The sequence below is a fragment of the Parasphingorhabdus cellanae genome, from assembly GCF_017498565.1.
Lineage (GTDB): Bacteria > Pseudomonadota > Alphaproteobacteria > Sphingomonadales > Sphingomonadaceae > Parasphingorhabdus > Parasphingorhabdus cellanae.
In genome coordinates this window covers 1036589-1094259 of record NZ_CP071794.1, presented here as the reverse complement: position 1 = coordinate 1094259, position 57671 = coordinate 1036589, and the positions used below count along the sequence as shown (strand labels likewise).

The 57671-nt window shown below is 52.5% G+C and carries 55 protein-coding genes (2 of these 55 running past the window's edge); 38 read left to right on the top strand and 17 right to left on the bottom strand.

The window, feature by feature from the left end:
• The 3 genes from ptsP to J4G78_RS05420 all read right to left on the bottom strand — a co-directional run.
• Positions 1-1098: the 5' end (the start) of a phosphoenolpyruvate--protein phosphotransferase gene (ptsP, locus tag J4G78_RS05430; protein WP_243457234.1), read on the bottom strand. The gene continues 1185 nt to the left of window position 1, outside the view; only the first 1098 of its 2283 coding nucleotides appear in the window; the start codon lies at positions 1096-1098; its stop codon lies beyond the left edge, outside the window.
• A gap of 104 nt (positions 1099-1202) precedes the next feature.
• Positions 1203-2222 carry an NADP-dependent oxidoreductase gene (locus J4G78_RS05425; RefSeq protein WP_207989164.1) on the bottom strand — a complete coding sequence of 340 codons (1020 nt, stop codon included), beginning with the start codon at positions 2220-2222 and terminating at the stop codon, positions 1203-1205.
• 146 nt (positions 2223-2368) lie between these two features.
• Positions 2369-2527: a YdcH family protein gene (locus J4G78_RS05420; RefSeq protein WP_207989162.1), complete on the bottom strand. Its 159-nt coding sequence runs from the start codon at positions 2525-2527 to the stop codon at positions 2369-2371.
• 189 nt (positions 2528-2716) lie between these two features.
• Between J4G78_RS05420 and J4G78_RS05415 the strand changes: the two genes are divergently transcribed.
• Positions 2717-2920 (top strand): YdcH family protein, encoded by a 204-nt coding sequence (locus tag J4G78_RS05415; RefSeq protein WP_375140353.1) that lies wholly within the window; start codon positions 2717-2719, stop codon positions 2918-2920.
• A gap of 160 nt (positions 2921-3080) precedes the next feature.
• Positions 3081-3536: a DUF1465 family protein gene (locus J4G78_RS05410; RefSeq protein WP_207989160.1), complete on the top strand. Its 456-nt coding sequence runs from the start codon at positions 3081-3083 to the stop codon at positions 3534-3536.
• An 18-nt stretch (positions 3537-3554) separates the two neighbouring features.
• Here the strand turns inward: J4G78_RS05410 and J4G78_RS05405 are convergent, their stop codons facing one another.
• Complete coding sequence (locus tag J4G78_RS05405) at positions 3555-4661, bottom strand: alkene reductase (RefSeq protein WP_207989159.1); 1107 nt, start codon at positions 4659-4661, stop codon at positions 3555-3557.
• Positions 4662-4805: 144 nt separating this feature from the next.
• Between J4G78_RS05405 and J4G78_RS05400 the strand changes: the two genes are divergently transcribed.
• From J4G78_RS05400 to J4G78_RS05335, 14 genes are all read left to right on the top strand, one after another.
• Positions 4806-5483, top strand: coding sequence for a COQ9 family protein (locus J4G78_RS05400; protein WP_207989158.1), 678 nt, complete (start codon positions 4806-4808; stop codon positions 5481-5483).
• Between the two features lie 113 nt (positions 5484-5596).
• Positions 5597-5863, top strand: a complete 267-nt coding sequence (locus tag J4G78_RS05395; protein WP_207989157.1) for a FeoA family protein — start codon at positions 5597-5599, stop codon at positions 5861-5863.
• A gap of 3 nt (positions 5864-5866) precedes the next feature.
• Positions 5867-7726, top strand: coding sequence for a ferrous iron transporter B (gene feoB / locus J4G78_RS05390; RefSeq protein ID WP_207989156.1), 1860 nt, complete (start codon positions 5867-5869; stop codon positions 7724-7726).
• Between the two features lie 53 nt (positions 7727-7779).
• Positions 7780-8319 carry a single-stranded DNA-binding protein gene (gene ssb, locus J4G78_RS05385; protein ID WP_207989155.1) on the top strand — a complete coding sequence of 180 codons (540 nt, stop codon included), beginning with the start codon at positions 7780-7782 and terminating at the stop codon, positions 8317-8319.
• A gap of 116 nt (positions 8320-8435) precedes the next feature.
• Entirely contained in the window at positions 8436-9155 is a 720-nt protein-coding gene (locus tag J4G78_RS05380; protein WP_375140352.1) for a Crp/Fnr family transcriptional regulator, read from the top strand.
• 178 nt (positions 9156-9333) lie between these two features.
• The gene (gene ccoN, locus J4G78_RS05375) at positions 9334-11004 is read left to right on the top strand and encodes a cytochrome-c oxidase, cbb3-type subunit I (protein WP_207989154.1); all 1671 of its coding nucleotides are present in this window, start codon (positions 9334-9336) and stop codon (positions 11002-11004) included.
• 12 nt (positions 11005-11016) lie between these two features.
• Positions 11017-11751, top strand: a complete 735-nt coding sequence (ccoO, locus tag J4G78_RS05370) for a cytochrome-c oxidase, cbb3-type subunit II (protein WP_207989153.1) — start codon at positions 11017-11019, stop codon at positions 11749-11751.
• A complete protein-coding gene (locus tag J4G78_RS05365) occupies positions 11748-11909 on the top strand; it encodes a cbb3-type cytochrome c oxidase subunit 3 (RefSeq protein WP_207989152.1) in 162 nt (53 codons plus the stop codon). The genes ccoO and J4G78_RS05365 overlap by 4 nt, the downstream gene beginning before the upstream one ends.
• Complete coding sequence (ccoP, locus tag J4G78_RS05360; RefSeq protein WP_207989150.1) at positions 11902-12840, top strand: cytochrome-c oxidase, cbb3-type subunit III; 939 nt, start codon at positions 11902-11904, stop codon at positions 12838-12840. The genes J4G78_RS05365 and ccoP overlap by 8 nt, the downstream gene beginning before the upstream one ends.
• Positions 12827-14284, top strand: a complete 1458-nt coding sequence (gene ccoG / locus J4G78_RS05355; protein ID WP_207989148.1) for a cytochrome c oxidase accessory protein CcoG — start codon at positions 12827-12829, stop codon at positions 14282-14284. Before ccoP ends, ccoG begins: the two co-directional genes overlap by 14 nt.
• Positions 14281-14757, top strand: coding sequence for a FixH family protein (locus J4G78_RS05350; protein ID WP_207989146.1), 477 nt, complete (start codon positions 14281-14283; stop codon positions 14755-14757). The genes ccoG and J4G78_RS05350 overlap by 4 nt, the downstream gene beginning before the upstream one ends.
• Positions 14754-16886: a heavy metal translocating P-type ATPase gene (locus J4G78_RS05345; RefSeq protein WP_207989144.1), complete on the top strand. Its 2133-nt coding sequence runs from the start codon at positions 14754-14756 to the stop codon at positions 16884-16886. Before J4G78_RS05350 ends, J4G78_RS05345 begins: the two co-directional genes overlap by 4 nt.
• Before the next feature lie 13 nt (positions 16887-16899).
• On the top strand, positions 16900-17100 hold the full coding sequence (gene ccoS / locus J4G78_RS05340) for a cbb3-type cytochrome oxidase assembly protein CcoS (RefSeq protein ID WP_207989143.1): 201 nt from the start codon (positions 16900-16902) through the stop codon (positions 17098-17100).
• Entirely contained in the window at positions 17063-17335 is a 273-nt protein-coding gene (locus J4G78_RS05335; protein ID WP_207989142.1) for a hypothetical protein, read from the top strand. Before ccoS ends, J4G78_RS05335 begins: the two co-directional genes overlap by 38 nt.
• A gap of 74 nt (positions 17336-17409) precedes the next feature.
• On the opposite strand, the gene J4G78_RS05330 is transcribed toward J4G78_RS05335, so the two are convergent.
• Positions 17410-18717 carry a hemolysin family protein gene (locus J4G78_RS05330; RefSeq protein ID WP_207989140.1) on the bottom strand — a complete coding sequence of 436 codons (1308 nt, stop codon included), beginning with the start codon at positions 18715-18717 and terminating at the stop codon, positions 17410-17412.
• Between the two features lie 185 nt (positions 18718-18902).
• Here J4G78_RS05330 and J4G78_RS05325 point away from each other — a divergent pair, with 185 nt between their 5' ends.
• Complete coding sequence (locus tag J4G78_RS05325; protein WP_207989138.1) at positions 18903-19577, top strand: YiaD family glycine zipper/OmpA-like lipoprotein; 675 nt, start codon at positions 18903-18905, stop codon at positions 19575-19577.
• 91 nt (positions 19578-19668) lie between these two features.
• Positions 19669-20436, top strand: coding sequence for an SDR family NAD(P)-dependent oxidoreductase (locus tag J4G78_RS05320; RefSeq protein WP_207989136.1), 768 nt, complete (start codon positions 19669-19671; stop codon positions 20434-20436).
• Between the two features lie 5 nt (positions 20437-20441).
• Here J4G78_RS05320 and J4G78_RS05315 read toward each other — a convergent pair whose 3' ends face one another.
• Positions 20442-21674 carry a UbiH/UbiF/VisC/COQ6 family ubiquinone biosynthesis hydroxylase gene (locus tag J4G78_RS05315; RefSeq protein WP_207989135.1) on the bottom strand — a complete coding sequence of 411 codons (1233 nt, stop codon included), beginning with the start codon at positions 21672-21674 and terminating at the stop codon, positions 20442-20444.
• A gap of 194 nt (positions 21675-21868) precedes the next feature.
• On the opposite strand from J4G78_RS05315, the gene J4G78_RS05310 reads away from it, so the two are divergent.
• From J4G78_RS05310 to J4G78_RS05285, 6 genes are all read left to right on the top strand, one after another.
• Positions 21869-24172, top strand: coding sequence for a DNA translocase FtsK (locus tag J4G78_RS05310; protein ID WP_207989133.1), 2304 nt, complete (start codon positions 21869-21871; stop codon positions 24170-24172).
• Between the two features lie 71 nt (positions 24173-24243).
• A complete protein-coding gene (locus tag J4G78_RS05305) occupies positions 24244-24873 on the top strand; it encodes a LolA family protein (RefSeq protein WP_207989131.1) in 630 nt (209 codons plus the stop codon).
• 289 nt (positions 24874-25162) lie between these two features.
• Entirely contained in the window at positions 25163-25957 is a 795-nt protein-coding gene (xth, locus tag J4G78_RS05300) for an exodeoxyribonuclease III (RefSeq protein ID WP_207989130.1), read from the top strand.
• Complete coding sequence (gene ribA / locus J4G78_RS05295) at positions 25958-27034, top strand: GTP cyclohydrolase II (RefSeq protein WP_207989129.1); 1077 nt, start codon at positions 25958-25960, stop codon at positions 27032-27034.
• The gene (locus tag J4G78_RS05290; RefSeq protein WP_207989128.1) at positions 27031-27537 is read left to right on the top strand and encodes a L,D-transpeptidase family protein; all 507 of its coding nucleotides are present in this window, start codon (positions 27031-27033) and stop codon (positions 27535-27537) included. The genes ribA and J4G78_RS05290 overlap by 4 nt, the downstream gene beginning before the upstream one ends.
• Positions 27538-27654: 117 nt before the next feature.
• Entirely contained in the window at positions 27655-28467 is an 813-nt protein-coding gene (locus tag J4G78_RS05285; protein ID WP_207989127.1) for a universal stress protein, read from the top strand.
• Positions 28468-28498: 31 nt separating this feature from the next.
• Here J4G78_RS05285 and J4G78_RS05280 read toward each other — a convergent pair whose 3' ends face one another.
• The 4 genes from J4G78_RS05280 to J4G78_RS05265 all read right to left on the bottom strand — a co-directional run bounded on the left by J4G78_RS05280 (position 28499) and on the right by J4G78_RS05265 (position 32939).
• Complete coding sequence (locus J4G78_RS05280; RefSeq protein WP_207989125.1) at positions 28499-29116, bottom strand: helix-hairpin-helix domain-containing protein; 618 nt, start codon at positions 29114-29116, stop codon at positions 28499-28501.
• Positions 29117-29296: 180 nt separating this feature from the next.
• The gene (locus tag J4G78_RS05275) at positions 29297-30043 is read right to left on the bottom strand and encodes an OmpA family protein (RefSeq protein WP_207989124.1); all 747 of its coding nucleotides are present in this window, start codon (positions 30041-30043) and stop codon (positions 29297-29299) included.
• Positions 30044-30253: 210 nt separating this feature from the next.
• Positions 30254-31843 carry a vWA domain-containing protein gene (locus J4G78_RS05270; RefSeq protein WP_243457233.1) on the bottom strand — a complete coding sequence of 530 codons (1590 nt, stop codon included), beginning with the start codon at positions 31841-31843 and terminating at the stop codon, positions 30254-30256.
• 319 nt (positions 31844-32162) lie between these two features.
• Positions 32163-32939 carry a M48 family metalloprotease gene (locus J4G78_RS05265; RefSeq protein WP_207989120.1) on the bottom strand — a complete coding sequence of 259 codons (777 nt, stop codon included), beginning with the start codon at positions 32937-32939 and terminating at the stop codon, positions 32163-32165.
• A gap of 281 nt (positions 32940-33220) precedes the next feature.
• Between J4G78_RS05265 and J4G78_RS05260 the strand changes: the two genes are divergently transcribed.
• Positions 33221-34111 carry a retropepsin-like aspartic protease gene (locus J4G78_RS05260; RefSeq protein ID WP_207989118.1) on the top strand — a complete coding sequence of 297 codons (891 nt, stop codon included), beginning with the start codon at positions 33221-33223 and terminating at the stop codon, positions 34109-34111.
• 116 nt (positions 34112-34227) lie between these two features.
• Here the strand turns inward: J4G78_RS05260 and purD are convergent, their stop codons facing one another.
• On the bottom strand, positions 34228-35505 hold the full coding sequence (purD, locus tag J4G78_RS05255; RefSeq protein ID WP_207989117.1) for a phosphoribosylamine--glycine ligase: 1278 nt from the start codon (positions 35503-35505) through the stop codon (positions 34228-34230).
• On the opposite strand from purD, the gene xseA reads away from it, so the two are divergent.
• The 3 genes from xseA (at position 35504) to J4G78_RS05240 (ending at position 38157) form a co-directional block, all read left to right on the top strand.
• A complete protein-coding gene (gene xseA / locus J4G78_RS05250) occupies positions 35504-36982 on the top strand; it encodes an exodeoxyribonuclease VII large subunit (RefSeq protein ID WP_207989115.1) in 1479 nt (492 codons plus the stop codon). The genes purD and xseA overlap by 2 nt on opposite strands.
• 78 nt (positions 36983-37060) lie before the next feature.
• Positions 37061-37270 carry a DUF2093 domain-containing protein gene (locus J4G78_RS05245; protein ID WP_207989113.1) on the top strand — a complete coding sequence of 70 codons (210 nt, stop codon included), beginning with the start codon at positions 37061-37063 and terminating at the stop codon, positions 37268-37270.
• Complete coding sequence (locus J4G78_RS05240; RefSeq protein ID WP_207989111.1) at positions 37270-38157, top strand: M23 family metallopeptidase; 888 nt, start codon at positions 37270-37272, stop codon at positions 38155-38157. Before J4G78_RS05245 ends, J4G78_RS05240 begins: the two co-directional genes overlap by 1 nt.
• Positions 38158-38180: 23 nt before the next feature.
• Here the strand turns inward: J4G78_RS05240 and J4G78_RS05235 are convergent, their stop codons facing one another.
• Positions 38181-38741 (bottom strand): hypothetical protein, encoded by a 561-nt coding sequence (locus tag J4G78_RS05235; RefSeq protein ID WP_207989109.1) that lies wholly within the window; start codon positions 38739-38741, stop codon positions 38181-38183.
• 388 nt (positions 38742-39129) lie between these two features.
• On the opposite strand from J4G78_RS05235, the gene J4G78_RS05230 reads away from it, so the two are divergent.
• Both J4G78_RS05230 and J4G78_RS05225 read left to right on the top strand, forming a co-directional pair.
• On the top strand, positions 39130-42195 hold the full coding sequence (locus J4G78_RS05230; protein ID WP_207989107.1) for a TonB-dependent receptor domain-containing protein: 3066 nt from the start codon (positions 39130-39132) through the stop codon (positions 42193-42195).
• Between the two features lie 106 nt (positions 42196-42301).
• Entirely contained in the window at positions 42302-42613 is a 312-nt protein-coding gene (locus tag J4G78_RS05225) for a hypothetical protein (RefSeq protein WP_207989105.1), read from the top strand.
• 321 nt (positions 42614-42934) lie between these two features.
• Here the strand turns inward: J4G78_RS05225 and J4G78_RS05220 are convergent, their stop codons facing one another.
• The 3 genes from J4G78_RS05220 to J4G78_RS05210 all read right to left on the bottom strand — a co-directional run bounded on the left by J4G78_RS05220 (position 42935) and on the right by J4G78_RS05210 (position 48285).
• Positions 42935-43978: a hypothetical protein gene (locus J4G78_RS05220; protein WP_207989103.1), complete on the bottom strand. Its 1044-nt coding sequence runs from the start codon at positions 43976-43978 to the stop codon at positions 42935-42937.
• Positions 43979-44015: 37 nt separating this feature from the next.
• Positions 44016-46613 carry an ATP-dependent chaperone ClpB gene (clpB, locus tag J4G78_RS05215; RefSeq protein ID WP_207989101.1) on the bottom strand — a complete coding sequence of 866 codons (2598 nt, stop codon included), beginning with the start codon at positions 46611-46613 and terminating at the stop codon, positions 44016-44018.
• Positions 46614-46701: 88 nt separating this feature from the next.
• Complete coding sequence (locus J4G78_RS05210) at positions 46702-48285, bottom strand: leucyl aminopeptidase (RefSeq protein WP_207989099.1); 1584 nt, start codon at positions 48283-48285, stop codon at positions 46702-46704.
• Between the two features lie 112 nt (positions 48286-48397).
• Here J4G78_RS05210 and J4G78_RS05205 point away from each other — a divergent pair, with 112 nt between their 5' ends.
• On the top strand, positions 48398-50593 hold the full coding sequence (locus tag J4G78_RS05205; RefSeq protein WP_207989097.1) for an acylase: 2196 nt from the start codon (positions 48398-48400) through the stop codon (positions 50591-50593).
• Positions 50594-50685: 92 nt separating this feature from the next.
• On the opposite strand, the gene nadB is transcribed toward J4G78_RS05205, so the two are convergent.
• Positions 50686-52290 carry an L-aspartate oxidase gene (nadB, locus tag J4G78_RS05200; protein ID WP_207989095.1) on the bottom strand — a complete coding sequence of 535 codons (1605 nt, stop codon included), beginning with the start codon at positions 52288-52290 and terminating at the stop codon, positions 50686-50688.
• Positions 52287-53222, bottom strand: coding sequence for an ABC transporter ATP-binding protein (locus tag J4G78_RS05195; protein WP_207989093.1), 936 nt, complete (start codon positions 53220-53222; stop codon positions 52287-52289). Before J4G78_RS05195 ends, nadB begins: the two co-directional genes overlap by 4 nt.
• A 259-nt stretch (positions 53223-53481) precedes the next feature.
• On the opposite strand from J4G78_RS05195, the gene J4G78_RS05190 reads away from it, so the two are divergent.
• The 7 genes from J4G78_RS05190 to J4G78_RS05160 form a co-directional block, all read left to right on the top strand.
• Positions 53482-53910 carry a DUF4402 domain-containing protein gene (locus J4G78_RS05190; RefSeq protein ID WP_207989091.1) on the top strand — a complete coding sequence of 143 codons (429 nt, stop codon included), beginning with the start codon at positions 53482-53484 and terminating at the stop codon, positions 53908-53910.
• Between the two features lie 83 nt (positions 53911-53993).
• The gene (locus tag J4G78_RS05185; protein WP_207989089.1) at positions 53994-54539 is read left to right on the top strand and encodes a DUF4402 domain-containing protein; all 546 of its coding nucleotides are present in this window, start codon (positions 53994-53996) and stop codon (positions 54537-54539) included.
• Between the two features lie 66 nt (positions 54540-54605).
• Positions 54606-54818, top strand: a complete 213-nt coding sequence (locus tag J4G78_RS05180) for a zinc-finger domain-containing protein (RefSeq protein WP_207989087.1) — start codon at positions 54606-54608, stop codon at positions 54816-54818.
• A gap of 49 nt (positions 54819-54867) precedes the next feature.
• Positions 54868-56298 carry a metalloprotease TldD gene (gene tldD, locus J4G78_RS05175; RefSeq protein WP_207989086.1) on the top strand — a complete coding sequence of 477 codons (1431 nt, stop codon included), beginning with the start codon at positions 54868-54870 and terminating at the stop codon, positions 56296-56298.
• Positions 56299-56416: 118 nt separating this feature from the next.
• Positions 56417-56956: a DUF924 family protein gene (locus J4G78_RS05170; protein ID WP_207989084.1), complete on the top strand. Its 540-nt coding sequence runs from the start codon at positions 56417-56419 to the stop codon at positions 56954-56956.
• 72 nt (positions 56957-57028) lie between these two features.
• Positions 57029-57469 (top strand): CPBP family glutamic-type intramembrane protease, encoded by a 441-nt coding sequence (locus J4G78_RS05165; RefSeq protein WP_207989082.1) that lies wholly within the window; start codon positions 57029-57031, stop codon positions 57467-57469.
• Positions 57470-57484: 15 nt separating this feature from the next.
• Positions 57485-57671: the beginning of a pyridoxamine 5'-phosphate oxidase family protein gene (locus J4G78_RS05160; protein WP_207989080.1), read on the top strand. Its footprint extends 374 nt past the window's final position; the window shows 187 of its 561 coding nt (coding positions 1-187); its start codon is at positions 57485-57487; its stop codon lies off the right edge, out of view.

The following is a 57671-nucleotide window of genomic DNA, read 5'->3' as shown; positions in this document are numbered from 1 at the left end:
CCCTTCTTCCAACACCACGCCCTTCAGACGCCTGCGATCATATTCCAGTAATTCCGCCGGACCGAGATTGCGCGCTACCAAAATCGTATCCTGACGCAGGCCCATGGTTGCTGCTGTACCCATCTGACCGGACACAATACGCAAGAGCCGGTTCGCGAGATCTTCCAAATCATGCATCCGCTCAGCGAGCAATGGATCATCAATCTGACGCATCCGCATACGGGTATGTTGCTGCACACGTTCAATGGCCGCCTCGGCGGTCAGGCCACTGTCAATCGCTTCGTTGATCCGGCGACTCCAGCCTTCATCATAAGCAAACATCTTGTAAGTTTGCAGGACTTCTTCATGCTCTCCGCCGACGCCAAATTCAGCTTGATTGGTCATCTGGTCTATCTGGTCGCGCATCTTGTCAAAGGCGGAATAAACGCGGTGGCGTTCCGCTTCAGTATCCTCTGCGACGGTATGTTCAATTTTCACGCGCGGTTGGTGGAAAACCGCAAAACCGCTCGCTTTTCCTTTAACAAGCTGCAATCCGCTCAGCCGATCAGCACCGTTATTGCGGGCTTCGGTGGTATCCACCGACTCCACATCGATCAATTCCGCATTGGAAATCAGCTCAGAAAGGACCATGGCGGCTGTCTGAAAAGATTCAATCTCCTCCTCGGAATATTTGCGCGGTTCTATATGTTGTGCGCACAATACGCCTACCGCTTGCTGGTTACGAATGATGGGTACGCCAGCAAAACTATGGAATTTTTCTTCCCCGGTTTCAGGGCGGTATTGGAAATCCGGATGGCTGGCTGCTTCGTCGAGGTTTAGTGTTTCGACATTTTTGGCGATGTAGCCGGTTAATCCTTCGCCAAAAGCCAATTTAGTCACGTGGACTGCCTCTTGATTGAGGCCGCGTGTGGCATATAGTTCCAGCACACCCTCGCGCCGTAAATATATCGAGCAAACCTCGCTACTAACCGCTTCGGCAATAGTTTCTACAACATGATTGAGTTTTGTCTGGGCATTGCCCGCGGAGGCCATGATGGATCGCAGTCCGGTTAAAATGTTACGGGCTGTTACAGGACTGAGAGTATGTTTGGTGGCCATGAGGATGGTCTAGCAGAAACCGTTCGCAGGCGCGATATGCAAAACAGGCCCAAAGCCAGAAAATACATATCGCCCTGCGACTTGTGCTAGATAATTAAAGTGGTTTAGTCTGGTTCCGGACCGAATTGCACAGCAAGCTTGCCCAAATTGGCACCCGTAAACAAGCGTTCGAGCGAGGCTGGCGCATTTTCAATTCCCTGAACCACATCGGTTTCAAATTTGATGCGTCCTTCCATCAGCCATCCCGCCATGGCTTGGGCGCCTTCTGGAAAACGATCAAAATAGTCGAGGATAATAAAACCGCGCAGCGTAGTCCGCCGCATCAGCAGGTTAGCAAAATTTGTCGGACCAGGTGATCCGTCAGTGTCATTATAGGTGGATATCAAACCGCATAGCGGCATGCGTGAAAAGTCATTTAGCCGCGCTATCACGACATCCATAATTTCGCCGCCTACACTTTCAAAATTAATATCAATTCCGTTGGGACAACGCTTATCGAGCGCGGCACCCACATCTTCAGTTTTGTAATTTATCGCTGCGTCGAAGCCCGCTTCTTCGGTGAGCCATTTGCATTTGTCGTCTGAACCGGCAATACCAACAACATGGCATCCATGGATCTTGCCGATCTGTCCGACCATGGACCCGACGGCCCCGGCTGCCGCTGAAACAACCAAAGTATCTCCTTCTTTTGGCTTTCCGATATCCATCAACCCAAAATAGGCTGTCATGCCGGTGGCACCCAATGGCCCCATATAAGCGGTTAGCGGAACGCCTGGAATGGACGGCAACACACTCGCCATGCCGCCGGGAATGTCATTATACATCGCCCAAGTGGAGAGGCCGGTGTTGATCAGCGTGCCGACGGGCACATCATCAAAATTGCTTTCTTCAACAATACCGATACCACCGCCCCGCATCGGGTTATCAATAGGCACCGGCGGCAGATAGCCGTCCATATCGCTCATCCATATCCGATTGGTGGGATCGAGGGACAGATAGATGGTCCGCACTCGTATCATGTCGGGGCCCAATGGAGCCATTTCTTCGGTGACAAGCTCAAGATCGCCGTCGGCTAGTTTGCCGACAGGGCGTTTGCGTAAATACCAAATCTGGTTTGTGGTCATCGGGACGGTCCTCTCAATCTCTATTCCTCAAATCCTTGGGGAAAGCAGAGAGTAAGTCAATGACTCGAATGATTTAGCGTGGTTTGCGGGTGTCATAAATCCGATCCCATGGATAGGACTCAATTTATAGCTAAATCAGCAAACGATCAGGCTTCTGCCAGCAATTCGTCTTTCAATCGCAGCTTTTGTTTTTTCAGGTCATGGATTCGAATCGTATCTGGAACCGGGCGGGCCTCTTCTTCGCTGATCTTGCGATCGAGGGCTTCGTGCTTTCCTCGCAGGGCTGACGCATGATTCTGATCCATAATATTCTCCTGATTATTATATGGTTGCTGATGGAAAGTGGTTGCGGGTGTCCCTTTCTCTATATCGCGCACTTATGATTAAGCGGCCGACGATCTCCATGATATAAATGTCTTGGTTTCGACATGAACCATGAATAAAGTGAAGATTACAAAAATGTTGCAGCGATGCAAGGGGCGAATGGATCCATTATGGCGATAAGCGATCAGGAGTTGCGGCAGCGGCTCGAACTGCTGAGAATCGAGCATCGTGATCTAGATGATGCCATCGCGGCATTGATGGAATCGGGTGGTCATGATCAGCTGCGCGCCGCGCGTTTGAAAAAACGCAAATTGCAGCTTCGGGACCGGATCATTGTGATCGAAAATCAATTGATACCTGATATTATTGCATAACAGCCTTGTCATTCGGCGCGGTTCGGTCCCGTTAACCGTTTCTATCCACCAATTAACGTGCTTAGCAGGGGCGTATCACATTGAAACAGGCCCGCCATTAACCCTATGCGTTGTAAAATTTAACTGTCCCTGATCATAAAAAATTTGCTAGGCCAGTGAGATGGCTAACAGCGAAGCATTGATGACGCCCAAATTACTGGATGCGCTTTACACGGAGTCGATGGTGCTTGCGGACGAGGCAAGATCCTATTTCGAGTCGGGGCGATTCAATGACGAATGTGTTGAAGATGAAACGCTGCCAGTGGCTTTTTCCTGTGAATCTTTAAAAGTCACGACGCGGCTGATGCATTGTATCGCATGGTTGTTGAACCAGAAATCATTGCATGGTGATGACCTGACGGATGGTGAAGCCTGGAATCATAACCGCGAGCTAGGCTACGCTGCGGCGAGTGATGGCCCAGTGGTAGAGCTTTTTCCGGCAGAAGCGCAGCAGATTATCAATGCTAGTGAAGAGCTATTTCAGCGCCTGCAACGTCTGTCCATGCGCCTGGAATATCAGGAAGCCTCAGAGCCACCCGTACATGACATGTTCCGGCGGCTGCAAAGTTCATTTTGATCGTATCAGGCGTTTGGTTCAGGCCGTTGCTTTGGTCTGTGCAGCCTGATCCATGGTGGGATAATCCACATAGCCTTCTGCGCCCTGACTATACCACGATGGCGTGAAGTCGATCGGGTTGAGCTCTGCGCCTGCGCGGAAACGCTCCGGCAAGTCGGGATTGGTCATGAATGTCCGGCCAAAGCTGATCGCGTCGGCTTTATCCTCGGCCAGAGCCTCTGTCGCATTATCATAAAAATAGTCGCTGTTGAGCACCAAGGGCTTGCTGAATACCGGGCGAATGTCCGGGCTGACCGCCGGCACGTCGGTATTCCCGTAGGTACCATGCGCAGGTGGTTCCCGCAGTTCGAGAAACGCGATGCCGATGCTGTCGAGCAATTTCGCCGCTGCGGTAAAAGTTTCCACCGGGGTCGCGTCATCCGCACCTTGCGAGTCGCCATTGGGCGAGAGCCGCACGGATACGCGATCGCTGCCCCAGACGTCTACCAGCCGTTGGGTGACTTCACCGAGCAGACGGATGCGGTTTTCGATTGAACCGCCATATTCATCAGTCCGGAAATTGGTGCCGGAACGAATGAATTGGTCGATCAGATAGCCATTGGCGCTGTGCAACTGCACGCCATCAAAGCCTGCTTTTTTCGCATTCTCCGCAGCATTTGTGTAATCGTCGAGCAAGGTCGGAATTTCATCCAGTCCCAAAGGACGGGCTTCGACATAATCGCGTTTGCCCTGATAGGTGCGGACGCTACCCGGAGCGGTTGTGGCGGAAGATGAAACAGGTTTGTCACCACCGAGGAAATCGGGGTGCACAATCCTGCCCATATGCCAGAGCTGACAGATAATCCGCCCCCCGGCGGCATGGACTCGCTCAATAATCGGCTTCCAGGCTTCGGTCTGCTCGTCATTCCAGATGCCCGGCGCAAACGGTGTGCCCATGCCCTGTTGGCTGATACCGGTAGCTTCGGAAATGATAAGGCCAGCACCAGCGCGCTGCGCATAATATTCGCCCATGATCGGGGTCGGCACATGTTCCATCGTCGAGCGGCACCGGGTCAGCGGGGCCATCAGCATCCGGTTAGGGGCTTCGATGGCGCCAAGGATGATAGGATCAAATAATGTGCTCATATATCTGTTCTCTCGCTATTTTTAACTGCTTGATGAATAGCTAGTCAGACCAGTGGCGCTTTGCAATGCAGTGCTTTGAAAATCTTTTCTTTCAGCCTATATCTGATTTATTGATCGCCCGAACAGCCAAAGGAACATCAGGACATGTACGCTAAAACTCTCGAACCGCTAAGAGACGATCCAACGCTGGATGAAGTTCGTGCTTATCTTGCTCCGCTTTTGGCATCACAGGCGGCTTTTGATGGTTGGAATGAAGAAGCCGTTGCAGCTGCTGCACAACAAACTGACGTTGACGCAGATATGGCGCGATTGGCGTTTAACAAAGGTCCGGTCGATATGATCGATGCCTGGTTTCAGTCGATCGATGAAGCGATGGCGGATAAATTTTCCGAAGAAGAATTGGGTGCGATGAAAATCCGTGAACGGATTACCGCACTAGTGGTCGCTCGGCTGGAGGCATTGGAGGCAGACCGCGAAGGATTACGCCGTGCCTTAGCCATATTGGCGGCACCGCCAAATCTTAGGACAGCGGCTAAACTCGGCTGGCGCGCAGCAGATAAAATGTGGCGGCTCGCGGGCGATACAGCGACCGACTATAATCATTACACAAAGCGTACTTTGCTATCCGCTGTTTACGGGAGCACAATCAGCGTTTTTCTGGATGACGAGAGCGAAGAATATGCCGATACCAGGGCTTTTCTCGACCGTCGGATAGAGAATGTCATGCAGTTTGAGAAAGTGAAAGCAAAGATCACGCAGCCTGGACGAGACCGGTTCAGCATGGCCCGTTTCATTGGGCGATTGCGCTATCGCGGGGCGTGATCATAGATTTCTGCTTGGCTTTTCAATAGAATATGTGAGGCGTATAAACAAAAGACTCGCCAGAACCAATCAATATTGATAATCAGTCGCAACTGAGATTTATTGAGTTATCTATGAACGCACCGGTTACATTAGCGGTTACGCTGGATCGCCTTTCCATGCGCCAGCGCGCCGAAATTTCGGCCATTGATTGGGAATCCATGTCAGAAAATGAAGGCGCACGGCTGCGAGCCCTGGGTCTTGATGAAGGCGTTTCGGTGGAGAAACTCCACAAAGGCATGTTCGGTTTCAACGACCCTATCGCTCTGAAAGTTGGGCGCATGATGATTGCGGTTCGCAAATCGCACGCATCGGCCATATCGGTGGTCATTCCAGCTTAGATCATGAGTGAAGCAGCCCCCCTTATTGTCCTGGCGGGCAACCCCAATGCTGGCAAAAGCGCACTGTTCAATGCGCTAACTGGCGCGCGTCAGAAAATTGCAAATTATCCCGGCGTGACTGTTGAACGTAAATCCGGTCACTTTCAAATGCCCAACGGGCGACCTGCGGAACTGGTCGATTTGCCGGGCAGCTACAGCCTTGATCCGACCAGTCCGGACGAGGCCGTCACGCGCAGCGTGATAATGGGTTTGCAAGAAGGAGAACGGAAACCCGATGCAATTATCGTTGTGCTCGATGCTGCCAATCTCGATAATCATCTGCGCTTTGCTCTGGAGGTTATAGCGCTGGGCCTTCCGGTTGTGATTGCACTCAACATGATGGATTTGGCCGAACGGGATGGTTTGACACTGGACCCGGCCAAGTTAGAAGTAGAATTGGGTGTGCCGGTTGTACCCACGGTGGCCGTGCGCCGACGCGGGCTTGAGGATTTGTCTGCAGCGATAGAGAAGCGACTGGGTCATAAAACCGATAAGCAAGATACCGCGGTTTCCAATGAAGGCGATCATGGGCTGCGCAAACAGGCGAAGAAAATTGCCAATCTGACTGTAGTTTCGGAAACCGCCGGGCGCCGCTGGTCGGAGCACGCTGATGCCATGTTTTTGCATCCGATTGCGGGCCCGATCATCCTTTTGGCGATTATGTTTGTGATGTTTCAGGCGGTCTTCGCTTGGTCGGAAGCCCCCATCGGCTGGATTGAGGGTGCAACCGAATGGGCTGCGGCTGGTGTAGAAGCCAGTCTCGGTGAAGGCTTCTTGCGCGATTTCATCATTGAAGGCGCTATTGGTGGTGTCGGATCGGTAGTCGTGTTCCTGCCGCAAATTTTAATCCTGTTCCTGTTCATTCTGCTCTTGGAGGCAAGCGGTTATATGACCCGCGCCGCCTTTATCATGGACCGGCTGATGGCCAGCGTAGGCCTGTCCGGTCGCAGCTTCATTCCGCTGCTCTCTTCCTTCGCCTGCGCTATTCCTGGTATCATGGCGACACGCAGTATTGCCGACCCGAAAGACCGGCTCACCACCATATTGGTCGCGCCGCTGATGACCTGTGCCGCCCGATTGCCGGTTTATGCGATTATTATTGGTGCCTTTATTCCAGCCCGCGATGTCGGTGGCGGCGTCGGGCTTCAGGGCTTGGTGCTGTTCGGGCTCTATATATTCGGCATTGTCGGTGCGATGCTGGTCGCGCTTATATTGCGTAGTACTGTTGCCAAGGGGCCCAATAGCGGCTTTTTGATGGAAATGCCGAAATATCAATTGCCACGTATCCGCGATATCCTGTTGGGTCTGTGGCAGCGCGCCTGGATTTTCTTGCGCCGCGCTGGTACGATTATCTTTGCAGCAACGGTGGTACTTTGGTTGATGCTGACCTATCCCAAAGTTCCTATCGATAGTCCGGTCAGCCAGGTGGATTATTCCGCCGCAGGCCGGATTGCTAACGTTATCGAACCGGTGGTTGCGCCGATAGGCTTTAACCGAGATATCGCACTCGCGTTGATCCCTGCCATGGCTGCGCGTGAAGTGGCCGTGGCGGCCTTGGCGACAACCTATGCGATTGATGCACCTGATGAAGAGGCCGAAGCGAAATCACTGACCGAACGCCTGCAAAGCCGTTGGTCATTGCCAACCGCACTGGCTTTTCTCGCCTGGTTTGTCTTTGCACCGCAATGTATCTCGACCATTGCGGTGACCCGCCGCGAAACCAATGGCTGGAAATGGCCGATGTTCATGCTCGGCTACCTTTTCGCACTGGCTTATGTCGCGGCCGGGATTACCTACTGGACGGCGGTTGCACTCGGCCTGTAAAGAGCCTCCAGAGACTCGAAAAACATCAAAGATATTCCAAGGGGAAAATGCAAATGGCTGGCGGCATCAATAAAGTAATTATCGTAGGAAATCTGGGTGCCGACCCCGAAGTGCGTACGTTTAACAATGGCGGTAAAGTTTGCAATCTACGCATCGCCACGTCGGAAAGCTGGAAAGACCGCAATACCGGTGAACGCAAGGAAAAGACCGAGTGGCATAGCGTTGCGATCTTCTCCGAAGGTCTTGCTGGTGTTGCTGAGAAATATCTGCGCAAGGGCAGCAAGGTCTATATTGAAGGCAAGCTGCAGACCCGTAAATGGCAGGACCAATCTGGCAATGACCGCTATTCGACCGAAATTGTTTTGCAAGGCTTTGACGGCAAACTGGAAATGCTCGATTCTCGTCAGGGTGGAGGCATGGGTGGTCAGGGCAGCAATGACGGTTGGAGCGGCGGCGGTTCGGGCGGCGGCTCTGGCGGCGGTTCCAATGATGGCTGGGGCAGTACCGGCGGCGGGTCATCGGGCGGTGGTTCATCTGGCGGCCAGGGCGGCGGTGCATTTGACAGTGATCTCGATGATGACGTACCCTTTTAAAAATTAGGAAGTCATTTCGCACCGGTGGGGGCGGCGAAATGCTTGACAATATCGGTCAAAACAATCGGGGAACAGGCCGGGCAAATGCTCGAACATTCGACGAGGTTTACTGATCTATGATGAACAATTGCGATCAATGTGTAGTCCGGAACAAATCCATTTGTGCTGCTTTGGATCCAGATGAATTGGTCGCTATCAATCGTCTTTCCCGTAAGGTTTCCATCAAGGCTGGGCAGGCTTTGATCTGGGAAGGGGATGATAGCCTGATCGTGGCCAATGTTGTCGAAGGCGCATTCAAGCTAACCTCGTCCTTGGAAGACGGGCGTGAACAGATTATCGGTTTGTTATATCCCTCGGACTTTGTTGGTCGCCCTTTTGGTGATAAAAATGAATATTCGGTGACGGCTCTTGCGGATTCCAAAGTCTGCGTTTTTTCACGCTCTGATTTTGATCAGTTTGTTCGTGAACATCCTGACCTTGAACATAAATTATTACGGCGCACATTAATCGAATTGGACCGCGTTCGGCGCTCAATGCTGCTACTCGGCCGAAAAACTGCGGCTGAGCGGGTTGCCTCGTTCCTATTGGAAATGTCTGAGCGGCTGGCTGATGCTAGCTGCAGCGTCGTTGGCGGCAATCTGAAACTTTTTGCCTTGCCGTTCGGACGGCAGCAAGTGGCCGATATATTGGGCCTGACAATTGAAACAGTCAGCCGCCAAATGACCCAATTGAAAAAGAACGATATCATCGCACTGCCAGATCATCGCAATGTCCAAATTCTTGATGCCGATCGTCTGCGTAATATCGCAGACGCCGGGGCGCTCTCCGTTCATTAAACGAGCCGTGCACTAAAACGGTCTTTGACCGGATAATCCACCGCACGGCAATAGAATTTCCATTTCATAGTCGAAGAGACAAGGCCTGTTGATCTAAATCAATGAGGTTGAATCATCGGCCTGCCATGCCCGTCTCGTTGAAGACAGTTTTTGCACTGTTGACACTGGGAAGGACATTATGGACACGCTCTTACTGAAGGCTGGCGGCTGGTTGGCTATCGTATTTCTTGCATTTATGGCAATGGTCTTGGCAGCAGATGCCGGCTTTGCCGTGCATATGGCAATTATCGCTTTGGCGGCCGGGATCACCCTTTGGGTTACGATCAATAAAGCCGACTATGCTGCCATTGGGCGCGGGATATTGAAAGCGCCTGCCGATTTGGGTGTCTATGATGATGACCCAATCCGCTGGGGTGTGATTGCGACGATTTTCTGGGGTATAGCCGGTCTCACTGTTGGTTTGATCATTGCCCTGCAACTCGCGTTTCCGGTGCTCAATCTCAACAATGAATTTACAACATTCGGTCGTTTGCGGCCACTTCACACCTCTGCTGTTGTTTTTGCTTTCGGAGGCAATGCACTGATCGCGACGAGTTATTATGTCGTGCAGCGCACGTGCAGGGCGAGGTTGGCCTTCCCCGGTCTCGCCCGTTTCGTTTTCTGGGGGTATCAGCTGTTCATCGTACTGGCCGCCACTGGCTATCTCATGGGTGTAACCCAATCCAAAGAATATGCCGAACCGGAATGGTATGTCGATTTGTGGCTGACCATTGTATGGGTTTGTTATGCAGCGGTGTTCATCGGAACGATCGTGCGCCGGTCGGAACCGCACATTTATGTGGCGAACTGGTTCTATCTTTCTTTCATTCTGACGATTGCGATGCTGCATATCGTCAATGGTTTGTCGATGCCGGTTAGCTTGCTCGGTTCCAAAAGCTATGCGGCCTTTGCCGGGGTGCAAGATGCGCTGACGCAGTGGTGGTACGGTCATAATGCAGTTGGATTCTTCCTGACCGCCGGCTTCCTTGCGATGATGTATTATTTTGTGCCAAAACAGGCAGAACGGCCGGTTTACAGCTACCGCCTGTCGATCATTCACTTCTGGTCTTTGATCTTCCTCTACATCTGGGCAGGGCCGCACCATCTGCACTACACCGCGCTACCCGACTGGGCGCAGACTCTGGGCATGGTGTTCTCGGTCGTGCTGTGGATGCCAAGCTGGGGCGGCATGATCAACGGCCTGATGACGCTGAACGGGGCGTGGGATAAAATCCGCACCGATCCGATCATCCGGATGATGGTTCTGGCGCTCGCCTTTTATGGGATGAGCACCTTTGAAGGGCCGATGATGTCGGTCAAGGCGGTCAATAGCTTGTCGCATTATACCGACTGGACGATTGGTCATGTGCATAGCGGCGCGCTCGGTTGGAACGGCATGATCACCTTTGCTTGCCTTTATTATCTTGTTCCGCGTCTGTGGGGCAAAGAACGGCTTTATTCGCTGCGGATGGTGAACTGGCACTTCTGGCTCGCGACGCTCGGCATCGTTCTTTACGCCGCGTCGATGTGGGTTGCCGGTATCATGCAGGGCCTGATGTGGCGCGAATATGGTGACGATGGTTATCTGGTCTACGCTTTCTCGGAAGTCGTCTCGGCGATGCTACCCATGTACCTGATCCGGGCAACGGGCGGTTTGCTGTATCTCGCTGGTGCCATCGTGCTGGTTTACAATGTCTGGATGACCATTGCGGGTAAACAGCGCGACGAAAAACCCATGACCGAAACGCCTCATAATGAGGAACTCGACAAGCCAATTGTAGGGAAACCTGCAATCGCGCCAGCAGAATAAGGAGACAATATTATGTCCGGTTTTGCCGAGAAACATAAGAAACTTGAACGCAATGTCACCTTGCTTGGTCTCGCGGCTTTCGTGACCGTGGCAATTGGCGGAATTGTAGAAATTGCACCCCTATTCTGGATCGATAACACGATTGAAAAAGTAGAAGGTATGCGGCCCTATACGCCGCTCGAACTCGCTGGGCGCAACATCTACATCCGCGAAGGTTGCTACAGCTGTCACAGCCAGATGGTGCGGCCTTTCCGGGATGAAGTGGAGCGCTATGGCCATTACAGCCTGGCGGCGGAAAGCATGTACGATCATCCGTTCCAATGGGGATCGAAGAGAACCGGTCCCGATCTGGCTCGGGTTGGCGGGCGCTATTCGGACGAATGGCATGTCCAGCATCTGATTGACCCGCGCTCGGTGGTGCCGGAATCGATCATGCCGCCTTATGCGTTTCTCGCCGAAAAGGACCTGAAAGCTGGCGATATGGTGAAACATCTCAGAGCTCAGCGACGAATCGGCGTGCCTTACACAGAGGAAGCAATTGCTGCGGCCAATGAAGATCTAATAGTGCAAGCGGACCCCATGGCGTCGACTGCCGATCTGGAAGAACGCTATCCCAAAGCGCAGGTACGGGATTTTGACGGCGATCCCGACCGGTTGACAGAAATGGATGCACTGGTCGCGTACCTCCAAATGATTGGCACATTAGTAGACTTTGAAGCGGCAGAGCCCCTGGAGCAACCGCGATGAATTATGAAGACCTGAGGCATTTTGCGGATAGCTGGGGGCTAGTTTTTCTGGGCATGATATTTCTGACGTTGATTGGCTGGACCTTCCGGCCCGGATCAGGCCGCAAACATGATAAAGCAGCGCATATGATCTTTGAAGAGGACCATGATGATGGTTGATAACCAAAGAGTTGACGAACCTACCGGCACCAAAACGGTCGGCCATGAATGGGATGGCATCGAGGAGCTCGATACGCCAATGCCGCGCTGGTGGCTTTGGACACTTTATGCAACTATCATCTGGGCGCTTGTTTATGTCGTGCTTTACCCGGCTTGGCCGATGCTGAACAGCGCCACCGAAGGCGTTTTGGGTTGGTCCAGCCGCGGTGACTATGAAAAGGCTGTGGCGGCACGAGAAGTGGAGTTGGAACCAATTCGGCAGGCTCTCGTCTCAACCGATATCCACGATTTGCCAAAAAATTCCGCTTTGCTTAACGAAGCGATTCAGGGCGGGCGTTCGGCGTTCAAGGTCCATTGCGTACAGTGTCATGGCGCTGGCGCTGCAGGCTCCAAAGGCTATCCGAACTTGAATGACGACGAGTGGCTATGGGGTGGGGATATGGAAGCGATCGAATACACGTTGATCCATGGGATCCGTAATCCTGATCATGACGAGACGCGTTTTTCACAGATGCCAGCCTTTGGCCGCGACGGGATATTGCAGCCTAATGAAATTCAGGACTTGGTTTCCCATGTCCGGGTGCTTAGCAATCGTGAAAAACCCAGCGCTTCGGCAACCCGCGGTGCGGCTTTGTTCGAAGTAAATTGCACGATATGCCATGGCAATGATGCCAAAGGCGACCGATTTCAGGGCGCGCCCAATCTGACCGACGCCATCAGCCTTTATGGTCTTGATCGTGCTTCGCTTACAGAAACGATCACGAACAGCCGCTATGGCGTAATGCCGCGCTGGGGGCAGCGGCTGGATCCTGCGACGATCAGGATGCTAACCGCCTACGTGCATTCACTAGGCGGCGGCGAAGCTGCACCCGTGGTAGAAGAGGCCGCAACAGAGATTGAGACGGAGACTCCCGTAGATGAGCAATCCTAAGGAAATTCTTGATCCCCAACTGCAGCTGTATGAAAAACGGAAGGGTGTTTACCCCAAGGCGGTAGACGGCACCTTCCGGCGGCTGAAATGGCTGATCATGGCGGTGACGCTCGGCATTTATTATATCACGCCATGGATCCGCTGGGACCGTGGCCCTTATGCGCCGAATCAGGCGGTGCTGGTCGATCTTGCAAACCGGCGCTTTTACATGTTCGGCATCGAAATCTGGCCGCATGAATTTTACTATGTGGCGGGAATGCTGGTGATGGCTGGTATCGGTCTGTTTCTGGTGACTTCAGCGGTTGGCCGGGCATGGTGCGGATATTCCTGTCCGCAAACGGTATGGACCGATTTATTTCAGCATATCGAGCGAGCGATTGATGGCGACCGCAACGCTCAATTCCGCTTGCAGGATGCGCCATGGGGCCTAAAGAAAATTACCAAGCGCCTTAGCAAATGGGCGATCTGGCTGTTGGTCGCGATGGCCACCGGCGGCGCATGGATATTTTATTTCGCCGATGCGCCCACCTTGGCGCGTGACTTTTTTACTGGGGAAGCAGCCTTTGTGGCTTATGCCACTGTGGGCGTTCTGACCGCGACAACCTTTATCTTTGGTGGTTTTATGCGCGAGCAGGTTTGCATTTATATGTGCCCGTGGCCGCGCATACAGGCAGCGATGATGGACGAAAAATCACTGACCGTGACTTACAAGGATTGGCGTGGGGAGCCTCGCGGCAGCGTGAAAAAGGCAGAGGCGCAACCCGGCAGCTTTGGGGATTGCGTTGATTGCAATCAATGCGTTGCGGTCTGTCCGACCGGAATTGATATTCGTGAAGGGCCGCAAATCGGCTGCATAACCTGTGCCTTGTGTATTGATGCCTGTGACAAGGTGATGGATCAGGTCGGCCGTCCGCGCGGGTTGATCGACTATTTGACTGAGGAAGACGAGGAACTGGAAAAAGCAGGGAAGTCCCACGTTCCCGTCATACAAACCCTGTTTCGTCCGCGCACAATACTCTATTTTTCCGCATGGGGCGCGATTGGCTTGGCGATGCTCTTTGCGGTCGGCAACCGCACCCGTATCGACATCAGCGCCAATCATGACCGCAATCCGCTTTACGTCCAACTGGCGGACGGGGATGTGCGCAATGCCTATACCGTCAACTTGCGCAATATGGAGAACCGGCCGCGCGAAATGGAGATTTCCATGTCTGGTCTTCCCGGAGCTGTACTATGGACGAGTGAAGGGGTGCGGAAAACCGCCGGTCAAAACGTCGTAGTTAAGGTACCGGCTGACAGTGTTGGCAGGGTACGCCTTTTTGTTGCAGGCCCAGGAGATGGGCCTGCACGAGAGGAATTCACGCTGACTGTTCAGGCCAAAGATGACCGGACAGCACAGGATACGCATGACGTCTTTTTTGAACGCCCGGAGATACTCGAATGAAACAAGAAACTGTCGAACCGAAGAAATTTACCGGCTTCCATGCCACGGTGATGATCGTCGCGTTTTTCACGGTGGTCGTTTCGGTCAATATGGTGATGGCGCGATTTGCCGTCTCCACTTTTGGGGGAACCGTGGTCGACAATAGCTATGTCGCCAGCCAGAAATATAATGAATGGCTAGAAGAATCGCGTAAGCAGCAAGCTCATGGCTGGACTGCCTCGCGGGTTACACGGATACAAGATAAAGTGGCGATGACCGTATTGCGGGCCGATGACAGCGCGCTGGAAGACGCCGAAATAACAGCTGTTGCGGAACATCCGGTGGGACGTGCTGATCCAATCATTCTGCATTTTGTACAACAGGGTGCAGGCTCTTATATTAGCCGGGATAGTCTTCCTGAAGGTCGTTGGAAGCTGCGCATTGCGATTACCCATGGCGGCAATAAAATGGCGCTGGCACAGGAAGTTCTTTGAACCAAGCCGTCCATCTCGATGCCATTACGGCAGATAGTGTGGACAATATTGTGTCGCGTTTTGCTGTGCCGGCCATCCGCTGCGCTGGATGTATATCGAAAATCGAGAACGGTTTGCTCAAAGAGCATGACATAATCTCGGCACGGGTAAATTTTTCAACCAAACAGGTCGCGGTATCGCACCTTTCGGAACTACGCGAAGACCAGATTAAAAGCAGAATTGAGCAACTCGGCTTTGATGTTCAAATATTGGCCGATAATCCCTTGGCGGAAGAAAAAGGCGACACAGGCAAACTGATCCGCGCTCTTGCCGTAGCCGGTTTTGGCATGATGAATATCATGCTTTTGTCGGTCAGTGTCTGGTCGGGGGCGATAGGAACGACACGTGATTTGTTTCATTGGATATCCGCCCTGATCGCTATCCCGGTAATCCTCTATTCGGGGCGTCCGTTTTTCAGTTCTGCTTTCATGGCGCTGCGTTATGGCCGCACCAACATGGACGTACCGATTACGGTTGGTATCATTCTGGCCACTGGCCTCAGTCTTTTCGAGACCATGACCAGCGGTGTGCATGCCTATTTTGAGAGTGTGGTGATGCTGATCTTTTTTCTGCTCGCTGGACGGGTGTTGGATGGGATGATGCGTGATCGTGCCCGAGACGGTATATCGGCTCTGCTCAAACAGACCGCATCAGGGGCTATGGTCTTGGGTCAGGATGGCCCAACCAGCTGGGTGAACGCCAAACAACTGCGTCCAGACATGATGATGGTGGTCGCTGCGGGCGATAATCTTGCCGCCGATGGCGTGATTCATAAAGGCGCGAGCAATTTCGATTTCTCGCTGATGACCGGTGAGAGTGAGCCGCAGCCGAAAGCAAAGGGCGATACAGTGCTTGCCGGAACGCTCAACTTGACCGGTCCTGTTACAGTGCGTGTCACAGCGGTGGGAGAAGATACGAGCCTGTCTGACATCGCCCGGCTGATGGACGAAGCTGGGCAACAGAGATCTTTTTATGTGCGGGTGGCAGATAAGGCGGCCCGCTATTATGCGCCTGCGGTACATAGTCTTGCCTTACTGGCTTTTATATTCTGGATGTTCGCTGGGGTGGGATGGCATCAATCACTTTTGATATCGGTGGCGGTGCTGATCATCACTTGTCCCTGCGCGTTGGGGCTCGCGGTTCCGGCGGCGCAGGTGGTAGCGTCTGGCGCGTTGTTGCGCAATGGCGTGATGATCAAGGATGGTAGCGCACTGGAGCGACTAGCCGAAGCTGATCGTGCGCTGTTCGATAAGACGGGAACGTTGACTCTTGGTCGCCCCGTACCGGTTACTGTGAGCCATTTGTCGCTAACGCAAAAACAGGTGGCGCTGGCGCTGGCGCAGGCCAGCAATCATCCGGTCAGTAAGGGAATACGTGCGGCTCTATTGGATCAGGGCGTAACACCGGTCGAGATTGAAGATCCGAATGAAGTCGCCGGCCAAGGTATGTCGGGTCGCTGGGACGGTATCGCTGTGGCTTTAGGCAAGCCGATTAAATCGGATGACCATCTCTCCTGTCAGTTGAGGATTGGTAACGAGCAGGTTGATATCGAATTGCAGGATGAAATTCGTCCCGATGTCGTGGAGGCCATTAAACGGTTAAAGGCTCTTGGTTTGCCTGCGACCATCATATCGGGCGATAATGCAGCATCGGTTGCGAAAGTCTCAACCGCTGTCGGTTTAACAGCGCAAGCCGGGGCTAGCCCGCAGGATAAATTGCAAACCATCTCGCGGCTTCGTTCCATGGGTTTAAAGGTGTTGATGGTCGGCGACGGGTTGAATGATGGTCCCGCACTGGCTGCCGCCCATGTCTCCATCGCGCCAGGCTCGGCCAGCGATGTCGGGCAACAAGCTGCCGATGCTGTTTTCACCAGCAACTCCTTTCTGCCAGTCGCACTTGCCGTCCAGACGGCCCGGAGGACAATGCAGATTGTCCGGCAAAATTTCGCGCTAGCCATTGGCTATAACATATTAGCGGTTCCGCTAGCGCTGACCGGTATGGTGACTCCGTTAATTGCTGCTGTTGCCATGTCGCTTTCGTCATTGATCGTGGTCGGTAATGCTTTGCGGTTGAACGGGGCAGCAAAGTGAACAAGTCTAGAAAATGAGTGGTTTAGCGATCCTTATCCCCGTCGCTCTGCTGATGGGACTGGCTGGCCTCGCGTTCTTCTTCTGGGCCATGCGCAATGGACAATTTGAGGATCTTGACGGTGCTGCCCAGCGCGTGTTGATCGACGATGACGCGCCGAACCAGGACAAGTCAGCGGATGATAGTGAAGGAAGAGGAAAGCGAAAAAATGGATAAGCGCCAGTTTCCCATTCAACTCTCCGCTTTGGCTATATCGATGTTAGTCGTTACTCCTCTTGTTCCAGCCAATGGTATGATGACTTTATCAGTTTGCGGGGCGGATGGTGTGATCCGCACTGTTTCTGTGCCGGTTGATCGTGAACAGGAAGATCGCAATGATTGCGTTAAGGCCTGTCATGGTTTTTGCTCACGTAAGCAATTTTCTGAGAATAGAGATGACGCAAAGAACTAACGCGGCTTAGCCTTATATTTTAACGAACGGCGACTTTTGTAAAAACTGTATAAACTGTGAGAATCCAAACGAACCTAGTCGACCTCAGGATTAGATGGCCGCACGATCAACTTGTCGATTTTGCGGCCATCCATATCGATAATTTCAAATACCCAATCCTGATCCTCAAAGGCTTCGCCTTCCTTCGGCAAATGGCGCAACTGCCCGAGCGCATGGCCCGCGACGGTCGCATAGTCTCTGTCGTCCTGCAATTTAATGCTTAACCGGTCGGCCAGTGCATCCATCGACATGGCACCAGAAACCAGGAAGCTGCCATCGGCGCGCTCGATAAGGCTTCGCTGCGTTTTTTCGTCCTGGTCCGACACAAATTCGCCGGCAATCGAACTGAGTAAGTCGTTGGGGGTTACAACACCTTCAAAATGACCATATTCATCATGCACCAAAATCATTGGTACTTCGGCTTCTCTCAAAATATCCAAAGCATCCAAAGCATCAAGCTGGTCAGGCACTTTTTCCAGTGGCCGCATCAGCTTGCTGAGATCGAGCTCCTGACCGCTAAATTGCGCGGCGACTATATCCCGCGCTTGTACCACGCCCCGTATCTCATCGACAGAATTCTCGGCGACCAGCAGGCGGCTATGCGGTGATTCGATAAGCATCGCGTGAATCTCCTCGGTAGTCGCGCCAATATCCAGCCAATCGACCTCGGTGCGCGGAGTCATGACTTCACGAATTGGTCGATCAGCCATGCGGACAACACCAGCGATGACAGCGCGTTCATGTTCTTCAATGACACCTGATCGGGTAGCTTCGGCAAAAACCATTTGCAATTCTTCAGCCGTCACATGGCTGGTCTGGTCTCGTTTGAGGCCAAGCAGCCGGAAAATCAGCGCACTGGTGCCATCGAGCAACCATACAAGCGGCGCAGCGATCCGTGCCAGCAAATCCATCGGCGGTGCCATGATCACCGCTATCTTTTCCGCGGAACGCAAAGCAATTTGTTTGGGAACCAGTTCGCCAATGACGAGGGACGCATAGGTTGTTAGGCCGATAACAAGTGCAAACCCCACTGTTATCGACCAATCGTTTGGCATGCCCAATGCAGTAAGCCGCTCTGCCACCGGACCACCCAAACTCGCCCCGGAAAAGGCGCCCGCGACGATGCCGATCAACGTGATCCCAATCTGAACCGTTGAAAGAAACTTCCCGGGATCACTGGCCAGACGCAAAGCAATTTTAGCGCCTCGGCTGCCTTGATCGGCGGAAGAATGGAGATGCGCCTTGCGTGCGGAAACAATGGCTAGTTCCGACATGGCAAAAACGCCATTAATCAGCACGAGCACAACAATGATTGCAACGTCAAACCAGGGAAAAGGTGTCATATTGTCCAAATAAAGGGAATAAGCCCGAAAAAATCCCTATAGTCACATGTTTTATAAAATATCAAATTTGCTGTCAGTTAGCGTTCATAATTTTGGGTTCATCTAGCCTGTGCTTGAATGCAACTATCCAGCTGGGACAGAGTAATATCTCTACAACAGACAAACTTTTTCGAGGGAATATCAAGATGCCTAACAAAAAAATTTTTATCGCGGCAGCGTCATTAAGTGCATTGGCACTTACCAGTGCTTGCACTACCAATCCAGAAACCGGAAATAAAGTACTCTCCAAAGCGGCGATTGGCGGCATTGGCGGGGCATTGGGCGGTTATCTATTGGGCGATATTATCGGTGGCCGGAATGATCGAACAGCAAAAATCGTAGGTGCCGGGCTTGGCGGCCTCGCTGGAGCTGGAGTCGGCTATTACATGGATGAGCAGGAAAAGAAGCTGCGCCAGCAGACAGCGGGCACTGGTATTGATGTTACGCGTGATGGCGACAACCTCATCCTCAATATGCCATCTAACGTTACGTTTCCAGTCAACAGCTCAGCGATTCAGCCGGAATTTCAGCAGACTCTTGGCAGTGTCGCCAACACTTTGTCGCAATATGAAAAAAGCTATATCGATATATATGGTCATACCGATAGTACCGGCACGGACCAATATAACCAATCACTGTCCGAACGGCGCGCTGCATCCGTCGCCAACTTTTTGGGCAATAGCGGTGTTCAGCAAGCCCGTCTTGAAACGCGAGGCTATGGCGAAAGTCAACCAATTGCGAGCAACAGCACCGAGGAAGGTCGTGCAGCTAACCGCAGAGTTGAGCTGAAGATCGTGCCGATCCGGGAGGAGGATCTGTAACGGGACTGTTAAACCAACGCACTATAGACTTGCGTTCATGACAACAACTCGGGCATCCCTATTCTTAAAATGAGAATAAGGATGCCCGAATATGACTGCCCCCAACTTTTCGATCGATCTGTCCGGACGCACCGCTATCATAACTGGTGCATCCGCTGGTCTGGGGCGCCGCTTTGCAAGCGTATTAGCCGCTTGTGGAGCAAAGGTCGCGTGTACCGCACGGCGGCGGGAAAAATTGGATGAGCTGGTTGATGAAATTACACAAGACGGGGGTGATGCACAGGCTTTCGAACTAGATGTTCGCGATGCGGAGCAACTAAAAGTCATCATTCCGACAATCTCTACCGCATTGGGTCAACCAGATATATTGGTAAACAACGCCGGGATTGTGGATGCTGCCCGCGCTGTTAGGATGTCCATTGAATTGATCGACGATGTTCTGGATACCAACATGCGCGCTGCTTACATATTATCATGCGAGTTTGCGCGTCCTTTGATCGACCAAAAGATGCCGGGGCGAATTGTTAACATCTCTTCGATCGCCGGCACTCATTATGATGGTCATGGTGCAGCTCTATATTCCACCACGAAAGCTGGAATATCACGCATTACAGAAGCGCTGGCTGTTGAATGGTCGAGATTTTTTATCAATGTTAATGCGATTGCACCGGGACTCTTTGCCACCGAAATGTCTGACGGTATGACCAGTCGGATGGGCGATTTTTATGAAAACTTCCCCCGCAAACGCATATGTCAGCCGGATCAAATGGACAGCACGTTACTCTACCTGCTATCGCCTGCATCCGAATGTGTGACCGGTACCATCATCAAAGTTGATGATGGTCAGGGACCGCGATAGATCTGTTAGACGAGATCACCCATTAGCAACTTTGGCAGATCACCGCTCTCACCACGTGCTTCGGCCATGAATTGGTCTTTAAGCGGTGCGATACGTTGCACGATACCAATACCAAAACGTCGGATTGCTGAGGACGTATCGCCGGGCAACCCAAAAAGTCGCGTCAAAATATCTGTAGCAGCAGACATCATCATATTGTCAAGTCCCCGCCACCGGTCATAGCGTTCCAGTATTTGCGCATCACCGAGGTCTAGGCCGGTCCGAGCTCCATCGACAATACACTCCGTCAGCGCTGCGACATCACGAAGGCCAAGATTAAGCCCTTGGCCAGCAATCGGGTGGATGCCATGACCGGCGTCACCGACTAAAGCAAGTCGCTCCGCCGTCAGGCTGGCGCTATGATGGAAGCCAAGAGGATAGGTTATGCGGTCAGATTGCAATTCCATCTGACCGAGGAAGCTACCGGTATTCTTCATCAATTCTGCTTGAAAAGCTCTCTGGTTGATTTTCGCAAGCGCCGGTCCATCCTCACGGGCAACCGTCCAGACTATGGCGGAGCGATGACGCCCTTGGTCATCATCGCGCATTGGTAAAACTGCAAATGGTCCGGATGAATAGAAAATCTCATATGCCGTATTTCCATGCGCCTGTTCATGGGTGACCGTGCAGGTAATTGCGCTATGGTTATATTGCCATTTTGCCATGGCAATTCCGGCTGCGTCACGAACGGTGCTGCCACGACCGTCGGCGGCGATGAACAGCGGTGCATATATTTTCTCTCCCCTATCGAGCGACACGGAGACTTGATGGTCGCCGCGATCAGTTTGTTCCACCTGCCGTGGCATCAGCAAATTAATCCCGTCATGTGCCTGCGCGGTTTCAAACAACGTCCGCTGTAAAACTCCATTTTCAATCATCACGCCGAGTGGGCCGTCATTTTCATCGGGTGTAAAATCTAGCTTACCGGGTTTCAGGCCATCGTTAATGAGGATCCTGTCAATGTTGCAGCCATGCAGTTCAAGCTTTTCGGTCAGGCCAATGGCCGCCAACATGTTCCAGCTTGCACTGTTTATCGAAGAGACCCGCCCGTCATTTTTGGGGTCCAATAAATTGGTTGGTTCAGCGCGATCAATGACCGTAACCTGTAGTCCATGCGCTGCGAGAGTCAGTGCTTGGGTGAGGCCAATTAGCCCAGCGCCCAAAATGATCACGTCGCTCTCTTTTTCGGTCATGGTCATATGCAGGCCTCTTTTGCTCGTTACTGCCGATAAGATAGGCCTCACGGGAGCGAAAAGAAAGTATGTTCCGGTAAATCACGGGCAACAAACTTATCGGCAAAACTTGACGCGGAGTCACCGATTCGCGCAAAGGAGGGTTAGTTAATGCGGGTTCGGGCCTTTGCGCTGAAATAGACGAGCCTTAGGAGTAGAATATGGCCGGGAAAGCAAAAGAAGCCAATTGGCGTGAAGTGATGCGTGTTAGCCTGCTGCGCAGTGGTGCGCTGATTGGCGCTATTGCCCTTGGCCTATTGGTTATATTCCTGTTTCTCGCCCTTGTAAGTTACTCACCAAGCGATCCTTCTTTAAACACCGCCGCTGGCAGTGTTGAACATAACTGGATGGGCATATTTGGTTCCTATAGCTCAGACCTGCTTTTGTCTCTGCTCGGCGTGCCTGTAGCGTTATTTTTACCGCTGATCCTGGTGTTTGCCAATCGCTTGTGGCGCGATATCCCGCAAGCTGAATGGAAAAAACAACTTCTCTGGTGTTTGCTTGCGGCCTTTTTGATCGGAACCGGTCTGTCCTTGTGGTTTTCCGATAGCCAGGCAGACCTGCCTTCGGGTTGGGGTGGTCTTACAGGCTTGGTTTCAGCCAAAGGGATTAGTGCAGGTTTGGCCGCGATTTCGGAGAGCTGGAGCGGCGTTGTTTCAGGTGTTTTAGCGGCAATCACTTTAACGGGCGGCCTTGCTCTCGGTTATTTCAGTCTACGGCTCGACCGGCCCTTGTTCTCCATGCCGCAGCTTAAATTGCCGCGCTTCGGATCGAATGAGCAAGATAGCGGATTGGTAATAGAGCCAGAGAACAATGCCGCGCCGAAGCCCAAAAAAACACCAACCCCACGTAAGGCGGTAAAACCGGATAACCGGCCACCACCGGAAATCAGCGACCGCGCGTTACCGCCGAAAAAAGCCAGCCTTTCGAGCGGGAAACAGGGCGACTTCTTTGGCCCCTATTCACTGCCTTCCATCGACCTGTTGACGCCCCGTCCTGAAGAGGCAAATAATGTCATCGACAAGGCGGGTTTGGAACGTAATGCGCGTTTGCTCGAATCCGTACTGGATGATTTTCATGTGAAAGGCACAATCAACGCCGTTCGTCCGGGGCCTGTGGTGACCATGTATGAACTGGAGCCAGCGCCTGGTATTAAAGCCAGCCGTGTAATCCAGCTGGCAGAAGACATCGCGCGGAATATGTCGGCCCTGTCGGCTCGTGTTGCCGCGATACCCGGCCGTACGGTTATGGGTATCGAATTGCCAAATGCCCAGCGCGAATCTGTCGTCCTACATGAAATGATCGGTAGCGACAGTTTTCAGGATCAGACAGGACAGCTTCCGATTATACTCGGCAAGAATATCTCTGGCGATCCAGTGATTGCCGATCTTGCGCCAATGCCGCATCTTTTGATTGCCGGTACTACCGGCTCGGGTAAATCCGTTGGTCTCAACTGTATGATCGTATCGCTGCTTTACCGAATGACGCCGGATCAGTGCAAAATGATCATGATCGACCCGAAGATGTTGGAACTCAGCACATATGATGACATCCCTCATTTGCTGTCTCCAGTTGTTACCGAGCCGGCCAAAGCCGTCAGGGCGCTAAAATGGGCGGTCGAGCAAATGGAGGAACGCTATCGGATGATGTCATCCATTTCGGTACGCAACCTTGCCAATTATAATGAGAAAGTGAAGGCCGCCAAAGCCAAAGGCGAACCGCTTGGCCGCAAGGTGCAGACCGGTTACGATCCCGAAACATCAAGGCCGATTTACGAAGAAGAGCAGCTGGATTATGAGGTTCTGCCACAGATCGTGATCATCGTAGACGAGCTAGCTGATTTGATGATGACGGCCGGTAAAGAGGTTGAATTTCTGATCCAGCGCTTAGCCCAAAAAGCGCGTGCCGCCGGTATTCATCTCATCATGGCAACGCAGCGGCCGTCAGTTGATGTTATTACCGGCGTGATCAAGGCTAATCTGCCGACGCGGATTAGTTTCCATGTGACCTCTAAAATCGATTCCCGTACCATCCTCGGCGAACAGGGTGCAGAACAGCTGCTTGGCAAAGGCGATATGCTTTACATGCCAGGCGGTAAGCAATTGACCCGTGTCCATGGACCCTTTGTTTCCGATGACGAGGTCCGCCTGATTGCCGATCATTGGCGCGCGCAAGGTTCACCAGAATATATTCAGGCCGTTACTGAAGAACCGGAAGACGGTAGCTATGCTCTCGATGGCGCGGATCTGTCCGATAGCAAGGAAGACCGTCAATATGCGCAGGCCTGTCAGATTATCTTTGAAAGCCAGAAAGTTTCCACCAGCTGGCTGCAACGACAGCTGAGGATCGGATATAATACTGCCGCCCGGATCATCGACCGGATGGAGGAGGACGAGTTTATTAGTCCTCCCAACCATATCGGTCGCCGCGAAGTATTGCGGGATCAAAACGGCGAAGTGATCTAGGAAGCGGCAATTCAGGTGATGTTCAATCGCTTTTGGCTAGGTGGTAAGAATATTTTTCAGGAGTTTTCAATATGTTGAGATATGCTTTAGCCATTGTTTCGGCGCCATTGGCGTTTGCGGCCTCGGTTCCGGTAACGGCCCAGCAAAGCCCGGCAGATGATATCAACGCCATTTCCAACCATTTGCGGGCTATGACCACCATGACCGCCAATTTCACGCAAACCAGCCGCAATGGGCAGCTATTGCCTGGGAAATTGACCTTAAAGCAGCCGGGCCGGATACGCTTTCAATATGGCAAGGAAGCCAATCTGCTGATCGTTGGTGACGGCAAAGCGTTGACGATGATCGATTATGAAGTGAATCAGGTGCAGCGTTGGCCGATCAAAAACAGTCCGCTTGGTGCGCTGCTAAATCCTGAACGGGATTTGTCGAAATATGGAAAAATCATCCCGACTCGTAATCCGAATGTATTGAGTGTGGAAGTGCGTGACCCGAAACGCCCTGAATATGGCGTGATTACGATGATTTTCACCAAAGTCGCTGGCGCCCCTGCGGGTTTGCGGTTGGATGGTTGGGTATCGCTCGATTCGAAAAATAACCGGACATCCATCCGGCTTTCCGATCAAAAATTCGGCGTTCCAGTGGCCAATAAGGCGTTCAACTGGACCGATCCTCGAAGAAAAGGACGCCGTGGGCGATGAATGGAGCCGCGCCTTCGACCAGCGGAAAGGCTGACAGGTTTCGTTCATCTAAGCGACAGAAACACGGTTCTATAAGGGTTACAGGATGAGATGAGGCAATCAGGTTTTCCCCCTGTTACCTGATTATTTAAGTTTCAAATCATCCTATGCGTGACGAACGCGAGTTAGCCCCCACCTCCTAAATGCCCCCGGAGGTGGGGGTTTTTCGTCCTTGAACCATCTAAAAATATAGGATTTCGTCTGGCTTTTGGCTTGGCTTTTTTCCGCTATCATGGCTAGGAGTTTAGCCATGAGTGATACCCTGAAAGTCGTGAGCTGGAATATTAACAGCGTCCGCGCCCGAATCGAAATTGTCGAACGATTTTTGAAGGAAGAAGCACCAGATGTTCTCTGCCTACAGGAGACCAAGGTCCGCGATGATCAGTTTCCCGAAGGGGTCTTCCGCCAATTGGGCTATAATCATTTGATTTTGAACGGTCAGCCTATGCATCATGGCGTTGCAATGATCAGCCGCGTTCCGTTGCACAAAGATGAACGGTTCGATTGGCAAGCCAATGGCGAGGCTAGGCATGTCGGTGCACGTCTCGAAAATGGCATTCGTATCGAGAATGTCTATATCCCGGCGGGTGGAGAAATTCCGAACCGTGACGAAAACCCGAAATTCGGTCAGAAACTGGATTTCTATCAGCGTATGACCGACTGGTCTTCGTCCTTAGATACACCGACGATATTGCTGGGCGATTTTAACGTCGCCCCCCTAGAATCAGATGTATGGAGCCACAAACAGTTGATCAATGTTGTTAGCCATACGCAAATTGAAATAGATGTAATGGCTAAGCTACAGGCTGCGCATGACTGGGTCGACATTGGCCGCAAGTTCATACCCGACCCCGAGCGCCTTTATACATGGTGGAGTTACCGCGCACGCGATTGGCGTGCGTCCGATAAAGGGCGACGACTGGACCATGTCTGGGTCAGTCCGGAATTGGCCGACAAAGCAACTGGCCATGTTGTTCATGAAGACGCTCGCGGCTGGACCAAACCGTCTGACCACGCTCCGCTTATTACGGAATTTAAATTTTAAATGGCGCCACCTGTTTCCTCTGAATCCGCACGCGCGCGGCGCGCGGCAAAGGCGATCGATGCGCTAAGGCGCGGTTGGCCGATAGGTGTTGAGGCGGCTGATGGCGTGCTGAATCTGCTCCCTGTCGAAACAGTAGATCTCGATCAACATCTGTCTTCGCGTTCTGAGGTAAAACTTCTCATTTCATCAAGCCGGGCGGACACATTGAAATTGTTAAACCAGCGTGCTTCCGCTGACCCAGCCTTGCCTGTTCAAATCAGTTTGACCTATGCGGCCACTGCCGAGGAGATTATAGCGATTGCCGATCCGGTGCTGGATATGCAGCACCCTATGAAAGGCCCATTTTTAAGTGAAGAGCTGGCCCACCCTGAAGCGGCTAAAACGGCTATGGAGTTGGCGCGGCATGGTGGATTGCTTCCAGCCTTTTTAGTCATGGATGAGCCGGCTGAAGACAAGCTGCGAATTGATGATGTAACCGCTTATGCCGATTCCAATGCGTTGGTCATCAGCGCCCATGCCAAATTGCCTGTGGCGGCCGATGCCAAGGCTCATATCTATGGCTTCCGCAGTGAAGCGGATTCAACCGATCATGTGGCATTGGTTGTCGGCGAACGGGATGAAACGACCCCTGTGGTTCGTCTGCACAGCGAATGTCTAACGGGCGATGTGTTGGGCAGCCTGAAATGCGATTGCGGACCGCAGCTCCACGCGGCGTTGGGCCAGATGAGCGAGGCCAATTGGGGTGTGCTTTTATATCTGCGGCAAGAGGGGCGCGGGATTGGGTTGATCAATAAGCTTCGGGCTTATGCTTTGCAGGACCAGGGATTTGATACTGTCGATGCTAACCAGCGTCTGGGCTTTGCCATCGATGCGCGCGATTTTTCGATCGCTGCACGGATGCTTGATTTGCTTAATATCCCGGCGGTCAAGCTACTCACCAATAATCCAGAAAAAGTTGAAGGTCTGGAGGGTTGTGGGGTATCGGTAGAAGAGCGTCTTCCGGTCAAGATTGCCGCCAATCCGCATAATGAATATTATCTCGATACCAAACGGGACCGCACTGGCCACAAGCTTTGAGCGTCCTTCGCGTTGATACGGATCGTCTAACACTCACATTCAACCGGCAGGTGGTGAGCTGCACCGTTGGTCGCAATGGCCCATGTCGGGCTGATCAAAAGCGGGAAGGCGATGGCCATACGCCAGTTGGCAATTGGCCAATCCGAGTGGTTTTATTTCGTCCTGGCCGTAGTGCTCCGGCACCGGGACTGAAACTGCCATGGCGTTGGATTGGCTTGCAAGATGGTTGGTCCGATGATCCGGTTGATCCAGCTTACAACCGACCGGTTAGACTGCCCCACCCGTTTAGCGCGGAAGCCCTTATCCGGGATGATCCGCTATACGATATAATTGTTATCCTTGGCCATAATGATAAGCCGCCATTGGCTGTTAAGGGCAGTGCGATTTTCCTCCATATCTGTTATAAAAACAGAGCTACGGAAGGCTGTATCGCTATTGATCGCACAGCAATGGACGCATTGTTGCCGACGTTGGAATCAGGCGACGTCCTGGAGATAATCTAAAAGATCTGGCCCATAATTGAGAGAATGGCTGGATATTTTGAGCCAGATCAATGCGAGTTGCTGATAGCAAAGCGATAATTCCTGCTTGCCCAAGAGGGGGCTGATGGGAGAAATGCATTGAAAACAATATTATTGCATGTGTTTGAAGATAGTGGTTTTGAATCGCGGCTACAGGTCGCTTTGGACGTTGCCCGAGGTTATGATGGACATCTGACTTGTGTTCAGCCGACAACACAATTTGCACCAATGTCTTTCGGTCCGATGGGCGGCGATTTTGTCACTGGGATAAATTTCGAAGATATGGATGCGGCGGAACGGGCGCATCGCGAACGGATCGAGCAACGCCTGAAAGAAGAAGATGTCTCTTGGGATTGGCAAACCGGGTTGGGTGATCCGGCAACGTTGTTGACGGAACGGAGTCGCCTCGCCGACCTAGTTATCGTCAGCCAATCTTATGGTAAGCGCAATGCCGGTGATGAACCGTTGCCGATTGCTGGTGATGTGGCGGTGCATGCTCATTGCGCTATATTGGTGGTACCAATTGAAAGCAGTTCTTATGATTGCCAGAAACCGATGGTCGTCGCATGGAACGGGTCTGCCGAAGCAGCTAAAGCCGTGCGATTAGCTTTGCCGATGCTCAAATTGGCCAGCGAGGTTCACTTGGTGACAGTCGGCGATGATGATGGTGATTTTCCTCATACAGCTGCGTCGACTTTTCTTGCGCGGCATGGCGTTTCGACAGTGCTCCATATATTAAAGGGCAAGGGGAACGAGGCTTCTGATATTATAGCTGAATTTGCGATAGAGAAGGGGGCTGCCGCGTTAGTAATGGGCGCTTACGGGCATAGCCGCCTGCGCGAAACCTTATTCGGTGGGGTAACCAAAAATCTACTCAACGATACAAGAATACCCCTGGTAATGGGGCATTAGCGGTAAAATCCAAAACGGCCTAACCTAAGCTTTAGAGCTTGCCATATTTCTTTTCAAATCCCGCAATATCGTCTTTTGCGAGATATTTAGCCTGATCGATCCAGGAATCGCGGGTAATTCGGCCGCTAAAGCTTTCCAGATATTTGTCGACTTCCTCAATCTCTGCTTCTTTCCAGCCGGCAATTTGATCATAGCGCGTTACGCCCAAATTATTGAGCAAGCTGTTCAATTTCGGGCCGACGCCTTTAATCAAGCGCAGATTGTCGGGGTCACCCTTGGCAGGGGTAATGTTAGGTTTCCCTGGCGGCGGTGGTGGCGGTGTTTCTGCCACAACCGGACGCTTGCGCGGACGCGGTGCAGGCATTGGTGCAGGTGCAACTTTCGCCGCTGCTGTTGTAGCCGCCGCAGCCGGTGCTGCAGCTTTTGGTGTAACTGGCGCCGGAGCTGGCGCGGGAACTGCGGAGGGCACAACCGGTTCTGGAACAGGAGCAACGGCGTCGCCAGCTTTTTCCAGCAAGCCGTCATCGGCATCAAAATTATCCATTGACCGATCACGGCCCGATGCGGCCCAGGCCCAAAAAGCCGTCGCAACACCGATCAGTAGAGCAATCAGGAATAGCAGCCAATTTGCAGAAATCAGCGATATCATTATCTTAAACCCCTATATTCATTCTTAAATTTGGATGACCGAGCGGCAATATTTTGCGCTGCAAGCCTTTTCCATTCAAATTTCATCACGATTGCGGCCCCAGATAAGCCAGCCAATCCCGAGCCCAATCGCAAAAGTCGTCAGAAGGAGCAACAGATTTTCTACTAATAGTGGCATGGTTCATCCCCCCTGTTGCGATTTCGCATCATTTATTTGGTTATTATTTGTCGCCTGCACATTAAACTCAATGCGGCGGTTCTGAGCATCGGCACCGGGACCATCGCCTGAGGCCAATGGTTTCTCAGCGCCGAAGCCAGTTGCTGTGACAAGGTTTTCCGGAATACCGCGCTCAACCAGACCTGCACGCACACGATCAGCTCGTTCTTGAGACAGGATTTTGTTGACCTGAGCATTGCCGTTATTGTCCGTATGTCCACCGACAGCGATTGTCACGTCCGAACAAGGCTTGAGAGCAGCCGCTATTTTGTCCAGCAGTTTATTGGATGCAGGTGAGATGTAGGCGCTGCCAGACCGGAAGCTTAGTTTTTCGCCGTCAATCGCTTGATCGACGCCAGTTTGACATTGTGTCACTGCAGCATTCACATCTCGATTGCGATCGTCCGTTTTGTCAGCTGCAATTGTGCCGTCGCCTGCCCAGACCGCACTGTAGACACCGGTAATTCCAGAGACAGAATTAAGTGCCTTTTGTTTCATATCTTCAGAAACATCGCCATCAAGAACAGCATTGCGAGCTAGAGGGTCGCGTGAGAACGTAACGTTAACACCGTCCATGCCCTGCGCGGTCAATTCGGTTTGCGCTGCTTTTTCAAGACCAGTGACGTAATTATCGCCCGTGGTGTAGTGGCCGACGAGCGCCAAAATAACAGTGGCGGCAACACCAACTAATATCTTACCCCCAATTTCCATTGCGGAACCCCTTACTAAGTTCGTTTTTTATCGATAATCATCTTCCAAAATGAAGGATAATTAGCGTTGAGTCCAGTTCAGCCATTTGGTCAGGATGTCCATTATCCGACGAAACGGGCTGAATTTGTCCCCATATGATACAATTACTTAGCAAATATGGTTAACGCATTAATGCTTTTCCGCAAAAGCTTGGCTGGCGGCGAATCATTATCAGGTTTGATTCTGAGCTAAGTTACTCAGTTTGCGAAATTCCTGACGCCAGAAATCCCCGCCGCTGCCGGAAAGTTTTTCGATATTCTGAAAGCCATAGTCGCCGAGATATTTGTCTCCACGCAGTTTCTGGCCAAAAGCGGCAACTGCGACGGCAAAGGCCATATCTCCGCTAGGTGCATTTGCACCGAGTAGACCTTTGGAGCCTATTTGCCGTTTAATCAGACGGGATTTGGTGCCGCCGGGCAGCTTGTAGCGCAATTTAACCTGGGCCATTTCACCCTTGAAACCCGACTGGCCTTTGACAGTGCGATTTGCGGGATATCGGCGTTCAGGTAACCAACCGGATGATTTTGACGGCATGATTTCATACAGTGCCGTCACTTGGTGACCCGCTCCAATATCGCCCGCGTCGACTTTATCATTGTCGAAATCCTCTTCTGCCAGAAGACGGTTCTCATAACCGATCAAGCGATATTCCTTCACATGCGCGGGATTAAACTCAATCTGGATTTTGACATCTTTGGCGATGGTGAACAATGTGGAGCTAAGCTCGTCTCCCAACACTTTTTGCGCCTCCATGGCGCTGTCAATATAGGCGTAGTTGCCGTTACCGACATTGGCGATGCCTTCCATAAGCTCATCGCGGATGTTGCCAGTGCCGTAGCCAAGCATAGTCAAGTTCACACCGGATTCCCGCTCTTTGGCGACGATCTTTTTTAACTGATCGGTACTGGAGGTGCCAACGTTAAAGTCACCGTCTGTCGCCATGATGATCCGGTTAATGCCACCTTTCAGGAAATGTTGACGTGCAGTAGAATAGGCTAGCTTCAGAGCATCACCACCGGCAGTTGAGCCGCTGGCATAGAGACAGTCAACCGCTTCTCTGACGTGGCTTTTGTTGGAAGTTGGCGCAAGCAGAAGACCGACTGTTCCGGAATAGACAACAATCGATACCCGGTCGTCGCTGCGCAGTTCATTTGCGAGATAAGTCAATGTGGATTTAACCAGCGGTAATTTGTCTTCGCTGCCCATCGAGCCGGAAACATCGACTAGAAATACCAGATTGGCCCGGGGCCGCTCGCCGCTATTTACATCATATCCCCGCAGTCCAATGCGGAGCAAGCGGCTGGCATCATTCCAGGGCGTAGTGGAAATATCAGTAGATACACTAAACGGCACGTCCCGGCTGGTGGGTGCAGGATAATCATAGCGGAAATAATTGATCATTTCCTCAGTCCGCACCGCTGCTTCCGGCGGCATTTTACCGTCTTTCAAAAAACGACGAACATTTGAATAGCTGCCGGTGTCGACATCCACGGCAAAAGTAGAAACCGGCTCGTCGACGACCCGCTTTATGCTTGCCACATCCTTGCCAGCATATTGCTCGCGGTCCTGTGTTTGTGGCCGTGGATAAGGATAAGGATATGGGCCGGGCGGTGTGATCCGACTTTGACGAGCGATAGCTCCGCCAGCAATTGATTGGCTGACTGGCGCCGCCTTGGATGATGGCGGCGGTGGAGGAGGTGGAGGCGGCGGCGCAACAGAAACCGGTGCGTTTTGCAGCGCGCCTGCACGGCTATTTCTCACACCTGTGGCTCTGATTTGATCTCTATTATATTGTCGAAAAAGGCCGCAATTTACCGGATATGGAGGGGGTATGCGCACCAGGTCTGGTCGTTTTCCTTGCCGTGATTGGGCGTCCAGAGATGCCACGCCTGGTGAGCCGACCAAACTGATGGCTGCAAACCCGCACAAGACTTTGGAAAAATTTGAGAAACGTCGCATGATTGTCCACTCCCTACATATCCGACCTGAGGCAGAAAGTGGCGAAGACAAGCTGACTGGACTATGAACAAATGATATGTTGTTACATAGCGCAGTCAGCTTGAATGTTCGTTATTGAGATTTACGCGAGCTGTTTGCGCATCCGTTTTGCTCGCGCTTCCGGGCTTGGATGGGTTTGCAGCCACGGCAGACCACCGCTGCCGCCGCCCATGCCAGCAAGTTTATCCAGCGCGGTTACACAGGCCATCGGTTCATATTGCTTTTGCTTCATGAAGGCCATGGCATAGTCATCTGCCTCTTTTTCATGCTTTTGGGAGTGCTGAGAGCTGATCACATCACCAAATAACTTACCAAGCTTGGAATTGGCTATTTTCCCAACTTTTCCGCCTGCAGCATCAGCGACTCCAAAGGCGGCTTCTTTCTGCAAAGCGCCTTGCATACGTTTTTTAGTGTGGCCTTCTTTCACATGGCCGATTTCATGGCCGATTACATAGCGTATTTCGTCATCGGTGAATTCATCCATCAGCCCCGCAAAGACCCGGATAGTACCATTGGCCATAGCAAAAGCGTTCACATCACGGACCAGGTAAGCTTTGATATCAAGATCCAGACCATCGTGATTTTTGAGGCCTTTTGACAGCCCGGAAATGCGTTTGCCGTAAGGATCATTGGGTCCTGCCACCGGATTGCGGCCATCCATATCAGCCGCCATCTGATCGAAATAGACAGCCATTTCTTCGTCGTTATAGGATCCAGCTTTGGCTACTTTGCCCGCCGCTCCCAGACCTTTTTTCAGATTAAACTGCGCGTGCAATGGCGCGCTTGCGCTTATCCCGCCAGCCAGCGCTGCGATCACCATGATCTGCCGCCGTGTGAGTAAGGTATCGTCGTTTTTCAAAATCTGAACCTCCCTGAACATGTAAAGTTAGACGACGCCTTATGGAAAGCTGGGCCGTTGCTGGCAATCGACTAAGCGATGAATGGATGTAAAATTTTGGTGAATTTGCGAATATCATTACGTTCTTGTTGCTGATGACGGGACACGCACCAGGCTGGATTTGCAGTGCTGCCATAGCAAAAGCCGAATCCTAGCAACATGGAGCAAATTTTATAATGTAACATATTGTAAAATTATTTGTATCGATGTAGTTGAAAAGCGTTTCGCAAATAGGAGATTCTATGCGCTTGATCATGATGATGGGCTTGCTGATGGCCAGTGGAGCATCTCCCCAGTCCGCCGAAAACATGGCGCTTTCCACTCCTGTCGAAAAAACGACGGCATCGGCATCAGATACAAAGATAATCCCGATATATATGTCAGCAGACCGCGCTTTAGTCATGTTGCGAATTGCGGATGGACATCCCGTACCGGTTGTTTTCGATACAGGAACTAATGGTAATTTGCTTGATAAAAAAATGGCAGACGGCCTGGGTCTACCGAATATCGGACCGTCACGAGCGATTGACGGCAGCACGGGTAAACCGGTTCCCGGCTATGATAGTTTCATAAAGGACGCTCGTTTGGGCGGCGTGGCGATTGCCGATGATCGCGCGACCGTATTACCCTATGATTTGACTGATGAAATTGGGATATTTGGGCCTAACAGTTTTCCTGATCGTCTGGTCGAAATGGATGGTCCGGGCAGCCAACTGATCATTCGTGCGAAAACGCCTGCCAACATCCCTAAAGGCGAAGCTTTGCCCTACAAGGATTCTTCGGGAAGTCCTTTGCCCTTCGCCGTTGTTATTATCGATAATCTCGCAATTACGGCCACGCTTGATAGTGGCAATAACGTAGCGCTTCGTCTGCCAATGGGCTATAAAGATAAGCTCGATCTTCAAGCGCCGCCGGTGCCTGCGGGTATTGCGGTTTCTGCAGCCGGAAGCCAGCCGACTTTCAAGGCAAGATTAAAGGGTTCGTTGCAAATCGGATCTTTCACATTCGATCAGCCAGAGGTTCAATTTATGGAAGGCGGGCATCCCAATGTGGGGCTACCGATATTGCGCAAATTGTCGATAATATATGACCATAGCGGTTCACGCTCCTGGATATTACCGCCAAAATCCTGATCAACCGCCAGTCCACCGATTGATTGATTATAAGATAAGTTCATTTTGCCGTTGCAGGAACGTCTGGCGGTTCTGACTATGCCGACGTTCGCAAAACCCGGCAACAGTTCATGTCATCAGCTGTTTTCCCTTGCAACCTCTCGCCAACCTATATCTCGGCGGCAAAAGCCGCTTTCAAAATTGATCTGGTCGACGGCTGCATAGGCCTTGGTTTGCGCTTCGGTTGTGTTGTTGCCCAAGGCGGTGACGTTCAGAACGCGGCCGCCATTGGCAACCAGTTTGCCATCGACTTCGGCGGTTCCAGCGTGAAAGATTTTTGTGCCTTCTCGTTCAGCGCGGGCGAGGTTTTGAATTTTCCCGCCTTTTTCCGGCGTGCTCGGATAGCCGTTGGCGGCCATTACAACGGTCAAGGCAGATTGCGAGTCAAATTCCGGAGCGCTCATTTGGCCGAGCTCGCCCTTGGCGGTGGCGCGCATAATTGCGGCGAGATCGGATTTGAGGCGCATCATCAGCACCTGACATTCCGGATCGCCAAAGCGGGCGTTATATTCAATCAACTGCGGACCGGTTTCGGTTAGCATCAGCCCGGCAAAAAGGACGCCGCTATAGGGCATGCCTTCTGCGGCGAGCGTGTCGACGGTGGGCCGGATGATCTTTTCCATTACTTGCTTTTGCAACACATTGGTCAAAACGGGGGCAGGGCTATAGGCACCCATGCCCCCAGTGTTGGGGCCAATATCGCCTTCTCCAACACGCTTGTGATCCTGAGCGGTGCCAAAGGAGATCACATTTTTGCCATCGGTAATAGCAAAGAAACTGGCTTCTTCTCCGGTCAGAAATTCCTCGATCACGACTTCTGCGCCAGCATCGCCAAAGCCGCCTTCAAACATCATCGCAATCGAATCTTGAGCTTGTTCCCGGGTTTCGGCGATGATGACACCTTTGCCAGCCGCTAGACCATCAGCCTTGATCACCACAGGGATGGAAAATTTGTCGAGCGCCGCCAGTGCGTCGTTCTGATTCGTTGCGCGGACATAGCCAGCGGTCGGAATATTAGCGCGGGCGCAAAGATCTTTGGTAAAACCTTTCGAGCCTTCAAGCTGTGCCGGTGCGGCGTCAGGGCCAAAAACTAGAATATCTGCATCACGCAGGCTTCCAGCCAGTCCGTCGACCAGTGGAGCCTCCGGTCCCACCACCACCAGATCAATTCTGTTCCGCCCGCAGAACTGGATTACCTCGGCATGATCCAGAACATCCAGTTTCACGCATTCGGCATGTTGCGCGATGCCAGGATTGCCTGGGCTGGCATAAAATTTCTCTAGCGACGGGGATTGCGCCAGCTTCCATGCCAAGGCATGTTCACGGCCACCAGACCCGAGCAACAGGATATTCATGAACGACTCTCTCTCTTTAGACGCGAAACTCCTAGCCGAGAGTGGCGAGGGCGACAATGCCGCTCCGTTATCTGTTTCGGAAATTTCCGGCTCATTAAAACGGGTGGTTGAGGATAGCTTTGGCTATGTGCGGATCCGGGGCGAGATTTCCGGCTATAAGCGCGCCGCTTCTGGTCATGTCTACCTAGCGCTTAAAGACGACAAGGCTGTGCTGGACGGCGTGATGTGGAAGGGCAATGCGGGGCGACTTCCCTTCCAGCCGGAGGACGGGATTGAAGTTGTCGTCTCTGGCAAGCTCACCACTTATCCCGGTCGTTCCAAATATCAGGTTGTGATTGATAAGATGGAACTGGCGGGTGAGGGCGCGCTGATGCAGCTTTTTGAGAAGCTGAAGGCCAAGTTGCAGACTGAAGGGCTGTTTGATCAGGACCGCAAGCGCGCTATTCCGTTTTTGCCTAAAACCATTGGTGTGGTGACATCGCCCACCGGTTCAGTGATCCGTGATATCTTGCACCGGCTGGCGGATCGTTGTCCCAGTCACGTCGTCGTTTGGCCGGTATTGGTTCAGGGCGATGGCGCTGCCAAGCAGATTACCGGGGCGATTAACGGTTTTTCGAATATGGCGGACGATGGCCCGGGGGCGCGGCCCGACCTGATAATCGTCGCGCGTGGTGGCGGGTCTATTGAAGATCTGTGGAGTTTTAACGAGGAAGAGGTCGTGCGCGCGGTGGCGGATTGCTCAATTCCTGTAATTTCGGCTGTGGGCCATGAAACGGACACAACGCTTTGCGATTTTGCGGCTGATTTGCGGGCGCCCACACCAACCGCAGCCGCGGAAATGGCGGTTCCCGTGCGCGCCGAATGGCTGGCCTCGCTCAGTGAAACCAAAGCGCGTATGGCGCGGTCGGTTCAGCGCGGCTTTGCCACAGCACAGGAACGGCTGGAGGCGCAGCGCCGCCTGATGCCAGCGCTTACGGACTTGTTGCGACCGCATCAGCAGCGGGTGGACGAACTTTCCGACGGTATGAAATATGCGATGGGACAAAATGTCGGGCAAGCGCGTAGCCGATTTTCGGCATCGGAAGGGGCATTGCGCCCGGCCATGCTTCGCCAAAGGCTAGCAACGGGGCAAGGCCGACTGGAACGGCTTGATTTACCGGTGACGCTGGTAAAGCGCCCTTTGGATGATGCTAAGCAGCGGCTCGACAGCCTGTGGCGGCTGGCGCAGCAAGTGTCGCCTGACGGCCCGCTAAAACGAGGTTATGCTAGAATATCAACGCTGGATGGCGGATTTGTTGGTAGTCGGGACAAAGCGCTTAGCGCTGGTGCGGTGAACTTGCATTTTCATGATGGTGAAGTTGGCGCTCAAATTACCGGTGAACCGGTCGCGAAGCCAAAAAAAACACCGCAAAAAGCTGGGCCAAAAACATCGCGAGTAAAAAAACCGGCAGATGACAGGCAACAGGATTTGTTCTAGGCGGTTTTTTTGTTATGAATGTGGTAAATATTTTCCTGTAAATTGCGGGTAAATCATCCTTAGAGTAAGGTTTTTCCTATGTTAATGTCCAATCGCAACAAGGTCGCAAAGCTCTATTATATGCCCAACGGCTTTCGCCCGCTTTCATCCGGTGATCATGTTTTATGTGCGATTACCAGCGAGCAGATACCGCTCGAAGACCTGCGCTATTGGAGCGTCGAGAAGCAGGAGCCTTATGCTTCCGCCCAAATCTCCGCCCAAGCGCATTTGCCAGAAGAGGAAAAATAATGGGGCTTAAGAAAAACACGATTGTTGTTTGCGCAGCACTGGCCGGGGTTGCAGCAATTTCGTTGCCTTTATCCTCTACGCTAGCTGAAACCGCAGCAGCCGAGGCAGAAGAGTCGGCCTTTCGCGAAGCCACTAAATTCGGGTTTACCGGACAAGAAATTCAGGGCGGCGTAATGCTGGGCGATGCGCCTGCTGGCACGCAAAGTCTGTCTTTCGATGGTCAGCCGGTTCCAGTGGACGAGGATGGCAAGTTCATTATCGCCTTTAACCGCGATGCCGGTCAGTCCGCACAAATGGTGGCGACATTGGAAAACGGTCAGACGATCAAGAAATTCTTCAATATCGCGCCGCGTAAATGGAAGATTGAACATGTCAATATAGCCAAGCGCAGTGGCGGTCCAAGTTCGGCTTTCATGGCCCGCCGACGCCCGGAACTCGCACAGATTAATGCTGCGCGTCAGGTAAAGAGCGGCAGTAAAGGTTGGCGCCAGACCTTCATTTGGCCTGCCAAGGGACGTATATCCGGTATGTTCGGATCACAGCGTGTCTATAAAGGCACACCGGGCAGCTATCATAGCGGCGTTGATATTGCGGGCGGCGCAGGCACTTATTTTGTGGCGCCAGCAGATGGTGTCGTAACGCTGGCCGCGAGCAAGCCTTTTTCGCTTGAAGGCAATTTATTGATGATCGATCACGGCATGGGTCTAAATAGTGCGTTTCTTCATGCTTCCAAAATTTTGGTCAAGGAGGGCCAGGTTGTAAAACGCGGTGAACCGATTGGACGTATTGGCGCCACAGGCCGCGCAACCGGTCCGCATCTGCACTGGTCCATGAAATGGAATAAAGCCCGCATCGACCCGATCTTGTTAACCGGGCCGATGGACTAGCGAAACGGCTTAAGGAAGCGGGATCAGTTGACGATCCGCTTTACCTTGAACGCACGGCCATCGTTCACTTTGGCGACGAAACTTCCCAAAGAGCCGCGTTTAATTTCAATCGAATCAGCCGCTCTTGGTGATCGCATCATACTTCTGGCCTCGGTTTGTTGCCATTTTGCGCCATCATCCAACACGATCAACCATTTGCCGCCGCGCAATTTACGAACCGATGAAATAGTGGCGTCGATCTTATCTACGTTATCGCCATCTTCTTTATCGCCGTCGAATAACTTGATCCGCGGTAGGGATAAGCCAAAAAGGCCGCGACGGGCTTCTCTGACTTGTTCGCGGTCCGCGATAACAAGCTGATTGCTCGACTGTGCGGTTTCGAGCGCCGCTACCTTAGCATCAAAACAAGCCAAACGTTGCTCTGGCTCGACTATGGCTTTGCAAGATATTAGTTCGGTAAATATTGCAGGTGGGTCAGGTGCGACATTGTCTTTATCTGCCGCTAAAGCAGGGGTTGCAGCTATTATAGGTGTACATAATAGTGCAATAAATAATGAGCTCTGCTTATGATTTCCGTTTTTCATGTACCCACTCCTTTGCCAATGAGATGCACTGCTGAGCAATATTGGCGCAATCCCAAAATTCGGTCCAGCACTAGCATAACAGCTGCGTGGCGCAATATGGCGAACAGGAATTCCAGATAACTATTGGAATTCAGTGCATTAAAAAGAATGTTTCAGTGCGTTCAATTGGTGACCAATACGCAGCAGCGACTGTGACAAAATAGTTACATTCTCTACAAAACTGCCCATCAAACCTGAACAGTAGCTTTACACAATAGTGCAATTGCGGCATCTGCCAGCCATTCCAATGGAGTTAAGCGCGTGTCCAAAACGTGTTTGATTCGATTGGACAACCATAGAAGCGGGCCATTGGGGGCCCTGCTCCTCCAGAATAAGGGACTGGAATAACATGAAAAAATTTACGAAGCTGAAAAGCGGCGCTGCACCTTTGGTGCTTGGCCTCGCAATGGTTTCAGCACCTGCCTATGCGCAGGATCAAGACGTGCAGGACGCGGATGCAGTCGATGAGGAAGTCATCGTTGTTACCGGTTCTCGTATTACTAACCCTAACCTAGAGCTTTCTAGCCCAGTTGGCGTTGTAACCTCTGAAGAACTTGAGCTTCGTCAGACAAACGTTGCTGAGCAGTTCCTTCGCGAACTTCCTAGCTCGGTTCCAAGCATTGGTTCTGCGGTTAACAATGGTAATGGCGGTTCTTCCTTCGTTAACCTACGTAACCTCGGCTCTCAGCGTAACTTGGTCCTTTTGGACGGACGTCGTTATGTTCCAGCTGATACAACCGGCCGTGTTGACCTTAACAACATTCCGCTGGCTGTTATCGAGCGTACGGACATTCTGACCGGCGGCGCGACCACCACTTACGGTGCTGATGCTATCTCCGGTGTTGTTAACTTCATTACCAAGCAAGATTTTGCTGGTGTTGAATTGAACCTGAGTGAGCAGATCACCGAACAGGGCGACGGAAACGTCTTCCGTGGCGACCTTACAATTGGTGCTAACTTCGACGATGGCCGCGGTAACGTGGTATTGAGCGTTGGCTATCAGGATCAAGATGCTGTTTTCCAGGGCGACCGTTCGTTCTCTGAATTCAACATTGGTTCTTTCACCGGTGCTGCTGGTGGTTCATCCAACTCTGTTCCCGCCAACCTTCGTGGTCCGGTAAGTGCTCAGATTAATGCTGACGGTACAGGCCTTGACCCAGCGTCTTCGAACCTGTTCAACTTTAACCCGTTCAACATTTTCCAGACACCATTTGAGCGGTTCAACCTGTTCAGTCAGGGACGTTATGAAGTCAGCGATGCTGTTGAAGTATATGCACAGGCCTCATTTTCCAAGCAGACCGTTTCGACAATCATTGCTCCAGGTGGTTCATTCTTCAACACTTATTCGTTGAACTACGGTAACCCATTCCTGAATGACGTTATTGGTCAGGCAATTTGTGCTGGTGATGATATTGATCCCAACACCGATGGTGTTCAGGCAAGAACACCTGCTCAGTGTCAGCTTCTGCTCGACACCCCGTTCGGCCCAACATTTGACAATGATGGTGATCCGAATACGCCTGAAGTGGCAAACCCGAACTATGATACTGTGAACCTCGGTATTCGCCGTCGTTCTGTTGAAGCGGGCACGCGTAACTCTGACTTCACCAGCACTGTGTTCAACTTTGTTGTTGGCGCACGTGGTAACATCACCGACAGCATCACCTGGGATCTTTCCGGTGGCTATGGTGAGAGTGAGCGGATCCAGCGTCAGTCTGGTTTTGCACGGGCTGCTCGTTTGCAAAATGCTCTGATCGCTACGGATGCTACCACTTGTGTGGCTGATCCAAATGTTGGTGCAACAGCTGAAGCTGGTTGTGTTCCAATCAACCTTCTCGGACCACTGGGTAGTCTTACCCAAGAGCAGATTGACTACACGTTCTCTCTGACTCAGCAGGTTATTACAGCTACTTCACTGGCTCAAGTCAACGCATTGGTCGCGGGTGACTTTGGCTGGGGTATCACAGAAACGCCAATTAGCTTCGCTGTTGGTGGCGAGTATCGTGAGTTCGGTGCGACCCGTCGTAGTGACGAAGCTTCTCAGACACCGGGTGCGGTTGTTGGCGGCGGCGGTGCTGCTCCTGACATCACAGGTAGTTATGACGTTTATGACGCATTCGGTGAACTGGTTATTCCAGTGCTCGAAGGCATGCCATTTGCTGAAAGCCTCACTGTTGAGCTTGGCGCACGTTATTCCGATTATTCAACTGCTGGTACCGAGTTTACTTGGAAAGCAGGCGGTGCTTGGGAACCTATTATCGGCCTGAAAATCCGTGGTAACTATCAGCGTTCTTCACGCGCACCAAATATCGGTGAGCTGTTTACGCCGGTTGCAACTGGTTTGAGTAACCTTGGTAGCGATCCATGTGCCGGTGCTGCGCCAACTACTGATGCGACGCTTCGTGCAATCTGCCTCGCTCAAGGTGCGCCGGCTGGCAGCATTGGGTCAATCAATGACCCAGTGGCTGGTCAAGTAAACGTTACTACTGGTGGTAATCTGAACCTCGGCACCGAGACTGCAAAAACCTGGACGGTTGGTTTCTTGGCTGAGCCAGCTGCTGTTCCTGGTCTTGCAGTAACCGTTGACTACTGGAACATTGAAGTGACGGACGCTATTACTACCCCAGCACCGGGTGATGCTAGCGATGCGTGTTTCATCTTCAACCGCGACCCAACAAGCGCTGAGTGTCTTGCGATCCGTCGTAATCCACTGGACGGTAGCTTGTCTGGATCGGCTGCAGATACACCGGGCCTTCCTTTGAACCTGACCAACTTGGGTGCAATCGAAACCGATGGTATTGATCTTTCGATCAATTATCGCACCGACATTACCGATAATATCGGTTTGAACCTGTCCTTCAACGGAACCTGGACGAACAAGAACTTGTTCCAGGCAACGCCAGGCAGCTTGAACCGTGAATGTGTTGGTTTTTACAGTGTGAACTGCCCATCCATTCAGCCTGAATTCGGCTTTAGTCAGCGGACTTCGGTCACATTTAACGATGAATTCCGGTTGTCACTCCTGTGGCGTTACCTGGATGGTGTTGAATATGAACCAGCTCAGTTTGCTGCTGAAGTTGCAGCTGCCCAGCTTGCCAATGAAGATGGTATGGGTAACTTGTTGCCAGTGGCCGATCAGGACTGCCCAGACTTCTTGGGTGCTGATCCAGGTGGTTGTATTGTTCAGCCTGAATTCCTCAACATCGGTGCGGAGCATTACTTCGACCTCACCGGTCAGTGGGAAATCAGCGACAACGTCCAGCTGACTCTAACAATTCGTAACCTGTTCGACAACAAACCAACAAATGTTGGTTCCGATGTTGGTTCAACAGCGTTTAACAGTGGTAACGTTTACCCGTCATCTTATGATGCATTGGGTCGCCGTTTCGCTGCTGCGGTGAAATTCAGCTTCTAATCCTTCGGGTTTAGACAAAAAAAAAGGGCGGGCCGCAAGGCTCGCCCTTTTTTGTTGTAACATGTACACAGCTGCGTATAACTTTATTGAGCTTCTGGAGATAATTATGAATATACGTAAATACACGCTCTTAGTCATCGGATCGTCCCTGTTAACAACGCCTGCCATGGTTTCTGCTGAATTGACCTCCGAAGAAACGTCGGTGGATACTTCTGAAGCTGCAAAAAAGCCGAAAAAGATAACCGATCGCAGAGATCCCGACTTTGTGCGTTGCCGCTCGGAGCCTGTAATTGGCTCTCGCGTCAAGAAAAAGCGAATATGTATGACCAACCGCCAATGGAAGCAATTTAATGCTGAAGGTAACAGGCGCGCAAATGAGTTTGTGAAAGACCATCAGTCAGGGTCGACCAGCAATTAGTCGGGATTATTACATGCGCTACACGTTATCAGCGGTCTTTCTTACCGGAATATGTGTTGTTTCAGCGCCGCCGATATTGGCAGCTTCGGAGAGCATGTCTACGGAAAAGAAAGATGAAAAAATTACCGACCGAAGTCATCCAGACTATGTTCGATGCCGGTCGGAGCCCGTTATTGGATCACGCGTAAAAAAGAGACGTATCTGCATGACTAACAGCCAATGGAAAGAATATGTGCGCAAAGGTTCTAAAGAATCGAGAGATTTCGTAGAATCTAACGAGCCCGGCTTTTACCAGTGACAATCCTAATTGTGGATAAAAATTCAAAGCAACGTTGAACCAATATCCAATTTAATCCCCTGGCTGTCGGCTACCGCTTTCGCCCAAGTCGCCACCATATCAATCTCGGTGCCATGTACTTCCGCGATTTTTTGTTGCTCTTTCCCCCGCGCCTTCGCATCAAAAACTTCGCCTGGCTTACCCTGATCCAGTTTGGAATGGCTGGTGAAGGCAGGACCTTGAACAACATCGCTGATCTGCCGGTCATTCATTTTTAGACCATAGAGCGTCGAGAGAGCCGCAATCGTTTCCGGGGAACGCGCCAAAAACGTTTCGCTATCAAGCGTTTTAACACGATCTTTGCCAACTTCTGCAATGATTTTCGCAAATAGCGCATGCTGCGACAGCCAACCGATTGCGGCAACTTGCAGGTCCGTCAGTTGCAACAATTCATCTTGAGAAAAACCGCCAATCGCATAACCGTCTTTCAATGTACCGATCAGGACATCGCGCACCCAGATCCGGCCCCACATTTCCTTTTTGGCGATGGATTTGAGAAAACCCTCAATCGGCGCATAGAGCAAAAGGGCCTTAGCATCAGGGCGCATCCGGAGCATATCGATGGCCAGGGGGTTGCATATGTTGGAAGGTTTAATGATGACCGCTTGATCCGCGCCAAATGGCCGGGCGAGAAGGCTCAGGCTTTGGTCGATAACCTTTTGCTGCTGCGCCGGGTCAGCGCCGCGCCGCCGCCAACCGATCATATCGTTCAGGACAACGGGTTCTTTCAATCCCATCGACACGCCCTCGATGTCAAATGCCCGGGCGAGCATGGTCGAGCAGCAATAGGCGGAATGGAATATGAAATGCACGGGTGCGGTCACTAGTGATGCATCCACAAGCTCCGAACGAGCAATAGCTTTAAACTTATCCACATTGGGAAGGTGCTCATCTGTGATGAACGTGCATCGCCGATGGACTTCGCGTGGGATCGAAAGGAACCGGAACGCGTCATTCACTTCGTCATAGCGATGAGCCAAATAGCTGGCATCGCTCAACATATCATTTTTTTGCACAGTATTGATCATAGCCATTACCTGCCGAACATCAGCAGCACGTGCAAGATCAACCTTCTGCTTCGACAGCCACCGGCTCCATTTTTAACGCACCATCGCCCTCGTCAATTTGCACGATGCTATTATCTGGCACATTACCGCGCAGGATCATGTCAGCTAGCGGGTCTTGCAGATATTTCTGGATCGCGCGTTTTAAAGGCCGTGCACCGTAAACCGGATCATAGCCGACCCGGCCGAGCCACCTTTTTGCGGCGTCTGTCAGTTCGAGAATGATCTTGCGATCTTTCAACAGTTTCTGCACCCGCGCGACCTGAATTTCGACGATCGGAGCCATATGTTCCTCGGCCAGCCGGTGGAACAGGATGATCTCGTCGAGACGGTTGAGAAATTCCGGACGGAAATGCGCGCGGACGACTTCCATCACTTGTGGTTCGACATCCTTGACCTTCTCGTCATCTTTGAGATTGGCCATATACTGGCTGCCAAGGTTCGATGTAAGGATGATCAACGTGTTGGAGAAATCGACTTTGCGCCCCTGACCATCAGTAAGATGACCATCATCGAGCACTTGCAGCAGCACATTGAACACATCGCCATGGGCTTTCTCGACTTCGTCAAACAGGATCACCTGATAGGGGCGTCTGCGCACCGCTTCGGTGAGTACGCCTCCTTCTTCATAACCAACATAGCCTGGAGGCGCGCCGATTAGCCTCGCGACACTGTGCTTTTCCATGAATTCGGACATATCGATGCGGACCATCGCCTGGTCATCATCAAACAGGAAGCCTGCCAGTGCCTTGGTCAGCTCTGTCTTGCCGACACCGGTGGGGCCAAGAAACAAAAAGCTGCCGAGTGGGCGATTAGGGTCCTGCAATCCAGCGCGGGACCGACGGACAGCCGCGGATACGGCGTCAATCGCATCTTTCTGACCAATGACCCGCTTGCCGATCAGTTCTTCCATAGCGAGTAGCTTTTCGCGCTCGCCTTCCAGCATTTTATCGACGGGTATGCCCGTCCAACGTGATACAACGGATGCAATATCTTCACTGACCACTTCTTCGCGCAACATGGCGCCTTCGGTAGCGCCGGAAGCCTCTTCCAGCTGTCTGGTCAGATCAGGAATTTTACCATAACTCAGTTCTCCAGCCTTAGCGAGATCTCCGGCGCGTTCGGCCTGCTCCAGTTCCAGTTTTGCCGCATCCAGCTGTTCTTTAAGATGAGCCTCAGCGTGAATCTTGTCCTTCTCGCCCTGCCAGCGGGTGGTCAATTCGGTGGATTGTTGCTCCACTTCTGCGAGCTCTTTTTCCAGCGTTTCGAGACGGCTTTTAGACGCATCATCATTTTCTTTCGACAGCGCCTCACGTTCAATCTTCAACTGGATAATCCGCCGATCGAGCGTTTCGATTTCTTCCGGTTTGGACTCCACTTCCATTCGGATGCGCGATGCGGCTTCGTCCATCAAGTCGATGGCTTTGTCGGGTAAAAAACGATCCGAAATATAGCGGTGCGACAGGGTGGCTGCGCTGACCAATGCCCCATCGGTAATCCGAACGCCATGGTGCAATTCATATTTCTCTTTTAGGCCGCGCAGGATCGAGATCGTATCTTCGACCGTCGGTTCGCCAATAACAACGGGCTGGAATCGCCGCTGCAGGGCAGGGTCTTTTTCGACATGCTTCTGATATTCATCGAGGGTGGTCGCGCCGATGCAATGCAGTTCGCCGCGCGCCAAGGCTGGCTTAAGCAGGTTGCTGGCATCCATGGAACCTTCAGAAGCGCCAGCACCGATCAAAGTATGCATTTCATCAATAAACAGGATGATTTCACCATCTGCACCACGCACTTCGTCAAGTACGCCTTTTAGCCGTTCTTCAAATTCTCCGCGATATTTCGCGCCAGCAATCAGTGCGCCCATGTCGAGCGCCATCAAGCGGCGATCTTTCAGGCTATCCGGCACGTCACCATTGGCAATGCGCAGCGCTAGTCCCTCAGCAATGGCGGTCTTGCCGACGCCAGGTTCACCGATCAGTACGGGATTGTTCTTGGTCCGGCGAGCGAGAATTTGAATGGTGCGGCGGATTTCCTCATCGCGCCCGATAACGGGATCCATCTTACCTTCGCGTGCCGCTTCGGTGAGGTCGCGGGCAAATTTCTTCATCGCGTCATAGCGGTCCTCGGCAGAGGCGGTGTCAGCTGTGCGCCCGCCGCGTAACTCGTTGATCGCGCTGTTCAAGGCATCTGGAGTAACGCCAGCATCAGTCAAAGCCTTTCCGGCGGCGGTATCCTTTGACAGGGTAAGCGCAAGTAACAAACGCTCAACAGTAACATAGCTGTCCCCTGCTTTGTCGGCGACCTGTTCAGCCTGATCCAGCACACGCACAGCGTCATTATTCAAACCCGGCGTCTGTTGGGCGCCGCTACCTGATACGGCTGGAATTTTATCAAGCGCTGTGTCTATATCAGTATGCGCCTGCTTTGCATTGCCACCGGCTTTTGCGATCAAGCCCGCCGCCATGCCCTGATCATCTTCCAGTAATGCCTTGAGCAAATGCGCAGCGGTAATCTGCTGATGGTTCATGCGGATCGCTACAGTCTGAGCGGATTGCAAAAAGCCTTTGGCGCGATCGGTAAATTTCTCGAGATTCATTGTCCCGTTCCCTCATTCATAGTTCTCAATGGATATGGAGTGATAATATTATCACACAAGGGAACGGGACAAATATTTGTTACAAGGCCTATTTGGCGGTCCAGTCGCGCGCAAGTTGATCCAGCAAGCGCACACCAAAGCCGGACGCCCCTTTGGGTGTCAGCGGCTTTGCGGATTTATTCCAGTCCACACCAGCAATATCCAAATGCGCCCAAGGCATGGATTCATCGATAAAATAGCCGATAAAATGAGCCCCTGCGCTGGCGCCCGGTGCATCTGTTACACCGGAATTTTTTACATCGGCAATGTCTGACCGAATGGCTTTGGCATAAGCGGGATGCAGAGGCAGCCGCCACAAATGCTCGCCAGTGTCATCAGCGGCTTTCAACAGGCGATCGGCAATGGCGTCCTCCCGTGCAAATAGTCCCGCATATTGATCACCGACCGCACGTCCGACCGATCCCGTTAAAGTCGCGATATCAACCAGTGCAAATGGTTTGTAACGATCTGCCACATATTGCACAGCATCTGCCAGCACCAATCGACCCTCAGCGTCCGTGCTGAGGATTTCGATGGTCTTGCCGCCATAAGTCCGCACCACATCACCAGGGCGCTGGGCATTGGCACCAGGCATGTTTTCGGCCAGTGCAGCAATTGCCACAATATTGACTGGTGCGCGGCTTTTGGCGAGCGACAATGTGGCACCCATTACAGCGGCGGCGCCTGACATATCGGCCTTCATCGCCCACATGCCCTTGTTGGGCTTGATCGAGATGCCGCCCGTGTCAAACGTAATCCCCTTGCCAGCCAACGCCAGCGGCGCGCCGCTTCCGCCGGTATATCTGACCACCATCATCCGCGAACCGCGCGGGCTGCCCTGACCGACACCGACAATCGCGCCCATATTCATTTTCCGCATCGCTGCCTCGTCAAGAATTTCGATGCGGATGTTCGGGACGCCCTTAAAGGCAGCACTGACCCGATCAACAAAGCTCTGCGGATAGAGCGTGTTGGCTGGCTCGCTCTGAAGATCGCGGACCATTCTGACACTATCAGCAAGATGTTTGTGGCGACTGTTCCAGAGACTTTGTGCAGCGGATGCTTGCGGGCCGGAAATTATCACCTGTTGGCTGGCGGGGGCGGTCTCATTATCAGTTTGATACCTGTCAAAACGATATTGGCCGAGATCCAAGCCAAGTGCTGCATCAGCCATCGCAGCGGCATCAGGAGCCCCGACTAGCGCTAATTCTGTACCTTCCTTCATCAGCTTTTGCACCGCACTGCCAGCGGCTGATTTCCAGTCTGGCCCTTCGTCATCTGACTGCGCCGCCCCGGCCAACATGATAAGCGGACGGCTACCAATCCCACGCAGTTCGAGGTTGGTGCCGGTTTTTCCTTTGAAGTCGGCAGAATTAATCGCCGCTTCCAAAGCGCTGCGTTCGGCAGAAGAAAGGGCGGGAATGTCGGGCAATTCAGCGCCTTGCATTAGGATCACCAGCCCTGCATCAGCTGGGGCTTGCTCGGCAAACGCAATTGGACGTTCTGTGCTGTTAGGCACCGTGCTGGCTGGAACCCCCGATCCAAGAACAGATTGTGCTTTTATGGGAGCCGCAAGTGTCAGCGCAGACAAGGCGGAGAAAAGGGCAAGGTGAGAAATTTTCGATTTCGGCATGAACGATCCTTTGACTGAGACGATCGGGCGGCTACCCGGTTGACCAAAGACGTAACTTTGCGCAAGAGCAATGAAAAGGGCAAGGGCGATTGCCATAGAAAAAGGAAATGAAATGAAGGCGATCAAGCGGGTAGGAATAGGATTATTGATCCTGATTTTGCTAGTCGCCATCGCGCTCGCGGTTTGGGAACCGATGAGCGTCTCGTCTGTATCACCACCACCGGCCAAAAATTATGAAGCGCGTATCGTCCGCGATAATTTCGGCGTTCCGCATATCTTTGGCAAGACGGATGCCGATGTCGCTTATGGTGTGGCTTATGCGCATGCCGAAGATGATTTCATAACGCTGCAAGAAGTGACCGCGATGACCCGTGGACGGCTTGCAACCCTAAACGGAACAGATGGCGCACCGATTGATTTTGTCGCGGCGCTGCTCGATGTTGATGGCACGGTAAAGAGGAAATATGACGATCTGCCGGAGGATGTGCGCGCGGTGCTGGACGGCTATGCGTCGGGACTAAATGCTTATGCGGACGAGCACCCGGATGAGGTAGAGCTTTCCAAGTTATTCCCGGTCAATGGTCGCGATATTGCTGCTGGCTTCGCGTTGCGCTCGCCGTTTTTCTTTGGACTTAATGGACCGATACAGGCGCTGACCGAGGGCAAGCCGCTGCGCAGGGAGGGAGGCCCCAGTCTGGCTGTTCCGATTGAAAACCGCACCGTGCATCCGCTGAGTGAAGACAAGATCATTACCCCCGTAGGGCCTGATCCTGACGAGAACGGGTCCAACGCCTATGCGATTGCGCCAGAGCGTTCGACCGACGACAAAACGCGGCTAATTTCTAACTCACACCAGCCTTTGCGCGGGAATGTCGCATGGTATGAACTGGTTGTGCATAGCGAGGAAGGCTGGGATTTCGCCGGCGCCAATTTCCCCGGATCGCCTTTCCCGTTTCTCGGGCATAACAAGAATCTGGGTTGGACCAATACAGTCAACCGCCCCGATCTCATCGATATCTACAAACTCACGCTGAACGAAAAGGGTAATGCCTATAAGTACGATGATGAATGGTTGCCGCTGGAGAAAAAGCGCATCTGGCTGAAAATCAAATATGGACCATTTGTCATTCCCTATCCGCAGATGGTTTACCGCTCCATCCATGGCCCAGTGATCATCAACGGCAATGGTGCTTATGCTCTGCGCTATGCGGGCATGGATCAGCTGGACATGCTCACCCAATATTACCGCATCAACAAGGCGCAGGATTTTGACGAGTGGCAAGCAGCGATGGCGGGGCAGGGGGTTCCAGCGACGAACTTCATCTATGCCGATGCCAAAGGCAATATCGGTATGTTCTATAACGCCATGTTCCCCGATCGTGTGCCCGGCTTTGATTGGCGGACCGTGCTACCGGGCGACAATAGCAAAGCGGTCTGGCAGAATACATTGCCGTTCACGCGGGTTCCGGCGCTGATCAACCCGGCATCGGGTTACGTGATGAACGCCAATAATACGCCTTATGTTGCGGCGGGGCCAGGCGATGAACTGAACCCGGAAACATTTTCTCCGCTGATGGGAATAGAGGATGACCAGACCAACCGTTCGCGCAGATCGATTGAGTTGCTGGAGGCCAATGGCAAGATTGGCGAAGCAGAAATCCGCCGGATCAAATATGATACCGCCTATGTTCAGGCGGGATATGCCAAAGACTGGCTCGACAAGGTCGCGGCGTTAGACCTGACAGACGATCCACAGCTGTCCAGAGCGCAGGCCTTGCTTGCGAAATGGGACTGGGATCTTGACGGTAAAGGGCCAGCCGACGCGCTCGCTCTCAAAGTCCTGCGTCCCGCAAACAAGGCGCATTACCAGCGTGGAACCGTGCCTGACCCGCGGGAGATATTGCAGGAAACGGTTAATCATCTGATGGAATATTTCGGGCGTATTGATCCGCCAATGCTTGAGGTGCTGCGCCTGCGTCAGGGCGATGTTGACCTACCGATTGATGGCGGCAACGACACGATCCGTGCCTCTACCTTGTGGGATGTTGAAGAGGACGGCCGCCTTTCGGTCCGTCACGGCGACAGCTTCATCATGTTCGTCGAATGGGATAAGACGGGTGATGTGACCTCGCGTTCCATACAGCCATTTGGAGCCGCAACGACAAGACCAGATAGCCCGCATTATACCGATCAGATGCAACTATTTGTGGACAAGAAGCTGAAACCGGTCTGGTTTGATCCAGCAGAGTTGGAGAAAAACAAGGCGAGTGAGAAGGTGGTAGGATCAACCAAAGGCGCTGAAAAATAGGCACGAACGGACATAAAGATCGGATTCTGTGATGACTTTTGAAACCGCCCGAAAAAATGTCGTTTAAAACAGAAATTTGAGGAACGTACCGTTTAAGGTACCAAGACTGTATCCATTGCCTTCGGCAATAGCTCCGGATAGTCAGTGATATAATGCAGCCCCCGGCTTTCTTTGCGGGCCAGCGCTGATCTCACGATCAGATCCGCAACCTCAATCAGGTTGCGTAATTCGATCAAATCCTGCGTCACGCGGAAATGGCCATAATATTCCTCGACCTCGCCGCGGAGCAGGTCGATGCGATGCTGGGCGCGTTCGAGGCGTTTGGTGGTGCGGACGATGCCGACATAGTTCCACATGAACCGGCGGATTTCGGTCCAGGTCTGCTTGATGACCACTTCTTCGTCACTGTCAGTAACCCGGCTTTCATCCCAGGGCCGGATGGCCGGGGGGTCCGGCATGTCATTCCAATGCGCCGCGATATCGCGGGCTGCAGCGTCGCCGAAAACGAAACATTCGAGCAGGCTGTTGGATGCAAGCCGATTGGCGCCGTGTAGGCCGCTTTCGCTGGCTTCACCCGCTGCATAAAGGCCAGGCAGATCGGTGCGACCATGCAAATCGATCAATATGCCGCCGCAAGTATAGTGCTGGGCAGGGACCACCGGTATCGGCTCTTTAGTCATGTCGATGCCAAGGCCTATGAGCTTGTCATAAATGTTCGGGAAATGATGTTTCACAAATTCCGGATCGCGGTGCGAGATATCAAGATGGACATAATCGAGGCCGAGCCGCTTAATTTCATGGTCGTTCGCCCGGGCAACGATATCGCGCGGGGCCAATTCCATGCGTTCGGGGTCAAAGCGCTGCATAAACCGCTCGCCGCCATCCTGGCCGCCACCTTTTTCCGGTGGCGGTAGTTTCAAATGGCCACCTTCACCGCGTACCGCTTCAGTGATGAGAAAGTTTTTGACTTCAAGATTGTAAAGACAGGTCGGGTGGAACTGCATCATTTCCATATTCGAAACCCGTGCGCCGGCGCGCCAGGCCATGGCTATGCCATCTCCGGTAGCGCCGCGCGGCGCAGTGGAGAATAAATAGGTCCGGCCCGCACCACCGCTCGCCATGATTGTTGCCCGAGATGTTAAAGTCTCTACCCGTCCGGTGGCGTTATTGAGTGCATAAACGCCCCAGACATTCTTCTTACCCGCTGGCGTTTCGGCATGCCGGTCAGCAATCAGGTCAATCGCGACCATATGCGGTTGAAGGGTAATGTTCGGATGCGCGGCTGCGGTATTTTGCAGTGCTTCTTGCACAGCCCAACCGGTCGCATCATCCACGTGGACAATCCTGCGGTGGCTATGCCCCCCTTCGCGGGTGAGGTGAAGAACCTCAGCCTCCTTGTTGAACGGAACGCCCATTTCTTCCAGCCGTTCGATCGCGGCCGGAGCATTTTCGACCACAAATTCAACGGTTTCACGGCGGTTCAGGCCGGCGCCTGCTACCATTGTGTCATCGATATGATTTTCAAAAGTATCGCCAGCGTCGAGGACGGCGGCGATTCCACCCTGCGCCCACGTTGTTGAGCCGCCTGCTAGATCACCCTTGGCCAGCACCAGCACCTTGTGCGTCCGCGCTAATGTGATCGCCGCACTCAGCCCCGCCGCACCCGAGCCGACAATGATAACGTCAAAGTGGCTCAAGCTGCTTTCCTTGTAAGGTTAAGGAACACATCCTCCAGGTCTGCTTCCCGGGTCGTTACGTCGACAATCTGATAGCCGCGTTTTTGGACAGCTTCCATGACGCCGCCAGCATTGGTGCGATCCTTATTATAAGTTACGGCAATCGTCCGCGTGCCAATAATTTCGGCCTTCAGAAACAGGTCATCGGCAAAAGTGACCGCATCTGAATCTTCGGATAGATCCCGGTCCAGTGTTAGTTCGACCAGCTTTTCTCGCGCCATTCCAACCAGTTCCGATGTGGTTTTAAGTGCAATCAGCTTGCCATGGTTGATGATCGCAATCCGGTCACAGAGGTTTTCTGCTTCCTCAAGATAATGGGTGGTAAGAACAATAGTGACCCCGGATCTGTTGAGTTGTTCCACATATTCCCAAAGCTGTTGCCGCAATTCAATATCCACGCCTGCTGTCGGTTCATCAAGAACCAATATCGGCGGAGAGTGAACCATCGCTTTCGCGACCAGCAGACGCCGTTTCATTCCGCCAGATAATGTTCGCGAATAGGCGTCGGCCTTGTCTTCGAGATGCACAGCACGGAGCAATTCCATAGTCCGACGCTCCGATTTCTTGATACCATAGAGGCCTGCAACTACTTCGAGCGATTCCGCCGGAGTGAAGAACGGATCGAACATAATTTCCTGCGGCACGATGCCGATCGATGCCTTGGCGTTGCGATGATCCAAATCAATATCAAAGCCCCAGATATTGGCGGAACCGCTGGTTTTGCTGACCATGCCGGATAATATGTTAATCAGGGTCGATTTTCCTGCGCCATTGGGCCCCAGCAACCCGAAAATCTCACCGCGTTTCACGTCAAAAGTAACGTCATCCAGGGCCTTTTTGCCGCCTTCATAGGTTTTGGAGAGATGGTCGATGGATATAGCAGCTTCGGTCATGGCAACCGCATAACCATCTTGTCCTCTACAATCAAAGGCTTTGCAAAGCTTATGATACAATATGTGACAGCGTTTAACGAAAAATTAGGCATGATATTAAACCTATCTTTCTTGTATCGCCGCTAATTATGGCAATGTGGAACAAATTGGGGACCAGACAAGGGCTTTAAAGCCCCGCTTTGCGTGTGCAGCGATGCTACTGCCTGCGCTATGTTCTGTGGTGGCCGTTTCGGCTGCACATGCGCAGTCGGCAGATACAATGGCGTCGGTCAGTCGCAGTATTACAATTGTCAAAAATAGCGACTTGCTTTTCGGTGACTTTATAGCCGGGACGACCAATAGCAACTTTCGCATGCACGCTGTCACTGGCAATTTGATCCAGCAAAGCGGCGATGCGGTTTCAATTGGCGGTGCACAGAGCCGTGCTTCATTTACGGCGACCGGAACTCCCTTTGCGCAAGCGAATATAAGGCGTTCGCAAAATAGCATCAATATCGTTCGCGACGGCGGAACAGAGACAATGCGGGTTGATAATTTTTGGCTCGGCAACAGCGGAGGCTTGCGCGATCAGATTTTGGATGCTGCAGGACAAGCCACATATTTTGTCGGAGGCCGGTTGCGTATCGGACCTAATCAGGTCGCGGGTACATATCGCGGTACCTTTGAGGTGACGATTGAATATCAGTGAATGAATAGGAAAGCCCAAAGGTTAATGGGGATTAACCTTGAAAATTGGGCGTTGTTTAGACTTTTGTGGGTAGTGAGTAAATTATGAAGACCAGAGACCAGATTATACCGCGCTTGATCGGCGGCTTGTTGATCGTGCTTATTGGGATGACAAGTGCACCGGCGGCATTTGCACAGACGGCTGATGCTGACGCTCGGGCAGTCACTATTGGCCCACTTTCCGTCGTGAATATTGCCGATCTGGAATTTGGCAACATCATACCCGGGCCAACGCCCGGCACGGTGTTTATCGACACCCGAAACGGTAACCGGACGAGCACAGGCGGCGTCACGCTTGCTGCTGGTGCCAATAACCGTGCCAATTTCATCATCTATGGTGGGCCAAATCAGATTGTAGAAATATCCATTCCCGGATCAACAACGATCACGCACACCAATGGATCGGATAATATGATCATTGACCAGATGGCAATCGGCAACGGTAACCGAAATTTTAGCACCTTTGTACGCGGCCTGCTGGGAACGCTGGGTATTTACCAGTTGACGGTCGGTGGTCGGCTGAATGTTGCTGCTGATCAGGAAGATGGCGCTTATACTGGCAGCTTCATCATGACTGTCGATTATCTCTGATAAAATCCGTTATTTCGTCTGCGGTAATATATTGCGCTGGCGCATCACTGTTGCTAATTCCGCGACATGAACGACACACCGGAAACCGTAAGAACATCCAAAAAACGTAACGCTTGTGATGGCGCATCCGATATTCCGGGTGGTGCCGCGCTGGGCCATCCGCGTGTTTGGCTGGAAATTGACGAAAAAGGCTATGTCGATTGCGGCTATTGTGACCGACGCTTCATTCTGATCGGCGGGCCTGCTGATATACCGGAAGAAGCATCGACGAGCGAATAATCTGACTTAAGGGGGTGCGCAGCCCCGATTTCGTTTCTATATAAACGGAATGATGAAAAATTTAGACCCCCGCTCGTTTCTGTATCGCCCGGACGGATTGGACCCGGAACGGGCCAAAGCCCTGGTCTCCGGTAGTCTTTCTGCCTGCGATGATGGTGAATTATACCTGCAATATAGCGCGGTGGAGAGCTTTGGCTTTGATGATGGCCGTCTGAAAACGGCTGATTACAGTACCGACAGCGGCTTTGGCCTGCGCGGTGTGTCCGGTGAAATGACCGGTTTTTCGCATAGCAACGAGATCAGCGAAGCAGCGATCAAACGCGCGGCACAAACGTTACAATTGCTCGACCCGGCCAAGGGTGAGGCAGCCCCGCCGCCGCGTGGATCGAACCAGCATCTATACGGTGAAGCCAACCCGCTCGAAACCATTCCATTCGCGAAGAAAGTCGCGCTGTGTCAAGAAATTGACGCTGCGGCCCGTGCCCGTGATCCGCGTGTTGCACAGGTTTCGGTTGGTCTTTCCGGCAGCTGGTCTGTGGTCGAAATCGTTCGCCCCGATGGTTTTGTCGCGACCGACGTGCGACCGCTGGTACGGCTCAACGTATCGATTGTCGCCGAGCAAAATGGTCGCCGCGAAACCGGCAGCTTTGGCATGGGTGGGCGCTATTTATACGATCAGCTTTTTGAAGAAGCCCGCTGGAACCGCGCGATTGATGAAGCGCTCAACCAAGCGCTGGTCAATCTGGAAAGCGTGGATGCGCCGGCTGGCGAACAAACCGTTTTGCTTGGCCCCGGCTGGCCCGGTATTATCTTGCACGAAGCCATTGGTCACGGTCTCGAAGGCGATTTCAACCGCAAGGGCACGAGCGCCTTTTCCGGTCGCATTCGCGAGCGTGTAGCAGCACCCGGTGTTACAGTTGTTGACGATGGTTCGATCAATGAACGGCGCGGATCGCTGAGCATTGATGATGAAGGCACGCCGACGCAGGAAAATGTGCTGATCGAGGATGGTATCCTCAAATGCTATATGCAGGACCGGCTCAATGCGCGTCTGATGGGCGTACCGGCAACCGGCAATGGTCGCCGCGAAAGCTATGCCCATGCGCCAATGCCGCGGATGACCAACACGTTCATGCGGGGCGGCAAGGATGATCCCGATGAGCTGATGAGCCGCGTCAAAAACGGCATCTACGCCAAGAGTTTTGGCGGCGGTCAGGTCGATATTGTCTCCGGCAAGTTCGTCTTCTCCTGCACCGAGGCATACAAGATTGAGAACGGCAAATTGGGGGCACCGATTAAAGGCGCCACCCTGATCGGTGATGGTCCGACCGCGCTGACCAAGGTGACCGGTATCGGCAATGACATGGCGCTGGACGAGGGCATCGGTGTCTGCGGCAAAGGCGGGCAATCCGTGCCAGCTGGCGTTGGACAGCCGACCTTGCTGGTGGATGGCTTGACTGTTGGGGGCACTGCCGCTTGATGAATATGCCTTTCGTCACCCTGAACTTGATTCAAGGTCCAGAGCGATATGGCGATACGTTGCAACTCTGGATGCTGAATCAAGTTCAGCATGACAGCTTCGAAACGGCGGTCCGATCATGAGCTGGACTGATGACATCCTTGGTTACTGGTTCGATGAACTCAGCCCTGACGATTGGTTCGGATCCGGCGACAGAATGGATGAGCCAATCCGAGAGCGCTTTCAGGAACTTTGGGAAGAGCAAAAAACGAAGGTCGCAGAGGACTTTCTGGGTTCGCCAGAACAAGCCTTGGCCGCGATCATCCTGTTCGATCAATTCCCGCGCAATATGTTCCGGGATACCGCAGAAGCCTTCGCCACCGATCATCTGGCTCTGCAAATTGCCAAAGAAGCGATCGACCGCGAAATGGATCACAAGCTGACGGACGAGCAACGCATGTTTGTCTATATGCCGTTCATGCATAGCGAGGATCTGGACGATCAGACCCGCTCGCTCGGATTATTCACCGCCTTGGGCATTGAAAATAATATCAAATTTGCCAAGGCGCACCGTGATATCATCGTCAAATACGGCCGCTTTCCGCATCGCAATGAGGTACTGGGCCGCGAGACCCGACCCGAAGAACAGGCCGCGATTGAGCAAGGTTCGGATTGGTAGCGCCATTTGGTGAAGATAGCTTTCCAACAAACCCTCACGGCATTGAAAACTTGGCCTGATAGAAAGCAGTGGATGACGGCCTTGCGCTTGGCCATCCCCGCTTTGGCGATGGTTGCGGCGCTTGGGTTTTTGGCAGAATGGCTGGTCTGGAGCCCGGTCAGTGACATCGCCACCCTAGTCACCACCGCCGTTTTCCTGTTCTTCGTCCCCGCTTTGCTCGAAGAATTAGTGTTTCGCGGCGTCCTGTTATCATGGCTGACACAACTCACGCCGCGATGGGGGGCATGGCTTTCGACTCTGTTATTTGTCGCCTGGCATCCGGTGCAGGCATTGACTATTGGTCCGCCCTGGGCAGATATGTTTCTGCATCCGACATTCTGGATCGCCACACTGATCCTCGGTATCATATTGGCGCACATCAGAATTGTCTCGCAGTCGCTTTGGCCGGTGATTTTGATACATTGGTTTGCTGTTCTGATCTGGAAATCTCTGTTAGGAGGTCCCTTCTATTGAACAGGAATTACGACCATGGCTGATTTTTTCGATGCGCTGAATGATGACCACTCGGCTTTTATTGCGAAACAGCCGATATTCTTTGTGGCAACGGCTGCGCCTGATGCCCGGATCAACCTGTCTCCCAAAGGCTATGATGCTTTTCGGGTGCTGGGACCAAAACGCGTTGCTTATCTCGATCTTGGCGGGTCCGGCAATGAAA

Bases quoted from the DNA above. Each gene is read 5' to 3' on its own strand.
- J4G78_RS05425 (WP_207989164.1), bottom strand. From the start codon at position 2,222: ATGACCACAAACCAGATTTGGTATTTACGCAAACGCCCTGTCGGCAAA.
- J4G78_RS05420 (WP_207989162.1), bottom strand. From the start codon at position 2,527: ATGGATCAGAATCATGCGTCAGCCCTGCGAGGAAAGCACGAAGCCCTC.
- J4G78_RS05415 (WP_375140353.1), top strand. From the start codon at position 2,717: ATGGCGATAAGCGATCAGGAGTTGCGGCAGCGGCTCGAACTGCTGAGA.
- J4G78_RS05410 (WP_207989160.1), top strand. From the start codon at position 3,081: ATGGCTAACAGCGAAGCATTGATGACGCCCAAATTACTGGATGCGCTT.
- J4G78_RS05405 (WP_207989159.1), bottom strand. From the start codon at position 4,661: ATGAGCACATTATTTGATCCTATCATCCTTGGCGCCATCGAAGCCCCT.
- J4G78_RS05400 (WP_207989158.1), top strand. From the start codon at position 4,806: ATGTACGCTAAAACTCTCGAACCGCTAAGAGACGATCCAACGCTGGAT.
- J4G78_RS05395 (WP_207989157.1), top strand. From the start codon at position 5,597: ATGAACGCACCGGTTACATTAGCGGTTACGCTGGATCGCCTTTCCATG.
- feoB (WP_207989156.1), top strand. From the start codon at position 5,867: ATGAGTGAAGCAGCCCCCCTTATTGTCCTGGCGGGCAACCCCAATGCT.
- ssb (WP_207989155.1), top strand. From the start codon at position 7,780: ATGGCTGGCGGCATCAATAAAGTAATTATCGTAGGAAATCTGGGTGCC.
- J4G78_RS05380 (WP_375140352.1), top strand. From the start codon at position 8,436: ATGATGAACAATTGCGATCAATGTGTAGTCCGGAACAAATCCATTTGT.
- ccoN (WP_207989154.1), top strand. From the start codon at position 9,334: ATGGACACGCTCTTACTGAAGGCTGGCGGCTGGTTGGCTATCGTATTT.
- ccoO (WP_207989153.1), top strand. From the start codon at position 11,017: ATGTCCGGTTTTGCCGAGAAACATAAGAAACTTGAACGCAATGTCACC.
- J4G78_RS05365 (WP_207989152.1), top strand. From the start codon at position 11,748: ATGAATTATGAAGACCTGAGGCATTTTGCGGATAGCTGGGGGCTAGTT.
- ccoP (WP_207989150.1), top strand. From the start codon at position 11,902: ATGGTTGATAACCAAAGAGTTGACGAACCTACCGGCACCAAAACGGTC.
- ccoG (WP_207989148.1), top strand. From the start codon at position 12,827: ATGAGCAATCCTAAGGAAATTCTTGATCCCCAACTGCAGCTGTATGAA.
- J4G78_RS05350 (WP_207989146.1), top strand. From the start codon at position 14,281: ATGAAACAAGAAACTGTCGAACCGAAGAAATTTACCGGCTTCCATGCC.
- ccoS (WP_207989143.1), top strand. From the start codon at position 16,900: ATGAGTGGTTTAGCGATCCTTATCCCCGTCGCTCTGCTGATGGGACTG.
- J4G78_RS05335 (WP_207989142.1), top strand. From the start codon at position 17,063: ATGATAGTGAAGGAAGAGGAAAGCGAAAAAATGGATAAGCGCCAGTTT.
- J4G78_RS05330 (WP_207989140.1), bottom strand. From the start codon at position 18,717: ATGACACCTTTTCCCTGGTTTGACGTTGCAATCATTGTTGTGCTCGTG.
- J4G78_RS05325 (WP_207989138.1), top strand. From the start codon at position 18,903: ATGCCTAACAAAAAAATTTTTATCGCGGCAGCGTCATTAAGTGCATTG.
- J4G78_RS05320 (WP_207989136.1), top strand. From the start codon at position 19,669: ATGACTGCCCCCAACTTTTCGATCGATCTGTCCGGACGCACCGCTATC.
- J4G78_RS05315 (WP_207989135.1), bottom strand. From the start codon at position 21,674: ATGACCATGACCGAAAAAGAGAGCGACGTGATCATTTTGGGCGCTGGG.
- J4G78_RS05310 (WP_207989133.1), top strand. From the start codon at position 21,869: ATGGCCGGGAAAGCAAAAGAAGCCAATTGGCGTGAAGTGATGCGTGTT.
- J4G78_RS05305 (WP_207989131.1), top strand. From the start codon at position 24,244: ATGTTGAGATATGCTTTAGCCATTGTTTCGGCGCCATTGGCGTTTGCG.
- xth (WP_207989130.1), top strand. From the start codon at position 25,163: ATGAGTGATACCCTGAAAGTCGTGAGCTGGAATATTAACAGCGTCCGC.
- ribA (WP_207989129.1), top strand. From the start codon at position 25,958: ATGGCGCCACCTGTTTCCTCTGAATCCGCACGCGCGCGGCGCGCGGCA.
- J4G78_RS05280 (WP_207989125.1), bottom strand. From the start codon at position 29,116: ATGATATCGCTGATTTCTGCAAATTGGCTGCTATTCCTGATTGCTCTA.
- J4G78_RS05275 (WP_207989124.1), bottom strand. From the start codon at position 30,043: ATGGAAATTGGGGGTAAGATATTAGTTGGTGTTGCCGCCACTGTTATT.
- J4G78_RS05260 (WP_207989118.1), top strand. From the start codon at position 33,221: ATGCGCTTGATCATGATGATGGGCTTGCTGATGGCCAGTGGAGCATCT.
- xseA (WP_207989115.1), top strand. From the start codon at position 35,504: ATGAACGACTCTCTCTCTTTAGACGCGAAACTCCTAGCCGAGAGTGGC.
- purD (WP_207989117.1), bottom strand. From the start codon at position 35,505: ATGAATATCCTGTTGCTCGGGTCTGGTGGCCGTGAACATGCCTTGGCA.
- J4G78_RS05245 (WP_207989113.1), top strand. From the start codon at position 37,061: ATGTTAATGTCCAATCGCAACAAGGTCGCAAAGCTCTATTATATGCCC.
- J4G78_RS05240 (WP_207989111.1), top strand. From the start codon at position 37,270: ATGGGGCTTAAGAAAAACACGATTGTTGTTTGCGCAGCACTGGCCGGG.
- J4G78_RS05235 (WP_207989109.1), bottom strand. From the start codon at position 38,741: ATGAAAAACGGAAATCATAAGCAGAGCTCATTATTTATTGCACTATTA.
- J4G78_RS05230 (WP_207989107.1), top strand. From the start codon at position 39,130: ATGAAAAAATTTACGAAGCTGAAAAGCGGCGCTGCACCTTTGGTGCTT.
- J4G78_RS05225 (WP_207989105.1), top strand. From the start codon at position 42,302: ATGAATATACGTAAATACACGCTCTTAGTCATCGGATCGTCCCTGTTA.
- J4G78_RS05220 (WP_207989103.1), bottom strand. From the start codon at position 43,978: ATGATCAATACTGTGCAAAAAAATGATATGTTGAGCGATGCCAGCTAT.
- clpB (WP_207989101.1), bottom strand. From the start codon at position 46,613: ATGAATCTCGAGAAATTTACCGATCGCGCCAAAGGCTTTTTGCAATCC.
- J4G78_RS05210 (WP_207989099.1), bottom strand. From the start codon at position 48,285: ATGCCGAAATCGAAAATTTCTCACCTTGCCCTTTTCTCCGCCTTGTCT.
- J4G78_RS05205 (WP_207989097.1), top strand. From the start codon at position 48,398: ATGAAGGCGATCAAGCGGGTAGGAATAGGATTATTGATCCTGATTTTG.
- J4G78_RS05195 (WP_207989093.1), bottom strand. From the start codon at position 53,222: ATGACCGAAGCTGCTATATCCATCGACCATCTCTCCAAAACCTATGAA.
- J4G78_RS05190 (WP_207989091.1), top strand. From the start codon at position 53,482: ATGGCGTCGGTCAGTCGCAGTATTACAATTGTCAAAAATAGCGACTTG.
- J4G78_RS05185 (WP_207989089.1), top strand. From the start codon at position 53,994: ATGAAGACCAGAGACCAGATTATACCGCGCTTGATCGGCGGCTTGTTG.
- J4G78_RS05180 (WP_207989087.1), top strand. From the start codon at position 54,606: ATGAACGACACACCGGAAACCGTAAGAACATCCAAAAAACGTAACGCT.
- tldD (WP_207989086.1), top strand. From the start codon at position 54,868: ATGATGAAAAATTTAGACCCCCGCTCGTTTCTGTATCGCCCGGACGGA.
- J4G78_RS05170 (WP_207989084.1), top strand. From the start codon at position 56,417: ATGAGCTGGACTGATGACATCCTTGGTTACTGGTTCGATGAACTCAGC.
- J4G78_RS05165 (WP_207989082.1), top strand. From the start codon at position 57,029: ATGACGGCCTTGCGCTTGGCCATCCCCGCTTTGGCGATGGTTGCGGCG.